Below are 57422 nucleotides of genomic sequence, written 5' to 3' on the forward strand. Positions count from 1 at the left end.
CATGGCGGGTGGCGCTGCGCTTACCCGCCCTACGAAAACAATACATAATCTACAGACGAAAAAAAAGACGTCTTTCGACGTCTTTCTTCTGGAATATTGGTACCGAGGATGGGACTCGAACCCACAAGCCCGTTAGGGCACTACCACCTCAAGGTAGCGTGTCTACCAATTCCACCACCTCGGTACGGAATACTTACTGCGGGATATCGCTGGTTGGCTTAGCCGGTGCAGCTGGCTGAGTCTGCTCAGTTTTGGCTGGCGCGCTCAGATTTTCCCACTCGCTTCCTTTACTGGTCTTGTTGCTGTTGATATTGCCCAGCACCAGACTGATGATGAAGAACAGCGTAGCCAGAATCGCCGTCGTGCGGGTCATGAAGTTCGCAGAACCACTTGAACCGAACAGCGTACCGGAAGCGCCTGCTCCGAAGGAGGCTCCCATATCAGCGCCTTTACCTTGTTGCAGCATGATCAGCGCTACGAGAGCGATGGCTACAATAAGGAAAATAACTAAAAGAGCTTCGTACATAATCAACCTGTTCCTTGCGGATTTGCCGCATACCAATGCTTCGACCAATTAGCAGGATTTTGTTTCCCACTGAAGCGGGTGTGAATACTAACCAAAGCGAATCACCTTCGCAAGGGCATTTTCGAGGCATTGTATCAACTGCGGAAAAAAACAGCAAAAAGCCATGAATTGCTTAAAACAAAGGCGGCAAACGCCGCCTTTTTAAACACTTATTCTGAAAGATTATGCAGCTTTAACTGCGTCCGCTATGCGGTGCGCAAATTCGGTCACCTGTGCTTCGTCTTCACCTTCCACCATTACGCGGATCAGCGGCTCCGTACCTGACTTACGCAGCAGGACGCGACCGCGGCTGCCAAGCGCAGCTTCAACGTCTGCCATCACCGCTTTCACGTTATCATTTTCCAGCGGATCGCCTTTACCGGCAGTGAAGCGCACGTTCACCAGGATCTGCGGGAACATTTTCATGCCGCTGCAAAGGTCGTGCAGGCTCATGTGGTTACGCGCCATCGCGGCAACCACCTGAAGCGCCGCCACAATGCCGTCACCGGTGGTGGTTTTATCGAGCAGGATCACGTGGCCGGAATTTTCCGCGCCAATACGCCAGCCTTTCTCCTGGAGTTTTTCCAGCACGTAGCGGTCGCCCACTTTCGCGCGCACAAACGGAATACCCAGCTGTTTCAGCGCCAGCTCCAGACCCATATTGCTCATCAGCGTGCCCACCGCACCGCCGCGCAGTTGCCCCTGACGCAGGCCTTCACGGGCAATGATGTAGAGGATCTGATCGCCATCGACCTTATTACCTTCGTGGTCAACCATGATCACGCGGTCGCCGTCGCCGTCCAGGGCGATACCCAGATCGGCTTTTTCAGCCAGCACGCGCGCCTGCAAGGCACGCACGTCTGTCGCCCCGACTTCTTCGTTGATGTTCAGGCCGTCCGGCTCGCAGCCGATGGTGATCACTTTCGCGCCCAGCTCGCGGAAAACATTCGGCGCAATGTGGTAAGTCGCACCGTTTGCACAGTCCACCACAATTTTAAGGTGTGCCAGACTCAGTTCATTCGGGAAAGTGCCTTTGCAGAATTCAATGTAGCGGCCTGCGGCATCGACGATTCGGTTTGCTTTACCCAGCTCAGCGGAGTCGACGCAGGTGATCTCTTTTTCCATTTCCGCTTCAATGGCCTCTTCTACGTCATCCGGCAGCTTGGTGCCGTCGATGGAGAAGAATTTGATACCGTTGTCGTAAAACGGGTTATGAGAAGCTGAAATGACGATACCCGCTTCCGCACGGAAGGTGCGGGTCAGATAGGCAACAGCAGGGGTCGGCATTGGACCCGTAAAGGAAGCTGAAAGCCCCGCCGCCGCCAGCCCGGCTTCCAGCGCGGACTCCAGCATATAACCCGAAATACGGGTGTCTTTCCCAATAATGATCTTACGGGATCCATGACGCGCCAGTACCTTACCCGCCGCCCAGCCCAGCTTCAGGACAAAGTCAGGGGTAATTGGCGCATCGCCTACGCGCCCACGGATGCCATCGGTACCAAAATATTTACGATTACTCATAGCGTTTGTTTTCCTTCGCTGCCAGTGTGGCTTCCACCACACGCATGGCTTCTACTGTTTCTTTTACGTCATGGACACGAATGATGTGTGCACCTTGCATCGCGGCAATCACCGCGCAGGCCAGACTGCCGCTCAGACGTTCGCTCGGCCCAACATTCAGTAACTGACCAATCATCGATTTTCTCGACATTCCCACCAGCAGTGGCAGGCCGAACTGATGAAATTCTGATAAGCGCGCAAGCAACGCGTAATTGTGGGAGAGATTTTTACCGAAACCGAAGCCCGGGTCGAGCAGCAATTTCTCTTTTGCGATACCCGCACGTTCACAACGTTCGATATGCTCAATAAAGAAGCGGCTGACGTCAGCAAACACATCTTCATACTTTGGCGCTTCCTGCATTGTCTTCGGCTGCCCCTGCATATGCATCAGGCACACCGGTAGCCCGGTCTCCGCGGCGGCTTCAATCGCGCCCGGCTCGGTCAGCGAGCGGATATCATTGATAATGTGAGCGCCCACTCTCGCCACTTCACGGATCACTTCGGGTTTAGAGGTATCCACGGAGATCCACACTTCAAAGCGCTGGGCGATAGCTTCCACCACCGGCACCACGCGCGCCAGCTCTTCTTCCACCGAAACGTCCGCCGCGCCAGGCCGCGTTGATTCCCCGCCAACGTCAATGATAGTGGCACCCGCGTTGATCATTAAATTCGCGTGCTTAACCGCGTCGATGAGCGAGTTATGCGTGCCGCCGTCAGAGAAGGAATCAGGCGTGACGTTCAGGATCCCCATCACATGCGGATGTGAAAGGTCGAGATGCGAGTCCTGGGCGAAGAGTTTCATGGTGAATTCCCTGGAATTAATATGGTTAAACAGATAAGAAAAAACCCCGGAGCAAGCTCCAGGGTTTGAGGTACAGACAAACGCTTCAACAGCAGTGACTTACTTGTCGCCCAACTGCTCTGACATGGTGTTGCCCGGGTTTGGCGTACGCGGTTCATCGACCGGACGCGGCGCACGCGGGGTGCCATTGTTGTCAGAATTGTTAGACGCACCTGGGTCTTCCCAGCCTGCTGGCGGACGCACTTCGCGGCGAGCCATCAGGTCGTCAATCTGCGGAGCATCGATGGTCTCATATTTCATGAGCGCATCTTTCATCGAATGCAGGATGTCCATATTGTCGTTCAGGATCTGACGGGCGCGAGCGTAGTTACGTTCAATCAGCGCTTTCACTTCCTGGTCGATGATACGTGCCGTTTCATCGGACATATGTTTCGCTTTCGCCACAGAGCGGCCCAGGAACACTTCGCCCTCTTCCTCTGCATACAGCAGCGGACCGAGTTTGTCGGAGAAGCCCCACTGCGTCACCATGTTACGCGCCAGGTTTGTCGCCACTTTAATGTCGTTCGACGCACCGGTGGAAACATGTTCCGCACCGTAGATAATCTCTTCCGCCAGACGACCGCCGTACAGGGTTGAAATCTGACTTTCCAGCTTCTGACGGCTGGCGCTGATTGCGTCGCCTTCAGGCAGGAAGAAGGTCACACCCAGTGCACGACCGCGCGGAATAATCGTTACCTTGTGTACCGGATCGTGTTCCGGCACCAGACGGCCAATAATCGCGTGACCTGCTTCGTGGTACGCCGTGGACTCTTTCTGCGCTTCCGTCATCACCATGGAGCGACGTTCCGCACCCATCATGATTTTGTCTTTCGCTTTCTCGAACTCCACCATGGACACCACGCGCTTGTTACCGCGAGCGGCGAACAGTGCAGCTTCGTTGACCAGGTTAGCCAGGTCTGCACCGGAGAAGCCTGGAGTACCGCGCGCAATGATAGCCGCGTCGATATCTGGCGCCAGCGGTACGCGACGCATGTGCACTTTCAGAATCTGTTCACGACCGCGAACATCCGGCAGACCGACCACAACCTGACGGTCGAAACGACCTGGACGCAGCAGCGCAGGGTCGAGGACGTCCGGACGGTTAGTTGCCGCGATAACGATAATACCTTCGTTACCTTCGAAGCCGTCCATCTCAACCAGCATCTGGTTCAGGGTCTGCTCACGCTCATCGTGTCCACCGCCCAGGCCTGCGCCACGCTGGCGGCCTACGGCGTCGATTTCATCGATGAAGATGATGCACGGTGCTGCTTTCTTGGCCTGTTCGAACATGTCACGCACACGAGATGCACCGACACCCACGAACATTTCAACGAAGTCAGAACCTGAAATAGTAAAGAACGGCACCTTCGCTTCACCCGCGATGGCTTTCGCCAGCAGGGTTTTACCGGTACCCGGAGGGCCGACCATCAGGACGCCTTTCGGGATCTTACCGCCCAGTTTCTGGAAACGGCTCGGCTCGCGCAGGTATTCAACCAGTTCACCGACCTCTTCTTTCGCTTCGTCACAGCCTGCAACGTCAGCAAACGTGGTCTTGATCTGGTCTTCCGTCAGCATACGCGCCTTGCTCTTACCGAACGACATGGCACCTTTGCCACCGCCGCCCTGCATCTGGCGCATAAAGAAGATCCAGACGCCAATAAGCAGCAGCATCGGGAACCAGGAAATGAAGATAGAAGCCAGCAGGCTTGGTTCTTCTGGCGGCTCGCCTACCACTTTGACGTTTTTGGTCAGAAGGTTATCAAGCAGCTTAGGATCGTTCACCGGGATGTAAGTCGTGTAACGGTTACTATCTTTCTTGGTAACGTTGATCTCACGTCCGTTGATACGCGCTTCGCGAACCTGGTCCTGATTGACCTCTTGCAGGAAGGTAGAATAATCCACCTTGCGGCCATTCGACTCGCTGGGCCCAAAGCTCTGGAATACTGACATCAGCACAACGGCAATGACCAGCCAGAGTATTAGGTTTTTCGCCATGTCACTCAAGGGATTAACCTCACATTACAACTGTGTTAAAAACAGCGTCAGGATACTCTATATCCAGTTTCATTCAAACTTTCGTCTGAAATCTCCCGGTTATCATTTTCGCCCGGTCGCTACAATATACACTTCACGGGAACGGGCCCGGGAAGAGTCCGGCTTACGAACTTTGACCTTCGCAAACAGGGAGCGAATTTCCTTAAGATACTCCTCGAAACCTTCGCCCTGAAACACCTTCACAACAAAACTACCACCAGGCGCTAGTACATCACGACACATTTCTAACGCTAGTTCCACCAGATACATGGCGCGGGGGATATCCACCGCCGGTGTTCCGCACATATTTGGTGCCATATCCGACATGACAACCTGGACCTTGCTGTCACCAACACGATCAAGTAATGCTTTAAGCACTAATTCATCACGAAAGTCGCCCTGAAGGAAGTCGACACCAACGATGGGATCCATTGGTAAAAGATCGCATGCGATGATTCGTCCCGTTCCGCCGATCTGCGTAACCGCATACTGGGACCATCCGCCAGGTGCCGCACCGAGGTCGACTACCGTCATTCCCGGTTTAAAAAGTTTGTCACTTTGCTGTATTTCATCAAGTTTAAACCAGGCGCGGGAACGCAACCCCTTTTTCTGCGCCTGTTGAACATATTTATCGCTAAAGTGTTCCTGAAGCCAGCGGCTGGAGCTGGCAGAACGCTTTTTACCTGTCATTTAACATTTCCGTCCTGGTTCATCGTTGCTTGCCTGTGACGTAAATTTCTACGCAGCTATTTGGCGATATTAGGGAGATGGCGGTAGAATGAACCGTTTTCAATCCCAACGTAAGCAAAAATATACGATGAATCTGAGTACTAAACAAAAACAGCACCTTAAAGGTCTGGCACATCCGCTCAAGCCTGTAGTGATGCTTGGCAACAATGGTTTGACCGAAGGGGTGCTTGCCGAGATTGAACAAGCGCTGGAACACCACGAGCTGATCAAGGTGAAAATCGCCTCTGAAGACAGAGACACTAAAAACCTGATCGTGGAAGCCATCGTGCGCGAAACCGGCGCCTGTAATGTACAGGTCATCGGTAAAACGCTGGTGCTCTATCGCCCATCTAAAGAGCGTAAAATCTCGCTGCCACGTTAAGGATATCCTGAATCAATCACATTTTCTGTGTGAAACGAGGGATTTCTTTCAGCAGGCGAGCAAAATGCCATGCTCCTTGAGTTGATAAAAGGCCGCTATGCGGCCTTTTTCTTTTCTTTACAATGTATCAACATCTTAGAAGAGAAGCGAATTACAGGTATTCAACCTTAATAATTTCGTATTCCACTTCGCCGCCCGGGGTGCGGATAGTCACAACATCGTCCTGCTCTTTGCCAATCAGGCCGCGAGCAATCGGGGAGTTCACCGAAATCAGGTTCTGTTTGAAGTCCGCTTCGTCATCACCCACGATGCGGTAGGTTTGTTCTTCGTCGTTGTCCAGATTCAGGACGGTGACGGTAGAACCGAAGATCACGCGACCGTTGTTTGGCATTTTAGTGATATCGATAACCTGCGCATTGGACAGTTTCGCTTCGATATCTTTGATGCGCCCCTCGCAGAAGCCCTGCTGTTCACGCGCCGCGTGGTATTCAGCATTCTCTTTCAGGTCGCCATGCTCACGCGCATCCGCGATAGCGGCGATGATTTCAGGGCGACGTACGGATTTCAGAAAATCCAGCTCTTCGCGCAGTTTTTCGGCACCACGTAAGGTCATCGGAATAGCTTGCATTTGTTATACCTCTTAAACATTCCTGTTGGGAGCAGTGTTCCCTGCTCCAGCCCACCTGAACAGGCCAGAAGCAAAAAGAAAACCGACCCGGGAGCAACGCCCCAGGTCAGCAGCAATTTTTCAATTTGATACGCATTTTACCGCGAAGTTCACTATGGGTCATCGTTTACTTTACAGTGCCATGCACCGTAGTATGACGGTTTGTTTTCGGGTTGTTAGCGCGAGATTATGCGATTTTCCAGTTTTATCATCGGATTGACCACCAGTATAACGTTCACCGTTCAGGCCGCGAATGTTGATGAGTACATTAATCAGCTGCCCGCCGGCGCGAACCTTGCCCTGATGGTGCAAAAGGTTGGCGCGCAGGCCCCCCAGATTGACTATCACAGTCAACAGATGGCGCTGCCTGCGAGTACCCAGAAGGTGATCACTGCCCTCGCCGCCCTGCTCCAGCTCGGGCCTGACTTCCGTTTTACCACCACCCTTGAAACCAAAGGTAACGTCTCGGGTGACGAACTAAAAGGCGATCTTATCGCTCGTTTTGGTGGCGATCCCACCTTTAAGCGCCAGGATGTCCGCAACATGGTAGCGGCGCTAAAAAAATCCGGCGTGACAAAAATCGACGGAAACGTCCTGATCGACACCTCCATTTTCGCCAGCCACGATAAAGCGCCCGGCTGGCCGTGGAATGACATGACGCAGTGCTTTAGCGCCCCGCCAGCCGCCGCAATCGTCGACCGTAACTGCTTCTCCGTTTCGCTTTACAGCGCGCCTAAGCCCAATGACTTAGCGTTTATTCGCGTTGCCTCATACTACCCGGTCACGATGTTCAGCCAGGTACGGACGCTGGCGAAAGGCTCCCCGGAGGCGCAGTATTGCGAGCTGGATGTGGTACCGGGCGATCTCAACCGCTATACGCTCACCGGCTGCCTGACCCAGCGAGCTGACCCGCTGCCGCTGGCCTTCGCCATTCAGGACGGTGCGGGCTATGCCGGGGCCATTTTCAAAGACGAACTGAAGCAGGCGGGTATCACCTACACCGGAACGCTGCTGCGCCAGACGCAGGTGAATGAACCAGGCACTGTGATCGCCAGCAAACAGTCTGCGCCACTGCATGATTTGCTTAAGATTATGCTGAAAAAGTCGGATAACATGATTGCCGACACGGTGTTCCGCATGATTGGGCACGCGCGCTTTGGCGTGCCGGGCACCTGGCGGGCCGGTTCTGACGCCGTACGTCAGATCCTGCGCCAGCAGGCGGGTATCGATCTGGGCAATACGATCGCAGTCGATGGTTCCGGTTTATCGCGCCATAACCTGATCTCGCCGGCCACCATGATGCAGGTATTGCAGTACATCGCTCAGCATGACGCTGAGCTAAACTTTATCACGATGCTGCCGCTGGCCGGGCACGACGGTTCACTTCAGTACCGCGCGGGGCTTCACGCTGCGGGCGTGGACGGCAAAGTGTCAGCCAAAACGGGTTCTTTGCAGGGTGTTTACAACCTTGCCGGTTTCATCACGACAGCCAGCGGACAACGTATGGCATTTGTGCAGTATCTCTCCGGGTATGCCGTCGAACCGGCCGACCAGCGCAATCGTCGTATTCCACTGGTGCGTTTCGAAAGCAGGCTCTATAAGGACATCTACCAGAATAACTAGTGATGAAACTACTCATAGTTGAAGACGATCTGTTATTGCAGGAAGGGTTAGCGCTGGCGCTGGGGAATGAGGGCTACGCTCTGGACTGTGCCGCCACGGCCGCTGAAGCAGATGCCCTGATCCAGAGCGGAGAATACAGCCTGGTGATCCTGGACTTGGGCCTGCCAGATAAAGACGGCGCGACGTTGCTCTGCCAGTGGCGTCGTCGCGGAGTGGAAAATCCCGTATTGATTCTTACCGCCCGCGATGCCATTGAAGACAGAATTAACGGGCTGGATTCCGGGGCTGACGATTATCTGGTAAAACCCTTCGCCCTTGCCGAGCTACAGGCGCGCGTACGGGCACTGATTCGGCGCTATCAGGGCCACAGCGACAACCTGCTGACGGACGGGGATATCACCCTTAATCTGCAAACCCAGCAGGTGCTTCGCCAGTCTCAGCCTGTGGAAGTGACGCCAAAAGAGTTCGCTCTGCTGACGCGCCTGATCATGCGCAGCGGGCATACCGTGCACCGTGAGACGCTGCAACAGGACATCTACTCCTGGCAGGACGATCCGGGTTCAAACACGCTTGAAGTGCACATTCATAATCTGCGGCGCAAGCTCGGTAAAGATCGTATCAAAACCGTACGCGGCGTGGGTTACCGTCTGGAGAGCCAGAAATGAACAGTATGCGCCGGCGATTAATGGTGTTGCTGGCGGTGATACTGCTCTTTTTTCAACTGATTAGCGTGGTCTGGCTATGGCATGAGAGCCGCGAGCAAATCGGTTTTCTGGTGAACGAAACGTTGTCTGCAAAAGCGCGCAACAACCATGTTGAAAAAGAGATCCGCGAAGCCATTGCCTCTCTGCTGGTCCCTTCTCTGGTGATGGTCGGATTTACCCTGTTTTTCTCATTCTGGGCAGTCACCTGGATCACCCGGCCACTCAACCAACTTCGCGCCAGCCTTGCGAACCGCTCGGCGGATAATCTGACTCCCCTGCCGATGTATTCGGATATGGAAGAGATAGGCGCAGTAACCGCGTCGCTCAATCAACTGCTTGCCCGGCTGGACCACACTATCCAGCAGGAACGCCTGTTCACCGCCGATGCGGCGCATGAATTACGAACGCCGCTTGCGGGGATCAGGCTTCATCTGGAGCTGATGGCCCAGTCCGGTTCTCCGCAGGCCACGCCACTCATAAGCCGTATCGACCAGCTGATGCATACGGTAGAACAGCTGCTGATGCTGGCGCGTGCCGGCCAGGCGATGGCCAGCGGCCATTACGATACCGTGAACTGGACAGAGACTATCATCGCCCCGCTCAGGCTGGAACATGAAGCTAAAGAGCATACGGTGATATGGCCTGCTGAAAGCACGCTGACGGTGCAGGGAGATGCCGTTCTGTTACGTCTGATGTTAAGGAACCTTCTGGAGAATGCCGCCCGCTACAGCCCGGCAGGCACAACCATTGAAGTGGCATTAACGGCGACGGAAGGCGGTACCCGGGTCAGCGTTACCGATCAGGGGCCGGGTATAGATGAGGCGCACCGACAGTCGATTACCGAACCTTTCCGACGCCTCGACCAGCGCTACGGCGGCAGCGGCCTTGGGCTGAGTATTGTACAGCGTATCGTGCAGCTCCATCATGGTCATTTAACGCTGGAAAACGGTGCTGAGGGCGGCTTAATCGCCAGCTGCTGGCTACCCGCGAAGATAGGATAAAAAAGCCCCGTAAGGGGCTTTATGCAGGGCTTAGTGCTTGTAAATGAACTCGACGCCTTCTTCGTCGTCTTCATCCCAGTCATCGTCCCAGTCTTCATCATCTTCTTCCGCCTCCAGCTCTTCGAGCTGCTGGCGGTGGTAGTCATCCCACATGAATTCGACTTTTTCAGGCTGTTTCGCTTCTTCTGCCTGAACAACCGGATTCTCGATGATAAAGGTCATTACATCCCAGCAGAGTTCTTTCACGCCAACCTGGCTGGCGGCAGAGATCAGATAGTACTTATCTTCCCAGCCCATCGCTTCGGCAATCGCTTTTGCCTTCGCTTCAGCTTCCGCTTTGTCCATCAGGTCGATCTTGTTGAACACCAGCCAGCGTGGTTTTTCCGCCAGTTTTTCACTGTATTTTTCCAGCTCGCCGATAATGATACGGGCGTTTTCAACCGGATCGGAACCGTCGATCGGATCGATGTCGATAAGGTGCAACAGTACGCGGCAACGCTCAAGGTGCTTCAGGAAGCGAATACCCAGACCGGCGCCTTCTGCCGCCCCTTCAATCAGACCCGGAATGTCAGCTACCACAAAGCTCTTTTCGTTATCCATACGGACAACGCCCAGGCTCGGCACCAGCGTAGTAAACGGATAGTCCGCCACTTTTGGTTTCGCCGCAGACACTGCACGGATAAACGTTGATTTACCGGCGTTTGGCATACCCAGCATACCTACGTCTGCCAACAGCATCAGTTCAAGTTGCAGGTCGCGCTTATCGCCCGGGGTACCCATCGTTTTCTGACGCGGGGTACGGTTAACGGACGATTTGAAACGGCTGTTACCCAGACCGTGCCAGCCGCCTTTCGCCACCATCAGGCGCTGACCGTGTTTGGTCATATCGCCCATGGTTTCGCCCGTGCCCTGATCGATGACACGCGTACCCACCGGCACTTTGATCGTCACGTCTTTACCGCGTTTACCGGTACAGTCGCGGCTCTGGCCGTTCTGGCCACGCTCGGCGCGGAAAGATTTTTCGAAACGGTAGTCGATCAGCGTGTTGAGGTTTTCATCCGCCTCCAGCCACACGTCACCACCATCGCCACCGTCACCGCCGTCAGGGCCGCCACGAGGAATATATTTTTCACGGCGGAAGCTTACACAACCGTTACCGCCATCACCTGCCACGACCAGAATCGTCGCTTCATCAACAAACTTCATTTTACTCTCCGTAACTCATTCGCCTGAGCGGGGGACTATTACAACCGCTTCATTTTTGCGCCAACGTCCCCAGAGACGATGACCAATGGCGGAATACATCGCGCCCGCAACCACGACAAACGCACCGAGATAACCCAACAGGTTGAGCATCGGCTTGACGAAGACATCGGGCCAGGCCATTGATAACAAATCTGAAAATAACAGCGTAAACAGCGGGGTAAGCGTGATTAGGGCGCTCACCTGTGCTGCCTGCCAGCGCGCCATGGCTTCCGCCAGCGCGCCATAACCAATCAGCGTATTCAGCCCACAAAAAATGAGGCACGCCAGTTGCCAGTCGCTGAGCTGGGTAATCACACCCGGCTTCGCTAACGGCAATAATGCCAGTGTACACAAAGTGTACAGCAAAAAGAGGATCTGCTGTGAGGCAAGACGGCGCAATAACACCTTTTGCGCGACGCCATAACTCACCCAGACCGTTGCTGCACCCACCCCGAAAATGACACCCCAGGTGTAATCCGTCAGGCGGGTAAAAATCTCGATCAGGCTGGTGTTAAAGAACATCACCAGACCGCAAAGCAGCATGCTTGCCCCGATGATCTGCGTGCCGCGCATCTTCTCCTTGAGGATAAAGACGCTGGCGACCATCATGCCGACCGGTGAAAGTTGCCCAATCACCTGCGACGCTGTAGGGCTAAGATATTGCAGGGAGGAGCTGAACAGAATGAAGTTCCCGAACAGACCGCCCGTTGCGATAGCCAGTAATACCAGCCAGCGCGGTTTTCGGAAGATGCGCAGCGGTGGCAGCTTACCTTTGACGGCCAGAATGGCGCCCAGGCCAATGCTTGCCATCAGGAAGCGATAAAACACCACCGTAGGCGGTTCCATCACTTCCAGTACCTGCTTCATTGCAATTGGCAGCGCACCCCAGCACATTGCGGTAGTGAGCGCCAAAAGAATACCAATGCCGGCCTGCTGCTTCATGCCCGTTTTCCCTACAGAAAATTTTCCGGGTTTCCAATGTAAAAAGCCCCGCAACACGTTGCGGGGCTTTAATCCGTTACCGGACCGAGAAAACCTTACTCAGCAACGATGCTGATGTATTTACGGTTGTTCGGGCCTTTAACTTCAAATTTCACTTTACCGTCTGCTTTAGCAAACAGAGTGTGGTCACGACCGCAACCTACGTTGGTACCCGCGTGGAACTTGGTGCCACGCTGACGAACGATGATGCTACCCGCCAGAACGGATTCGCCACCGAAACGCTTAACGCCCAGGCGTTTAGCTTCTGAATCGCGACCGTTACGTGTGGAGCCGCCAGCCTTTTTATGTGCCATTTAAATCTCTCCTCAGGTCTTAGGCGCTGATGCCAGTAATTTTTACATCAGTGAACCACTGACGGTGGCCCTGCTGCTTACGATAGTGTTTACGACGACGAAACTTAACGATTTTAACTTTCTCGCCACGACCGTGAGCAACAACTTCAGCTTTGATAACGCCGCCATCAACGAAAGGAACGCCGATTTTGACTTCTTCACCGTTTGCGATCATCAGAACTTCTGCGAACTCAACAGATTCGCCAGTTGCGATGTCCAGCTTTTCCAGGCGAACGGTCTGACCTTCGCTTACTCGGTGTTGTTTACCACCACTTTGGAAAACCGCGTACATATAAACTCCGCTTCCGCGCACATCCTCGTATGATTCAGAGTGCGCTATAAATATTCACAATAGGGCGCGAATATTACGCAAAACGCGAGCCTTTGACAAGTGCTACCATCAATACATGAAGAAAAAAAACACAACACGTACGGTAACGTTTATCTGAGCCGTTTTTTCAGTACAATCAGCAATACTATTTATAAACCGAAACCCTTTGTGTACCCATCTCGTGTGGGATAAACAGGATAAAAAGCCCGGCTTTTGCGATGAATTTAGAAAAAATCAATGAGTTAACCGCGCAAGATATGGCGGGTGTGAATGCAGCAATCCTGGAGCAACTCAACTCTGACGTTCAGCTGATCAATCAGTTGGGCTATTACATCGTCAGCGGCGGCGGTAAACGTATTCGTCCGATGATTGCCATTCTGGCCGCACGCGCGGTTGGCTATCAGGGGAACGCCCACGTCACAATCGCGGCGCTGATCGAATTTATCCACACCGCCACCCTGCTTCACGACGATGTTGTGGATGAATCAGACATGCGTCGGGGTAAAGCCACCGCCAACGCCGCGTTTGGTAATGCGGCAAGCGTTCTGGTCGGGGATTTTATCTATACCCGCGCTTTCCAGATGATGACCAGCCTTGGCTCGCTGAAGGTGCTGGAAGTGATGTCAGAAGCGGTGAACGTTATCGCTGAAGGTGAAGTCCTACAGTTGATGAACGTTAACGACCCGGACATCACCGAAGAAAACTACATGCGGGTGATTTACAGCAAGACCGCACGTCTGTTTGAAGCCGCTGCGCAGTGCTCCGGGATTCTGGCAGGCTGTAGCGAAGCGCAGGAAAAAGGGCTTCAGGACTATGGCCGCTATCTCGGTACCGCATTCCAGCTGATTGATGATTTGCTGGACTACAGCGCGGATGGCGAAACGCTCGGTAAAAACGTCGGTGATGACCTGAACGAAGGCAAGCCAACGCTGCCGCTGCTCCACGCGATGCACAATGGCACACCGGATCAGGCGAAAATGATCCGCGAGGCTATCGAGCAGGGAAATGGTCGCCATCTTCTGGAACCAGTACTGGAAACAATGGCAGTCTGTGGCTCCCTGGAATGGACGCGTCAGCGTGCAGAAGAAGAAGCAGACAAAGCCATCGCCGCCATTCAGGTCATTCCTGACAGCCCATGGCGTGATGCGCTAATCGGCCTCGCGCACATCGCCGTCCAGCGCGATCGTTAATCCCCTCCTCGTCTCCCTGCGCTCCGCAGGGAGATTCCAGTACGCGCCAGTAAATTACATTTCCGTGTAAGCTCATCAGGTTACAGGCCGCATGTATAAAGCCATGCCTTATTCTGAATATTGCTTATCGTAACATGAACTTTTTAGAACAGATGTTCTAAGTGAGTATAGTAATGCTGTCTTTTCACACGAAAAGGCGTGGACGATAACGAACACAAGGACAGCATTATGGATACAAAATTCATCGACTGGCATTCTGCTGACATTATTGCGGCACTGCGTAAAAAAGGGACATCGCTGGCTGCCGAATCACGTCGCAACGGGTTGAGCTCGTCGACGCTGGCAAATGCACTGACCCGCCCATGGCCGAAGGGGGAGCTGATTATCGCGAGAGCGCTGGATACGCATCCGTGGGTGATATGGCCGTCACGCTACCACGATCCCATTACCCATGAATTTATCGACAGAACGCGCATGATGCGTCAGAGCAAAACGAAGAAAGCACATCAGGACTGATGCACCGGGATTTACAGGAACAGCAATCCCCCGGCCTGTTCTGGCAGGGGGGTGCCGGAACGATTACTCGCCCTTCACACGCTCGATATTCGCACCCAGCGCGCGCAGTTTGTCTTCAATGCGCTCGTAACCACGGTCGATGTGGTAGATACGATCGACAACGGTAGTGCCTTCCGCAATACACCCTGCCAGTACCAGACTCGCAGACGCGCGCAGATCGGTCGCCATCACCTGCGCACCGGACAGTTTTTCAACGCCGTGACAGATGACCGTGTTGCTTTCAATCTCAGCATGCGCACCCATACGGATCAGCTCCGGGACATGCATGAAACGGTTTTCGAAGATGGTTTCCGTGATGAAGCCCGTGCCTTCGGCCACCAGGTTCAGCAGCGTGAACTGCGCCTGCATATCCGTCGGGAAGGCCGGGTGTGGCGCAGTGCGCACGTTAACGGCTTTAGGACGCTGCCCGTGCATATCCAGGCTTATCCAGTCTTCACCGATTTCAATGTCCGCACCCGCATCGCGCAGCTTCGCCAGCACCGCATCCAGGGTATCCGGCTGTGCGTTACGGCAGACAATCTTACCGCCAGAAATGGCCGCCGCCACCAGGAAGGTCCCGGTTTCGATACGGTCTGGCAGGACGCGGTACACGCCGCCACCCAGACGCTCAACGCCTTCGATGGTAATACGGTCCGTGCCCTGCCCGCTGATCTTCGCACCCAGTGCGACCAGGAAGTTCGCGGTGTCCACGATTTCCGGTTCACGCGCGGCGTTTTCGATGATGGTAGTGCCTTCTGCCAGCGTAGCAGCCGACATGATGGTCACCGTTGCGCCCACGCTCACTTTGTCCATGACAATGTGCGCGCCTTTCAGACGACCATTGACGGACGCTTTCACGTAACCTTCTTCCAGCTTGATCTCCGCGCCCAGCTTTTCCAGGCCAAAGATATGCAGGTCGACGGGACGCGCACCGATAGCGCATCCGCCCGGCAGTGAAACCTGACCCTGACCGAAACGCGCCACCAGCGGCCCAAGGGCCCAGATGGAAGCACGCATGGTTTTCACCAGCTCATACGGTGCTGAGAAGTTGTTCACGTTGCTGGCATCGATCCAGACGGAACCGTTACGCTCCACTTTGGTGCCCAACTGGCCGAGCAACTTCATGGTCGTGTCGATATCTTTCAGCTTCGGTACGTTCTGGATCTCTACCGGCTCTTCTGCGAGCAGCGCAGCGAAAAGAATGGGCAGCGCGGCGTTTTTAGCGCCAGAAATTGTGACTTCGCCCTGGAGACGCGTGGGTCCCTGTACACGAAATTTATCCATTGTTTGCTCTCTTATAAATTCAACCGTGCTGCGGGCGCTTCGCCCCCAGCTCAAAAACCGTTTAGTTTGCGATCGCGTGCCCACTCCTGTGGGGTGAACGCTTTAATCGACAGGGCGTGAATGCGGTTGTCCGCAATGTATTCCATCAGCGGCGCGTACACAGCCTGCTGTTTTTTCACGCGACTCATTCCGTCGAACATCTCACCCACAGCAATAACCTGGAAGTGACTGCCATCGCCAGAGACGTGGGCTTCCTGAAGGGAGAGTGCATTCATCAGCACAGTCTGGATTTCATTATTTTCCATGGGGTCTACATCATCTGATAGTGAAAACAAGCCCAACATCTTAGAGCAAAGTGGCGCGGTCTTAAACAAGCAAAAAGCCCCGACGCGTAAACTGTCGGGGCTTTCGGAAGTAACGTACTGAAAAAATTAGCGAGGTAATACGTCTTCGGGCAAATTGTAAAGCTGTGCAAGGGTGACGACGTTGTCGCTTACCCCCGTCAGGGTGACGCTGCTCCCCTGCTTTTTGCCCGTGGCAACCAGGTGCGCCAGCAGCGCAATACCGGCGGTATCTACCCGCGTGACGCCATGTAGATCAATCCGCGTCACGCCCTGCATCGCGTCATGGCGAGCGTCCCACAGCGGGTTAAGCAGATCCTGATCCAGCTCTCCCGTCAGCGTCAGCGTCTCGCCGTCTCGCGCCCAGCTAAGCTGCTGCGACATTACTTCTTCTCGTCCAGGGTAATTTTCTGACGAGAGATAGACTGAAGCTGAGCCGTCAGGCCATCAATACCTTTGGTGCGCAGTAGATCGCTCCACTCGTTCTGTTTAGTGGTGATCATGCTTACGCCTTCGGCGATCATGTCATACGCCTGCCAGTTTCCGGTCTGGCTGTTCTTACGCCACTGGAAGTCCAGGCGAACCGGCGGACGGCCGTTTGGATCGATAATTGTCACGCGGATAGGAATGATGGTGGCATCGCCCAGCGGCTGTTCAGGGGCAATCTGATAGGTCTGACCGTGATACATCGCCAGCGCCTGGCCGTAAGCCTGTTTCAGGTATTCACGGAACGCCGCGAAGTAAGCCTCGCGCTGCGCCGGGGTCGCCTCTTTGTAATAACGGCCCAGTACCAGCGCGCCCGCATACTTGATCTGCACATACGGCAGCAGCTCCTGATCCACGACATCACGCAGATAGTCAGGGTTAGAGCGGATTTTTGGCTGTTCGTTTTTAAGACGGTCGAAGGTTTTCTTCGCAGCCTCATCCATCAGTTTGTACGGGTTACTCTGATCCGCAGCGTGTACCGCAGTCAGAGGGGCAATGACCAGCATGGCAACCATTAACAGTCGTTTAAACATGAATGACTTCTCCTGAAATTAATTCGTCGCGCCTGGCGTCGGTTCGACGTTGGTGTGGTCTTCACTCTGCGCAGGGGCATCGTCAGACTTTTTATCATCCCCTTTACTGTTGTAAAGGAACTGACCAATCATATCTTCCAGCACCATCGCTGACTTGGTATCCTGGATTACGCTACCGTCTTTAAGGATAGACGTTCCCAGCTCAGGATCTTCAAAACCAACGTTGAGGGCCAGATATTGCTCCCCCAGCAGGCCAGAAGTGCGGATAGAGAGCGAGCTGGTGTCAGGAATGTGGTTATAGCGCTCTTCGATATCCATCGCGACGCGCGGCAGATACGTTTTTTCATCAAGCGTAATGTCCGCTACACGTCCGATGACGACGCCACCAATACGCACCGGCGAGCGCGCCTTCAGGCCGCCGATATTATCGAAGGTCGCGTAGACGCGATACGTCGGCTCGGCGCGAACAGAGGTAATGTCCGCCGCTCGCAGGCAGATGAACAGCGCGGCCAGCAGCGCCAGAAGCAGAAACACGCCAACCCAAATTTCATTTTTTCTCGTTTGCATGAACTCAATTCCCAAACATCAGTGCGGTGAGCACAAAATCCAGACCCAAAACGGCCAGCGACGAATGTACGACAGTACGCGTCGTTGCGCGGCTAATGCCCGCCGACGTCGGAATGGCATCGTAACCATTAAACAACGCAATCCAGGTAACCGTCACAGCGAAAACCACGCTCTTGATCAGACAGTTCACCAAATCCATCCGCAGATCGATGGCGTCCTGCATGGCAGACCAGAAGAACCCGGCATCAATGCCTTTCCAGTTGACGCCGACCAGCGCGCCGCCCCAGATACCGACCGCCACAAAGAGGATAGTCAGTAACGGTAAGGAGATAACCCCGGCCCAGAAGCGCGGTGAGATCACCCGGCGCAGCGGATCGACCGCCATCATCTCCATGCTGGAAAGCTGCTCGGTGGCGCGCATCAGGCCAATTTCCGCCGTCAGTGCTGACCCGGCACGCCCGGCGAACAGCAGCGCGGCAACCACCGGCCCGAGTTCACGCAGCAGCGAGAGCGCCACCAGCATGCCAAGGCTGGTTTCCGCGCTGTAGGTTGTCAGCACCAGATATCCCTGCAACCCCAGCACCATGCCGATAAACAGCCCCGACACGATGATGATAAGCATCGACAGTACGCCGACGTTATAAAGCTGCCGCACCAGTAACGGCGCATGCTTGCGGAACTCCGGTTTGCCAACCAGCGCGTTGAACAACATTAATCCGGCACGCCCGAACGTACTGATGGTTTTTAGGCCACGGTGTCCAAGACCCGCCAACGCATTTAACAGCATGAGTGGCTTAACTCCCTATTCCCAGTAAATCGTCATGATAGTTGCCTGCCGGATAGCGGAAAGGCACCGGCCCATCTGCGATACCGTCCAGGAACTGCCGCACGCGCGGATCGCCATTCTCCTGCAACGCCTGAGCGCTGCCGTGGGCGACGATCTTTTTGTCAGCCACAATATAGGCGTAATCAGCAATGCTCAGCACTTCCGGCACGTCGTGGGAAACCACCACGCAGGTGACGCCAAGGGCGCTGTTCAGTTCTGAAATGAGCTTCACCAGTACGCCCATAGTGATAGGGTCCTGCCCGACGAACGGTTCGTCGAACATGATTAAATCCGGTTCAAGGGCAATAGCACGCGCCAGCGCGGCGCGGCGCGCCATCCCGCCGGAGAGTTCGGACGGCATGAGTTTCGCCGCCCCCCGCAACCCCACGGCTTCGAGCTTCATCATCACCGTGCTGTGCAACAGCGCAGGAGGAAGATGGGTGTGCTCACGCAGTGGATAGGCCACGTTGTCAAATACGTTCATATCGGTGAACAGCGCACCCGACTGAAAGAGCATGCTCATTCGTTTGCGAACCGTGTAGAGGCGCGAGCGAGACATCTCCGGAACATTTTCACCGTCGAAGAGAATTTCGCCGCTGTCAGGGGGGATTTGCCCGCCGATAAGACGCAGCAACGTTGTTTTACCGATCCCTGACGGCCCCATGATGGCGGTGATTTTACCGCGCGGCACGGTCAGCGAAATATCATCAAATATCACCCGGCTGCCGCGAGAAAAACTGACGCCCCGGACATCGACTATATTCGCCATCGTTTGGCTCATTTATGGTTCCTTACTTACCTTGCTTCACGGCTGGCATGAAGCGTAAATCAGCCCTAAACCCCGCATTTTTACAGAATATTCACTATTGGGGTTAGCTAAAGCTGGCATTTGTTTTACTTTTCCGGCGCATAAAGTCAAAATTAGGAATTCGTCACGTCTCAGACTTCATCTGGCGCCAGAATCCGTGCGCAGTGGACCAGCGAGTATACCTGAAGAAAGGACTTTTGATGCTTTTAGCAACAGCACTGTTAATAATTGGTTTACTGTTGGTGGTCTACAGTGCTGACCGTTTGGTCTTTGCCGCATCCATTCTTTGTCGTCTCATTGGCATGCCGCCCATCATTATCGGGATGACGGTGGTCAGTGTAGGCACATCGCTTCCTGAAATCATTGTTTCTGTTTCAGCCTCGCTGCATGGTCAGGTCGACCTCGCTATCGGCACCGCGATTGGCTCTAACATCGTCAATATATTACTGATTTTAGGCTTAGCCGCATTGCTGCATCCATTTCGCGTCCATTCTGATGTTTTGCGCCGCGAATTGCCGCTAATGTTAGTCGTTAGCCTGCTGGCTGGCTACGTGCTTTACGACGGGGTGCTGAGCATTGATGACGGTATATTCCTGCTCGCCCTGGCCGGGATCTGGTTGCTTTACAGCGTGAAAATCGCGCGTCTGGCGGAAAAACAGGGCAACGATAGCCTCACGCGTGAGCATCTCGCCGAGCTGCCCAGGGAAGGCACCTTACCCGTCGCCCTGCTGTGGCTGGGCGTCGCGTTGATCATCATGCCGATGGCCACGCGGATGGTCGTCGACAACGCGACGGTACTGGCGAACGCGTTTGCGATGAGCGAACTGACAATCGGTCTGACGGTCATCGCCATCGGCACCAGCCTGCCAGAGCTGGCCACCGCCATCGCCGGGGCGCGTAAAGGTGAAGATGATATCGCCATCGGCAATATCATTGGCTCTAATATTTTCAATATCGCGATCGTGACGGGTCTGCCGGCGCTGATCTCGCCGGGGCCGTTTAACCCCATGGTCTTCACGCGCGATTACGGTGTGATGCTGCTGGTCAGCGTCATTTTCGCCCTGCTCTGCTGGCGGCGAAAAGAGCAGATCGGCAAAGGCGCAGGCGCGCTGCTGACGGGTGGATTTATCGTATGGCTGGCGATGCTGTACTGGCTCTCGCCACTTCTCTCTGGGTAAACGGAAACGCATTATGTCGCAAATAGAATTGCAGCCGGGTTTTGACTTTCAGAAAGCAGGCAAAGACGTTCTGGAGATTGAACGTGAAGGTCTGGCGCAGTTAGATCAGTACATTAATCAGGATTTTAGTCTGGCCTGTGAGAAAATGTTCTACTGTGCCGGTAAAGTCGTGGTGATGGGGATGGGCAAGTCTGGCCATATCGGGCGCAAAATGGCGGCGACCTTTGCCAGCACCGGCACCTCGTCCTTCTTCGTTCATCCGGGTGAAGCCGCGCACGGTGACCTCGGGATGGTTACGCCGCAGGACGTGGTTATTGCGCTGTCTAACTCCGGGGAATCGAATGAGATCCTGGCGTTGATCCCGGTGCTCAAGCGCCTGCACGTCCCGCTGATTTGCATGACCAGCCGCCCGGAAAGCAGCATGGCGCGTGCGGCAGATATTCACCTGTGCGTGAGGGTGCCGAAAGAGGCCTGTCCGCTGGGACTGGCCCCGACCTCCAGCACCACCGCCGCGCTGGTGATGGGCGATGCCCTTGCCGTTGCGCTGCTGGAAGCCCGCGGTTTTACGCCTGAAGATTTCGCCCTGTCTCACCCCGGCGGCGCGCTCGGGCGCAAACTGCTGCTGCGGGTTAACGATATTATGCACACCGGGGATGAAATCCCGCACGTCAGCAAAGAGGCTTCTCTGCGCGACGCGTTGCTGGAAATCACCCGCAAAAACCTGGGCATGACGGTCATCTGTGACGACCTGATGAAGATTCAGGGCATTTTCACCGACGGTGACCTGCGCCGGGTGTTCGATATGGGTGTGGATGTCCGAACGCTGGGCATCGCGGACGTGATGACGCCAGGCGGGATCCGCGTCCGTCCGGGCACGCTGGCGGTCGATGTGCTGAACCTGATGCAGTCCCGTCATATCACCTCAGTGATGGTTGCCGATGGCGACCAACTGCTGGGTGTGGTACATATGCATGATCTGCTGCGCGCAGGCGTAGTGTAATGAAGGATAAGACAATGAGTAATGCGGGTGCATCCCTTGCAACCTGTTATGGCCCGGTGAGCGCCCTGATGATGGCAAAGGCGGAAACTATCCGCCTGCTGATCCTCGATGTAGACGGCGTGCTTTCCGACGGTCTGATTTATATGGGCAATAACGGCGAAGAGCTGAAAGCCTTTAACGTTCGCGACGGTTACGGTATCCGCTGTGCGCTCACGTCCGGTATTGACGTTGCAATCATCACCGGGCGGAAAGCTAAACTGGTAGAAGATCGGTGTGAAACGCTGGGCATTACGCATCTCTATCAGGGACAGTCTGATAAGATGGTAGCCTTCCGGGATTTGCTGGAAAAACTGGCCATTGCGCCAGAGAATGTGGCGTACGTCGGGGATGATTTGATCGACTGGCCAGTGATGGCGGAGGTGGGTCTGAGCATTGCCGTGGCTGACGCACACCCGCTGCTGATCCCGCGTGCTGATTACGTTACCCATATTCACGGTGGCCGCGGTGCCGTGCGTGAAGTCTGCGATCTGCTTCTGCTGGCGCAGGGCAAGCTTGATGAGGCGAAAGGGCAATCGATATGAGTAAAACCAGACGTTGGGTTATCATTCTGCTTTCGCTTGTCGTCCTGATCCTGATTGGCGTGAACCTCGCCGACCGCGATGATACGCAAACGGAAGTGGTCAACACGAGCGACCCGACCTACAAAAGCGATCGCAGCGATACCGTGGTCTATAGCCCGGAAGGCGCACTGAACTATCGCCTGATTGCTCAGCATGTCGAATATTTTTCAGATGACGGTGTTTCGTGGTTTACCCAGCCGGTGCTGACCACCTTTGATACCGACAAAGTGCCGACGTGGTCGATCAAGTCTGACCGGGCAAAACTGACAAATGACCGTATGCTTTATCTGTATGGTCACGTTGAGGTCAACGCCCTGACCGCTGACGCTCAACTGCGCAAAATTACGACCGATAACGCCCAGATCAACCTGGTCACCCAGGATGTCACGTCGCAGGATTTAGTCACCCTGTATGGCACAACATTTAATTCCAGCGGTTTAAGAATGCGCGGGAACTTACGCAGCAAAAACGCCGAGCTGATTGAAAAGGTTAGAACCTCCTATGAAATTCAAAACAAACAAACTCAGCCTTAAAGTTGTTATCGCCAGCGCGCTGCTGGCGGCCAGTCTTCCCGCGCTTGCTGTGACTGGCGACACCGAGCAGCCGATTCATATCGAATCTGATACGCAGTCTCTGGATATGCAGGGTAACGTCGTTACCTTTACCGGCAACGTCGTCGTGACCCAGGGCACCATCAAAATCAATGCCGACAAAGTGGTCGTTACCCGTCCGGGCGGCGAGCAGGGCAAAGAGATTATTGATGGTTATGGCAACCCGGCCACGTTCTACCAGATGCAGGACAACGGCAAGCCGGTAAAAGGCCATGCCTCGCATATGCACTACGAACTGGCGAAGGATCTGGTCATCCTGACCGGTAATGCTTACCTGGAACAGCTGGACAGCAACATCAAAGGCGACAAGATCACCTATCTGGTGAAAGAGCAGAAAATGCAGGCCTCCAGCGAAAAAGGTAAACGCGTCACTACCGTGCTCGTGCCTTCGCAGTTGCAGGACAAGAACAACGGTCAGGCTCCGGCACAGAAAAAGAGTAACTAATTCGTTATGGCAACATTAACTGCAAAAAACCTCGCGAAAGCGTACAAGGGCCGCCGCGTCGTCGAAGATGTCAGTCTGACCGTCAACTCCGGCGAAATCGTGGGCTTGCTTGGCCCTAACGGTGCGGGTAAAACCACAACCTTCTACATGGTCGTGGGCATTGTCCCGCGTGACGCTGGCAACATCATCATTGATGATGAAGACATCAGCCTGCTGCCGCTGCATGCCCGCGCGCGTCGTGGCATCGGCTACCTGCCGCAGGAAGCGTCTATCTTCCGCCGCTTAAGCGTGTTCGATAACCTGATGGCCGTGCTCCAGATCCGTGACGATCTGACCAGCGAGCAGCGCACCGACCGCGCGAACGAGCTGATGGAAGAGTTTCATATTGAACACCTTCGCGACAGCCTCGGTCAGGCGCTGTCCGGCGGTGAACGCCGCCGCGTTGAGATTGCGCGCGCACTGGCAGCAAATCCGAAATTCATCCTGCTGGATGAACCGTTTGCGGGCGTTGACCCGATTTCGGTTATCGATATCAAACGTATCATTGAGCATCTGCGCGACAGCGGGCTTGGCGTACTGATCACGGACCACAACGTACGCGAAACGCTGGCCGTGTGTGAACGCGCCTACATTGTGAGCCAGGGCCATCTGATTGCCCACGGTACGCCGCAGCAAATCCTCGAAGATGAGCATGTTAAGCGCGTGTACCTTGGGGAAGACTTCAGACTCTGATAGGGTAGAGGTTAAGTCACGCCGAACCGGAGAAAAACGCGCTGAACATGAAGCAAGGTTTGCAATTACGGCTCAGCCAGCAACTGGCCATGACGCCGCAGCTACAACAGGCCATCCGTCTGTTGCAGTTGTCCACGTTAGAACTCCAGCAGGAGCTCCAGCAGGCGCTGGACAGCAATCCGCTGCTGGAGCAAACCGATCTTCATGACGAGGTAGATACCCAGCAAACGCAGGACACGGAAACGCTCGACACCGCCGATGCGCTCGAACAAAAAGAGATGCCGGACGAGCTGCCGCTGGATGCCAGCTGGGATGAAATCTACACCGCAGGAACGCCTTCCGGCACGCGCGCGGACTATCAGGACGACGAACTGCCGGTCTATCAGGGCGAAACCACCCAGTCGCTTCAGGACTACCTGATGTGGCAGGTGGAGCTGACGCCTTTCTCGGATACCGATCGCGCGATTGCCACCTCGATTGTCGATGCCGTTGACGACACGGGCTATTTGACCGTGACGCTGGACGATATTCTGGAAAGCATCGGCGATGACGACATTGAGATGGAAGAGATCGAAGCCGTCCTCAAGCGCGTCCAGCGTTTCGACCCGATTGGCGTCGCCGCGAGAGATCTGCGCGACTGCCTGCTGATCCAGCTTTCGCAGTTTGCCAAAGAGACACCGTGGATTGACGAAGCCCGGCTCATCATCAGCGATCATCTGGATCTGCTGGCGAATCACGATTTCCGCACCCTGATGCGCGTCACGCGCCTCAAAGAAGAGGTGCTGAAGGAAGCGGTGAATCTGATCCAGTCACTCGATCCGCGTCCGGGACAGTCGATCCAGACCAGCGAACCGGAATATGTCATTCCTGATGTGCTGGTGAGAAAGCACAACGGCCGCTGGGTCGTTGAACTGAACGCCGACAGCCTTCCTCGCCTGCAAATCAACCAGCAATATGCCTCCATGTGCACAAGTGCACGTAACGATGCCGATAATCAATACATTCGCAGCAACCTTCAGGAAGCACGATGGTTGATTAAGAGCCTGGAGAGCCGAAATGACACGCTGCTGCGCGTCAGCCGCTGTATTGTCGAACAGCAGCAGGCGTTCTTTGAACAGGGCGAAGAGTTTATGAAACCGATGGTGCTGGCAGACATCGCCCAGGCCGTCGAGATGCATGAATCAACCATTTCCCGCGTGACTACGCAGAAGTACCTGCACAGCCCGCGCGGTATTTTTGAGCTTAAGTATTTCTTCTCCAGCCACGTGAACACCGAAGGCGGCGGCGAAGCCTCGTCAACGGCCATTCGCGCACTGGTGAAGAAGTTGATCGCCGCGGAGAACCCCGCGAAGCCACTCAGTGACAGTAAGTTAACCACCATGCTGTCCGATCAGGGTATTATGGTGGCACGCCGTACTGTTGCGAAGTATCGAGAGTCTTTATCCATTCCGCCGTCTAACCAGCGTAAACAACTGGTTTGACACAACCGATAAGGAAGACACTATGCAGCTCAATATCACCGGACATAACGTCGAGATTACTGAGGCCTTACGCGATTTTGTGAACACTAAGTTCGCAAAACTTGAGCAGTATTTCGAAAGGATCAATCAGGTCTATGTTGTGTTGAAAGTGGAGAAAGTGACGCATATCTCGGATGCGACTCTGCACGTCAACGGAGGGGAACTCCATGCCAGTGCGGAAGGGCAAGACATGTACGCGGCTATCGACGGCTTGATTGATAAGCTTGCGAGACAGCTCAATAAACATAAAGATAAACTGAAACAACACTAATTGTCCGGGCAGTTAACGGGTGCAGGACGGCCTGTTGTGAGACACAACAGGCCATTTGTACGGTTAGCGCTTAGGTGAAATTATGATAAACAACGATTCCGCTCTACAACTGAGCAATGTCCTTAACCAGGATTGTACCCGCAGTGGCGTTCACTGCCAGAGCAAAAAACGTGCGCTGGAAATTATCAGTGAACTGGCCGCAAAGCAGCTGGGTCTGCCGCCGCAGATCGTGTTTGAAGCCATTCTGACCCGTGAAAAAATGGGCAGTACCGGCATCGGCAACGGCATTGCGATCCCGCATGGCAAGCTGGAAGAAGATACGCTGCGTGCCGTGGGGGTGTTTGTGCAACTGGAAACGCCTATCGCTTTTGACGCCATCGATAACCAGCCTGTGGATCTGCTCTTTGCGCTGCTGGTGCCTGCCGATCAGACCAAAACCCATCTGCACACGCTGTCGCTGGTGGCCAAACGTCTGGCGGACAAAACCATTTGTCGTCGACTGCGCTCAGCCCAAAGTGATGAAGAGCTTTATCAAATTATCACTGAAGCAGAAGGCAATCAGGATGAGGCATAATCGGGAGAAGGCCTTCAGAACGGCTGCCCTGAGGAGAAACGGAACATGGTGCTGATGATCGTCAGCGGTCGTTCGGGGTCCGGGAAATCCGTGGCCCTGCGCGCGCTGGAAGACATGGGATTTTACTGTGTAGATAACCTGCCGGTAGTGTTGTTACCCGATCTGGCGCGGACGCTTGCGGACCGGCAAATCTCTGCCGCCGTCAGTATTGACGTGCGCAACATGCCGGAATCGCCGGAAATCTTCGAGCAGGCAATGAACAATCTGCCGGAGTGTTTCTCACCGCAGCTCTTGTTCCTTGACGCTGACCGCAACACGCTGATCCGCCGCTACAGCGATACCCGTCGTTTGCATCCGCTCTCCAGTAAAAATCTGTCGCTGGAAAGCGCCATTGATAAAGAAAGCGATCTGCTTGAGCCGCTGCGTTCCCGCGCCGACCTGATTGTCGACACCTCTGAAATGTCCGTCCACGAGCTGGCGGAAATGCTGCGTACTCGCTTGCTCGGCAAGCGCGAGCGCGAACTGACGATGGTGTTTGAATCCTTCGGCTTTAAGCACGGCATTCCTATCGATGCGGATTACGTTTTTGATGTGCGTTTCCTGCCGAACCCACACTGGGATCCGAAACTGCGTCCGATGACCGGTCTGGATAAGCCCGTGGCGGCGTTCCTTGACCGACACACAGAAGTACATAATTTTATCTACCAGACGCGAAGCTACCTTGAGCTATGGTTACCTATGCTGGAAACAAACAATCGCAGCTACCTGACGGTGGCGATTGGCTGTACCGGCGGTAAACATCGTTCGGTCTATATTGCCGAACAGCTGGCCGATTACTTCCGCTCACGCGGGAAGAACGTTCAGTCCCGTCATCGCACGCTGGAAAAACGTAAAACATGACCGTAAAACAGACCGTCGAAATCACCAACAAGCTGGGCATGCATGCGCGCCCGGCGATGAAGCTGTTTGAACTGATGCAGGGTTTTGATGCTGAGGTGCTGCTGCGCAACGACGAGGGAACCGAGGCAGAAGCCAACAGCGTGATTGCGCTGCTGATGCTGGATTCTGCCAAAGGACGCCAGATTGAAGTCGAAGCGACCGGCCCGCAGGAAGAAGAAGCGCTGGCCGCGGTGATTGCCCTGTTTAATGCCGGGTTTGACGAAGACTAACGTTCGCTACGTCGGCGGGTGGCGCAACGCTTACCCGCCCTACATAAGATGATTTCGCTCCATAAACCCTTCCCCACCCAGCTGACGCATCTGGCGCATGATCCACGCCTGGCGGCTTCGCACGTAGCCTGACGGTGCGCTGGCCTTGAAACGCAGAGGGTTCGGCAGCACGGCGGCAAGCAGCGCCGCTTCGGACATACTCAGCCTGCTGGCGGGCTTGCCGAAATAACGTTGCGATGCCGCTTCGACGCCAAACACGCCATCCCCAAACTCCGCGATATTCAGATAGACGGTCAGAATGCGTTTTTTGCTCCACACCGTCTCGACGCCCAGCGTCAGCCCGGCCTCCAGACCTTTCCTCACCCAGCTACGACCGTCCCATAAGAACAGGTTTTTTACCGTCTGCTGAGACAGCGTCGACGCGCCGCGCACGCGGTTTTCATGACGCTCATTATGATCCAGCGCCTTCTCGATAGCCGCCACGTCAAAACCCCAGTGTTCGGGGAATTTCTGATCTTCTGCCGCAATGACCGCCAGCCCCATCCACGGGGAGATTTCATCCATGCCGACCCAGTCTGAGTGGGCAACGTAGCCGAAATCACCTGAGAGCCAGGCGCTAATCTGCCGCTCTGCCATCACGGCGGAGAACGGGACGGGCAGGATGCTGAACAGCGCAATGCCTCCGCCCCAGAAAACGGCCAGGACCAGCACAATACGCAGCAGGATCCGTTTTAACCACCCGCCTGGGGATAATTTACGACTCATTCGGTAAGAACCAGCACTCTGTCCACCAGCTTTTCGATGCCGGCGGCAGCCTCAGCGATGTTCTGCGCCAGCATATACGCCGGCGTGGTGATGATTTTATTGTCCTCATCCACCACAATGTCGTCGACCGGGCATGGCACGTGCTCGCCGCCCATATCCTCGATAATTTCAGCGGTATCAATGTCGGTTCCGATCGTGAGCCGCAGCGGGAAATCAAAAATTTTCGGCAGCATGGCTGGCGCAATGCAGATAAAGCCCTGCGGCTTACCCGCCGCATGCATCGCCAGCGATAGCGCTTTTAAGTCGGGATCGACCTGACACGCCGCCCCCTCAGTGGCAAACGTGCTCAGGTTTTTCGCCGCGCCAAAGCCGCCCGGCACGATGAGCGCATCAAGTTCAGCGGCATCGGCCTGTGCCAGCGGATGAATATCTCCACGCACAATACGTGCCGCTTCAATCAGCACGTTACGGCTTTCCGCCATTGGCTCGCCGGTAAGATGATTCATTACGTCTGCTTGAGTTTTATCCGGCGCGAAGCAGATAACGTCTGCCCCCTGGCGCGATAATGCCAGCAGCGTTAATACGGCTTCATGTATCTCTGAACCATCGTAAACGCCACATCCGCTCAGCACGACACCCACTTTCTTCATTCTGACGATCCTTCTAAGCAACTCGCCGAAGCACATTAAAAATTCTGATTAAAACGCTATGCTTCACACATTTCACTGATTCATGTAACAAACTGTTTAAGATTTGCTATCTTATCTGCGTGCGGCCTCAATTTTCAGGCGGCGTCCATGCGAAAACAACCCATAAAAATCAGGCGCAGCCACGATTTCCCTGGTGTTGGCGCAGTATTCGCGCACCCCGGTATAGCCGGGGTCATTTTTTTCTGGATTCCACCCAGGCTTTCAGCACCGCCACATCGTTCTGCCACTCCTGTTTCATCTCTTCAACCCAGTCACCCACGTTATCTTCCCACGCAGGTAAATCAGGCGACTGAATCTGTTGGCCCAGCTGTTGGAGATGGCGTAACCCGACGGAGCCAGCCGCGCCCTTGATTTTATGTCCCTCTTCGACGATGCCCTTCTGATCACGCGCCGTCAGGTTAGATTCGAGCACGTTCAGATAGCCCGGCATCATTTTTTCGAACACGGCCAGACCGTCGGTGATCAGTTTTGGTCCCACCAGATCGATATACTGCTCCAGCATGGCGGTATCGAGTATCGTTTGGGCTTTGGCGCTATCAACAGACGTCATGGTGCTCTCCTCTTCATCACAGGTATCCCAGAACTTCTTGATCATCGCCGTCAGGGCGGGTACCGCCAGCGGCTTGCTGAGCACATCGTCCATACCGGCCTCGAGGTACTCTTTTTTATCTTTCAGCACGTTTGCGGTCAGCGCCACCAGCGGCGGCAGCTCGTCAGGGGCGTACTTGCGCGTCAGCTCGCGGGAGATATCCAGCCCGGTCATGTCCGGTAGCTGAATATCAAGCAGCACCAGGTCGTACTCGCCCGGCGTGAACATCTCCAGCGCGGCTTTGCCGGTCATTGCCACATCCACGCTGTTGCCGAGTTTTTCCAGTACCGACCGGGCGACAATGACGTTCAGCTCAATATCTTCTACCAGCAGAACGTGCAGGGCCGGCAGCGGCATATCGTCGTTCTCGAACGTATCTTCCACCTCTTCAGCGACGGCAGGCGCGTGTACGGTAAGGGTAAAGGTTGAGCCTTTACCCGGCTGGCTGGCAACGGTGATATCCCCGCCCATACTTTTCGCCAGGCGTTTCGACACCGCCAGGCCAATGCCCGTACCCGTTGCCGGTTTACCGCCGTGGCTGTCTTTAACCTGATAATACATGGCGAAGATCTTGTCCTGCTCCTCCTGAGGAATGCCGATACCCGAGTCCTCAACTTCAAAGTGCAGCATGTCCCCTTCGTCATAGCGAATGCGCACCGCAACCTGCCCCTTCTGGGTAAACTTCACGGCGTTGCTGATGAGGTTCCACAGGATCTGACGCAGCCGCGTGCCGTCCGTCACCACTTTATGCGGCAGCGGCAGCGTTGGCTCCATCACAAAGCTCAACCCTTTTTGCTGGGCCTGCAAACCTGAGAGGTTCTCCAGGTCCGCAAGGAAGCCGGTAAAATCAACCGGCTGGTTGTCGAGCTGAACCTTACGGCGCTCCATCTTATCCATATCGATAATATCGTTGAAGATATTGCCCAGCGTGACCGCCGAAACGTGGATCGTTTTGAGGTATTTTTCCTGCTCGCTGGTCAGGTCGGTATCCAGCAGAATGCGGCTCAGCCCCACAATGCCATTAAGCGGCGTACGCAGCTCATGGCTGATGGTGGAGATGAAGGTGGTCTTGTCACGGCTGGCGCGCTCCAGCGCATCCTGATAGCGCTTACGCTCGGTGATATCGCGGCCAAAGCCCATCAGACCATGACGTTTACCCACCCGATCGTAATAAGGCACTTTGCGGATCTCAAAGCAGGCTTTGCGCCCGTCGGGGTAGTCCAGCCACTGCTCGTAGGTCAACGAGACATTATGGCGGAAGACCTTTTCATCCGTCTCCATCACTTTTGCCGCCGCCTCTTCGGAATAGACGTCCTGCGGCTTCAGGTGGATCAGCTGCTTTTCGCTTTTCCCGGTCAACAGCTCCATGGCCCGGTTACAGCCGGAAAACTCTTTATCTTCGTTACGGTAGAACACCAGATCCGGCGATGCATCAAGGAACGAGCGCAGGAAAGAGGATTGCTGTTCAAGCTGGATCTGCGTGACTTCACGCTCTTTCATCTCAATTTTGAGCTGCTCCAGCGTGGTCTGGCGCTCGGCTTCCGCCTTTTCACGGTCTGAAATTTCCTGATTCAGCTGGGCAATATTGTCCTTGAGCTGGACGTTGAGCTTGAGATCGCGTTCGCGCATCTCTTCCAGCTTATCCACCAGCTTTGATAAACGCTGTCGGGACTCCTCCAGTTGCTCGACCACCACGGAGAGGAAATAGACCGCCCACGGGGTAATCAGCAGGCCAAAGAAAATAGAGCGGATGACGTCGATGCTCTCGACCTGGCCATGCAGAACCATGGTGACGGCCATTTGCACGACGATGGCCAAAACGACCAGCGCCAGCGCCAGCAGCATGGAAAAACGCACCAGCCCGAGCTTCATCATCAGATCGACGTAGTACTGGGCCAGCATTCGAATTTGCTTCATAGAGGATCCCTTCACGACTTTATCGCTCAATAATACTCAAATTCACGGCGAGGCGTTGCAGGTTGTGAGAAAAAGTGCGGGGTGAAACAGGAGATTAGCCTCGCCCCCGAGCAACCGGGGGCGAGGATGAAGGTTTATCAGGAACGTTTTAGCAGCATCCAGAGGCTGATCAGGAAGAAACTGGCGCTCGGCAACAGCGCGCCGATAATTGGCGGAATGCCGTACACCAGCGTCAGCGGACCAAAAATCTGATCGAGGACGTAGAACACGAAACCAAAGCTGATACCGGTCACCACGCGAACCCCCATCGGCACGCTACGCAGTGGGCCAAAGATGAACGACAGCGCCATCAGCATCATCACCGCCACCGACAGCGGCTGGAAGATTTTGCTCCACATGTTGAGCTGGTAACGCCCCGCATCCTGTCCGCTGGACTTCAGATACTTCACGTAGTTATGCAGACCGCTGATGGAGAGCGCATCGGGGTCAAGCGCCACGACGCCGAGCTTGTCTGGCGTCAGGTCGGTTTTCCAGGTACCGCTAACGGTCTGCGAGCCGGTGATCTGTTTCGGGTTCGTCAGGTCCGATTCATCAACCTGCGATAACCGCCACAGCTTGTTGTTGGCATCAAATTTGGCAGAGGCGGCATAACGCACGGACTGCAAGCGACGCTGGTCGTTAAAGGCATAAATGCTCACGCCGCCCAGCTCGTCATCCCCCTTCACGCGTTCGATATAGACAAAGTTCTGACCGTCTTTCGCCCATAATCCCTGCTGCGTGGAAAGCAGTGAACCGCCGTACATCGCCTGAGCACGGTAGTTACGCGCCATCTGTTCGCCCTGCGGCGCAACCCATTCGCCGATCGCCATGGTCAGCAGCACCAGCGGGATCGCGGTTTTCATCACCGACAGCGCAACCTGCATACGGGTAAAGCCCGATGCCTGCATCACCACCAGTTCGCTACGCTGAGCCAGCATCCCCAGGCCCAGCAGCGCACCCAGCAGGGCCGCCATCGGGAAGAAGATCTGCACATCTTTTGGCACGCTGAGCAGGGTATACATTCCGGCGCCTAACGCGTCGTAACTCCCCTGCCCGGCTTTTTTCAGCTGGTCGACAAATTTGATAATGCCCGAGAGCGACACCAGCATGAACAGGGTCATCATGATGGTGGTAAAAATTGTTTTACCGATATAGCGGTCAAGTACGCCAAACGCCTGCATTAGATGGCTCCTTTACGCGTAAACCGGGCACGTAGACGACGCACAGGCACCGTGTCCCACAAGTTGAGTCCGACTGCCAGCAGCAGATACAAACCATTCACGACCCAGGTCCAGATCATCGGGTCAATTTTGCCTTTCCCGCCGTTAGACTTGATCGAGGTTTGCAGCAGGAAGAACACCAGATACAGCAGCATCGCCGGCAGCATCGACAGCACGCGGCCCTGACGTGGGTTCACCACGCTCAGCGGCACCACCATCAGCGCCATCATAAATACGGTGAATACCAGCGTGATACGCCAGTGCAGCTCAGCACGCGCACGATCGGTATCGGTATTGATTAAGGTGCGCATGTCCATCTGCTCGGTATCCGTAGGATCGAGCGCGACGGCCTGGTGACCAATAATGGCCTGGTAGTTCTGGAAGTCCGTAATGCGGAAGTCGCGCAGCATTGCCGTGCCTTCGAAACGCGTTCCTTTGTTCAGCGTGACGACCTGAGAGCCATCTTTACGCTGCGCCAGCTGGCCGGAATCCGCCACCACCACCGAAGGGCGAGCGTTACCTTTCGGGCGCAACTGAGCAAGAAACACGTCGTTGAAGCGGTTGCCATCAACGCTTTCGATAAACAGAACGGAATTACCGTCGGTCGCCTGCTGGAACTGCCCCTGCGCCAGCGCCGCCAGCCCCGGGTTAGCTTTTGCTTCCGCCAGCACCTCATCCTGATGACGAGAGGATGTCGGCCCCGCCCACATGACGTTGACCGCGGCAACAATGCCCGTGAACAGCGCCAGCACCATGGCTGCTTTTACCAGTACGGCCTTACTGAGGCCGCAGGCATGCATCACGGTGATTTCACTTTCGGTATAGAGCCTACCCAGCGTCATCAGCAAACCGAGGAAAAGGCTTAACGGCAGGATAAGCTGCGCCATTTCCGGCACGCCAAGCCCGAGCAGGGAAAGCACCAGATTCGTTGGGATTTCGCCATCAACCGCCGCGCCGAGGATCCTGACCAGCTTCTGACAGAAAAAGATCAGAAGGAGGATAAAGAGGATCGCCAGTTGGCTCTTCAGCGTCTCCCGAACCAGATATCTTATGATTATCACTTTAAATACGCCCGTTAAAACTCGTCTTATGCAGGAATTTAGCTTGTTTCATGGCTTAAACGTCATTTATTCTCTTGAGTCGTCGAAATCATCGCTAAGATTAAAAAACCCGGCGGATTCGCGCTTCATGACATTTATTGACGTGTCGAAACCGTAGTAACGTAAGATTAACACGAAGTCACCACAACGGCGGACATGAGTTACGAAAGGTTTCAATTCTATCCGTAGCCGCCGCCGTTGTCTTTAAGATTCAGGAGCGTAGTGCATGGAGTTCAGTGTAAAAAGCGGTAGCCCGGAGAAACAGCGGAGTGCCTGCATCGTTGTGGGCGTCTTTGAACCACGCCGACTCTCCCCGATCGCCGAGCAACTTGATAAAATCAGCGACGGCTATATCAGCGCCCTGCTGCGCCGTGGCGAACTGGAAGGCAAACCAGGGCAGACCCTGTTGCTGCACCATGTTCCGAACGTCCTGTCCGAGCGTATTCTGCTGATTGGCTGCGGTAAAGAACGTGAGCTTGATGAGCGCCAGTACAAACAGGTTATTCAGAAAACCATTAATACACTGAATGATACTGGTTCTATGGAAGCGGTCTGCTTCCTGACCGAGCTGCACGTTAAGGGCCGCAACACCTACTGGAAAGTACGCCAGGCCGTCGAAACCGCAAAAGAGAGCCTCTACAGCTTCGATCAGCTGAAGACCACCAAAAGCGAGCCGCGTCGCCCGCTGCGTAAAATGGTCTTCAACGTGCCAACCCGTCGCGAGCTGACCAGCGGCGAGCGCGCTATTCAGCACGGCCTGGCCATTGCTGCGGGCATTAAAGCCGCTAAAGATCTTGGCAATATGCCGCCAAACATCTGTAACGCCGCGTATCTGGCCTCTCAGGCGCGTCAGCTGGCTGACTCCTACAGCAAGAACGTTATCACCCGCGTCATCGGCGAACAGCAAATGAAAGAGCTGGGGATGCACTCTTATCTGGCGGTCGGTAACGGCTCTCAGAACGAATCCCTGATGTCGGTCATCGAATACAAAGGCAATCCGTCTGAAGACGCGCGTCCGATCGTGCTCGTCGGTAAAGGGCTGACCTTTGACTCCGGCGGTATCTCCATCAAGCCTTCAGAAGGCATGGACGAGATGAAGTACGACATGTGCGGCGCGGCGGCGGTTTACGGCGTCATGCGCATGGTTGCGGAGCTTCAGCTGCCCATCAACGTGATCGGTGTGCTGGCAGGCTGCGAAAACATGCCTGGCGGTCGCGCCTATCGTCCGGGCGACGTGCTGACCACCATGTCCGGCCAGACCGTGGAAGTGCTGAACACCGACGCGGAAGGCCGTCTGGTGCTGTGCGACGTGCTGACCTACGTTGAGCGTTTCGAACCAGAAGCGGTCATTGACGTGGCCACCCTGACCGGTGCCTGCGTGATTGCCCTGGGCCACCACATCACCGGCCTGATGTCGAACCACAATCCGCTGGCGCATGAGCTGATTGGCGCATCCGAGCAGGCTGGCGACCGCGCATGGCGTCTGCCGCTGGGGGACGAGTTCCAGGAACAGCTGGAGTCAAACTTCGCGGACATGGCTAACATTGGTGGTCGTCCTGGCGGCGCAATTACCGCAGGCTGCTTCCTGGCGCGCTTCACCCGTAAATATAACTGGGCGCACCTGGACATCGCGGGGACCGCATGGCGCTCCGGTAAAGCCAAAGGCGCAACCGGACGTCCGGTTGCCCTGCTGTCGCAGTTCCTGCTTAATCGTGCGGGTTTTAACGGCGACGAGTGATGTAATGTGCCGGGTGGCGGCTTCGCCTTACCCGGCCTACACGCCACTCAACCGTAGGCCGGGTAAGCGAAGCGCCACCCGGCTTTGCATTTAAATCCACGACAAGAAGCCCCATATATGAAGAATGCAACGTTCTACCTTCTGGACAACGACACCCATCAGGATGGCCTCAGCGCCGTTGAACAGCTGGTGTGTGAAATTGCCGCAGAACGTTGGCGCGCAGGTAAACGCGTACTGATTGCCTGTGAAGATGAGCAGCAGGCGATTCGCCTGGATGAAGCGCTATGGGCGCGCCCGCCGGAAAGTTTTGTTCCGCATAACCTGTCGGGTGAAGGTCCACGCGGCGGGGCACCGGTCGAAATAGCCTGGCCGCAAAAACGCAACAGCAGCGCGCGCGACATTCTCATTAGCCTGCGGACAGACTTTGCAGATTTTGCCACCGCTTTCACAGAAGTGGTAGACTTTGTCCCTTACGAAGAATCTTTGAAACAACTGGCGCGCGAACGCTACAAAGCGTACCGCCTGGCCGGTTTTAACCTGAATACGGCAACCTGGAAATAATGGAAAAGACATATAACCCACGCGATATCGAACAGCCGCTTTACGAGCACTGGGAACAGCAGGGCTATTTCAAGCCTAACGGCGACGAAAGCAAAGAGTCCTTCTGCATCATGATCCCGCCGCCGAACGTCACCGGCAGTTTGCATATGGGGCATGCTTTCCAGCAGACCATCATGGATACCATGATCCGCTACCAGCGCATGCAGGGCAAAAACACCCTGTGGCAGGCGGGGACTGACCACGCGGGTATCGCGACCCAGATGGTGGTTGAGCGTAAAATTGCCGCTGAAGAAGGTAAAACCCGCCACGACTACGGTCGCGACGCGTTCATCGACAAAATCTGGCAGTGGAAGGCGGAATCCGGCGGCACCATTACCCGTCAGATGCGCCGTCTCGGCAACTCCGTGGACTGGGAGCGCGAGCGCTTCACCATGGACGAAGGCCTGTCCAACGCCGTGAAAGAAGTTTTTGTCCGTCTGTACAAAGAAGACCTGATTTACCGCGGCAAGCGCCTGGTGAACTGGGACCCGAAACTGCGCACCGCGATTTCTGACCTCGAAGTGGAAAACCGCGAGTCTAAAGGCTCCATGTGGCACATCCGCTATCCGCTGGCCGACGGCGCAAAAACCGCAGACGGTAAAGATTACCTGGTGGTCGCCACGACTCGTCCGGAAACCCTGCTGGGCGATACTGGCGTGGCCGTGAACCCGGAAGATCCGCGCTATAAAGATCTGATCGGCAAATTCGTGGTGCTGCCACTGGTGAACCGCCGTATTCCGATTGTGGGCGACGAACACGCCGACATGGAAAAAGGCACCGGCTGCGTGAAAATCACCCCGGCGCACGACTTCAACGACTATGAAGTGGGCCGTCGTCACGCCCTGCCGATGATCAACATTCTGACCTTCGACGGTGATATCCGCGAAAGCGCAGAAGTGTACGACACCAAAGGCAACGAATCCGACGTTTACTCCAGCGAGATCCCGGCTGAGTTCCAGAAGCTGGAACGCTTTGCCGCACGTAAAGCCATCGTAGCCGCCGTTGATGCGCTCGGCCTGCTGGAAGAGATTAAGCCTCACGATCTGACCGTGCCGTACGGCGACCGTGGCGGCGTGGTTATTGAGCCAATGCTGACCGACCAGTGGTACGTCCGTGCCGACGTGCTGGCGAAACCGGCTGTGGAAGCGGTTGAGAACGGCAGCATCCAGTTCGTGCCGAAGCAGTATGAAAACATGTACTTCTCCTGGATGCGCGACATTCAGGACTGGTGTATCTCCCGTCAGCTGTGGTGGGGCCACCGCATCCCGGCATGGTACGACAACGAAGGCAACGTCTACGTTGGCCGCACCGAAGAGGAAGTGCGTCAGGAAAATAACCTGGGCGCTGACGTGGCGCTGCGCCAGGACGAAGACGTGCTGGATACCTGGTTCTCCTCCGCGCTGTGGACCTTCTCCACCCTCGGCTGGCCGGAAAACACCGACGCGCTGCGTCAGTTCCACCCAACCAGCGTGATGGTCTCCGGCTTCGACATCATCTTCTTCTGGATTGCCCGCATGATCATGATGACCATGCACTTCATCAAAGACGAAGACGGCAAGCCGCAGGTTCCGTTCCATACCGTCTACATGACCGGCCTGATCCGCGACGATGAAGGCCAGAAGATGTCCAAATCCAAGGGTAACGTTATCGACCCGCTGGACATGGTTGACGGTATCTCTCTGGAAGAGCTGCTGGAAAAACGTACCGGTAATATGATGCAGCCGCAGCTGGCTGAGAAAATCCGCAAGCGTACCGAGAAGCAGTTCCCGAACGGGATTGAGTCTCACGGTACCGACGCCCTGCGTTTCACCCTGGCGGCGCTGGCCTCTACCGGTCGCGACATCAACTGGGACATGAAGCGTCTGGAAGGTTACCGTAACTTCTGTAACAAGCTGTGGAACGCCAGCCGATTCGTGCTGATGAACACCGAAGATCAGGATTGCGGCTTTAACGGCGGCGAGATGACCCTGTCTCTGGCAGACCGCTGGATCCTGGCCGAATTTAACCAGACGGTGAAAGCGTTCCGCGACGCGCTGGACAGCTACCGCTTCGATATCGCAGCGGGCATTCTGTATGAATTCACCTGGAACCAGTTCTGCGACTGGTATCTGGAGCTGGCGAAGCCGGTCATGAACGGCGGTTCTGAAGCGGAACTGCGCGGCACGCGTAATACGCTGATTACCGTTCTGGAAGGCCTGCTGCGCCTGGCGCACCCGATTATTCCGTTCATCACCGAAACCATCTGGCAGCGCGTGAAGGTCATTGCCGGTATTAACGCCGATACCATCATGCTCCAGCCGTTCCCGGCCTTCGACGCCGCGAAAGTGGATGAAGCCGCGTCTGCGGATACCGAGTGGCTGAAGCAGGCGATCGTTGCGGTACGTAACATCCGTGCAGAAATGAACATCGCGCCGGGTAAACCACTGGAGCTGCTGCTGCGCGGTTGCAGCGACGCTGCCGTTCGTCGCGTCACCGAGAACAACACCTTCCTGAAAACCATGGCGCGTCTGGAAAGCATCACCGTGCTGCCTGCCGATGACAAAGGTCCGGTTTCCGTGACAAAAATCATCGACGGTGCTGAGCTGCTAATCCCGATGGCGGGCCTGATCGACAAAGACGCTGAGCTGGCTCGTCTGGCGAAAGAAGTGGCGAAAGTCGACGTGGAAATTGCAAAAATCGAAGGCAAACTGGCGAACGAGGGCTTTGTGGCCCGCGCGCCGGAAGCGGTCATCGCCAAAGAGCGTGAGCGTCTGGTTGCCTTCGCCGATGCGAAGACCAAACTGATCGAGCAGCAGGCCGTTATCGCAGCCCTGTAATGCTTTTACCCCTTACGCTTCAGGGCGTAAGGGGTATCCTTCCTGAAAACTCCTCGCTTGCACTCCCCTTTCTGCGGTGCTATTAACAGCAGCTGTGTGTCAATTTTTGTCATGAGTAATGCTATGAGCGTGATTACCCCCGTCGCCACGACAATGCGTCGGATTGCTGAGCAAGACAACCCGGCTATCGCCGCCGTTATCCGCACGGTCTCTGCCGAATATGGTCTGACCGCCGACAAAGGCTACACCGTGGCCGACCCGAATCTGGACGAACTTTATCAGCTGTACAGCCAGCCGGGTCATGCGTACTGGGTCATCGAGCAGGACGGACAGGTCGTGGGCGGCGGCGGCATTGCCCCCCTGCTTTGCAGCGAGCCGGATATCTGTGAACTACAGAAAATGTATTTTCTGCCAGCGATACGCGGCCAAGGCCTGGCGAAAAAGCTGGCGCTGATCGCCCTGGAACATGCACGCTCACAGGGCTTTAAACGTTGCTACCTCGAAACCACTGCGTTCCTTAAAGAGGCCATTGGCCTGTATGAACATCTGGGCTTTGAGCACATCGATGCGCCACTGGGCTGCACGGGCCACGTGGACTGCGAAGTCAGAATGCTGAAAAGTCTGTAAGTTTCGTTCCTGCCGTCTTCTGTTAAGCGACTGTAAACTGAATGCTCTACACTCTCAGTTCACACCAAAAAAGGGGAAACGCGATGTCGAAGATAAAAAGCTACGCCGCACCGCAGGCGGGTGCAGAACTTGAGCTGTACGAGTACGATGCGGGCGAACTAAAAGCGGAAGACGTCGAGGTACAGGTTGATTACTGCGGGATCTGCCACTCGGATCTCTCGATGATCGACAACGAATGGGGCTTTTCCAGCTATCCGCTGGTTGCCGGACACGAAGTGATTGGCCGCGTTGCGGCGCTCGGCAGCGCCGCGCAGGACAAAGGGCTGAAAGTGGGCCAGCGCGTGGGCATCGGCTGGACGGCACGCAGCTGCGGCCACTGCGACGCCTGTATCAGCGGTAATCAGGTTAACTGCACGGAAGGCGCTGTTCCTACCATCCTCAACAAAGGCGGCTTTGCCGATAAGCTTCGCGCCGACTGGCAATGGGTCATCCCGCTGCCGGACAGCATTGATATTGAATCCGCAGGTCCGCTGCTGTGCGGCGGTATCACCGTCTTCAAACCGCTGCTGATGCACCACGTCACCGCCACCAGCCGCGTGGGCGTAATCGGTATTGGCGGTCTGGGGCATATTGCCATCAAACTGCTGCACGCGATGGGCTGTGAAGTGACGGCGTTCAGCTCCAACCCGGCAAAAGAGCAGGAAGTGCTGGCGATGGGTGCGGACAAAGTGGTGAACAGCCGCGATCCTGAAGCGCTGAACGCGCTGGCTGGGCAGTTTGACCTGATCATTAACACCGTCAACGTCGATCTCAACTGGCAGCCGTACTTTGAAGCGCTGGCCTACGGCGGTAACTTCCACACCGTGGGCGCGGTGATGAAGCCGCTGCCGGTTCCGGCGTTTACCCTGATCGGCGGCGATCGCAGCATATCCGGCTCGGCTACCGGCACCCCATATGAGTTACGCAAGCTGATGAAGTTTGCCGGTCGCACCAAAGTGGCGCCGACCACCGAGCTGTATCCGATGTCGAAAATCAACGAAGCGATCCAGCACGTGCGCGACGGTAAAGCCCGTTACCGCGTGGTGTTGAAAGCGGATTTCTGATGTGAGTTTGCCGGGTGGCGGCTTCGCCTTACCCGGCCTACTTTTGCTACTGCGCCAATATATTAAACACTTCCGCCACCGCGACCGCCCCGGGATCCATCACCCCATCCAGGTTTTCCTTGTTAACATACGACGAGCGTCCCGCTCCCGCTTTCGCCATTTTCGCCGTGGCTTCGGCGCCCTGCTGCGCAGCCTGCGCCGCCGCCTGAACAGTGCCTTTCTGTAACGCTTCCAGCGCCGGTTGCAGGGCGTCGATCAGCGTGCGATCCCCGAGATCGGCCCCGCCGTACTGCTTCATCTGCGCCAGCCCGCTCAACAGCGCATCCGGCAGGGATTGACCGTCATGCAGCTTTTGTCCGGCCGCCGTAAAGAAGATCGACATCAATACGCCGCTCGATCCGCCCATCACCGTAGCCAGCCGCTCACCCACCAGCAGGAGTAATGTCGGCACGTCGTTAAGGGGCAGGTTGTTCTCCTCCAGACGCTGCGCAATATCCCGTGCACCTTGCGCAAAGGTTGAGCCGGTATCGCCGTCGCCCACTTTGGCATCCAGCGCGTTCAGGCGATTTTCAAGCTGAATCAATGTATTCGTCACCGAGGAGACGAACCCGCCTACCTGCGGATTGTCCGAAGGAGTATATTCCACGCGGTCATAAAGGGCGCTATGTGGGACGGTACGCAGGGGCGCAAACGCGACGGGCTTCTGCCAGCCCAGCGTCTCAACCTCGGCGTGAATCGCCTTCTCAACGTAATCGTTGAGCTTTAACAGCGTCAGCGAAAAGCCTTTCATATCCAGCGCGCTCACCAGCGGCGCGGGGCCAATCAGGTAAGCGATCTCCGCTTTCAGCGCTGAATGTGCCAGCTCTTTGGTGAGCAGAGCCATCTCCAGCGCGGACACGCCGCCGAGGTTGTTGATTAGCACCGCAAAGCGTCCTTCACCCGCCTGGGCTTTCAGCGGCGTCACCAGCGTGTCAATAATCGCCCTGCTGTTTTGCGTATCCACCACCGATGCCCCCGGCTCGCCGTGAATACCCAGCCCCAGCTCCACGTGGCCCTGTTTGATCCGCCCTTCTTCGTCATCGCTCCCCGGCAGGTTGCAGGTTTGCATCGCAACGCCCAGGCTCCAGAGGTTATCGCAGGCCTGTTGCGCAATATCCCACACCTCGGTGAGCGATTTCCCCTGCTCTGCCGCATATCCCGCAATCTTGTGCACCAGCGCGGTTCCTGCGATGCCGCGCGGCTGCTTGTTATCCGGCAGGGCGATGTCATCCGCCACGATAACCATCTCCACCTTCAGGCCGTAGCGTTTGGCTTTCTCCGCGGCCAGACCAAAGTTAAGCCGGTCACCGGTATAGTTTTTTACGATCAGCAGGCAGCCACGATCGCCCGTCACCGCCACAATGGCGTTGAGAACCGCATCCACGCTTGGAGAGGCAAACAGATCGCCACACACCGCGGCGGTGAGCATGCCTTTACCGACAAACCCGGCATGCGCCGGTTCGTGGCCGGAGCCGCCTCCGGAGATCACCGCCACGCGGCTTTTATCCCAGTCGCCGCGCGCCACCACGCGGATGGCCGGATCAATATCGAGTTTGACGAGATTACCGTGCGGCGCGGAGAGGAGTATGCCTTCAATGGCGTCGTTGACAAGCTGTTTGCGGTCGTTAAAAAAGAATCTGGACATAGTTTCCCAAAAATTTGTTTACCGTATGCAAAAGCATAGTTCGCACTGGATAATGCGCCGCAAAGTGAGGAATTTACGCAGACATTTTGCCGTCAGGTTGCCTATACTCCACCCAGGACTACGAGAGGACGTGCATCATGAGTACACCATTGTTAATCGCCAGGACGCTGGAAAAAGAGCTGTTTTTACTGCCCGCGATGACGAACCGTCATGGCCTGATCACAGGCGCGACGGGGACGGGGAAAACCGTCACCCTGCAAAAGCTGGCGGAGTCATTGTCAGACATTGGCGTGCCGGTCTTTATGGCTGACGTGAAGGGCGATTTAACCGGGGTGGCTCAGGAAGGTACGGCATCAGAAAAACTGCTCGAGCGCCTGAAAAATATCGGCATCACGGACTGGACGCCGCACGGCAATCCTGTCGTGCTATGGGATATCTTCGGCGAAAAAGGGCATCCGGTGCGCGCCACCGTCTCCGATCTCGGTCCTTTGCTGCTGGCCCGCCTGCTTAATCTTAACGACGTGCAGTCCGGGGTGCTGAACATCATCTTCCGTATCGCCGACGATCAGGGGCTGCTGCTGCTTGATTTCAAAGATCTGCGCGCTATCACCCAGTACATCGGCGATAACGCCAAATCCTTCCAGAACCAGTACGGCAATATCAGCAGCGCCTCTGTCGGTGCCATTCAGCGCGGGCTACTGACGCTGGAGCAGCAGGGTGCCGAGCACTTCTTCGGCGAGCCGATGCTGGATATCAAGGACTGGATGCGCACCGACAGCAACGGCAAAGGCATTATCAACATTCTGAGTTCAGAAAAGCTCTACCAGATGCCGAAGCTCTACGCCGCCAGCCTGCTGTGGATGCTCTCTGAGCTTTACGAACAGCTGCCGGAAGCAGGCGATCTGGAAAAACCCAAACTGGTCTTCTTCTTTGACGAAGCGCACCTGCTGTTCAACGACGCGCCGCAGGTGCTGCTGGATAAAATTGAACAGGTTATCCGCCTGATCCGCTCCAAAGGCGTTGGGGTCTGGTTTGTGTCGCAAAACCCGTCGGATATTCCTGACAACGTGCTGGGACAGCTGGGTAACCGCGTACAGCACGCCCTGCGCGCCTTCACGCCGAAAGATCAGAAAGCCGTCAAGGCCGCCGCGCAAACCATGCGTGCCAATCCGGCCTTTGATACCGAAGCGGCCATTCAGGCGTTAGGCACCGGCGAAGCGCTGATTTCGTTCCTGGACGCAAAAGGCAGCCCGACAGTTGTCGAGCGCGCCATGGTGATCGCGCCCTGCTCGCGCATGGGGCCGGTGACGGACGATGAACGCAACAGCCTGATTAACCACTCTCCCCTCTACGGGAAGTATGAAGACGAGGTGGATCGCGAATCCGCGTTCGAGATGCTGCAAAAAGGGGTGCAGGCGACTGCCGAATCGCAGGAAGCGCCTGCCGCCAAAGGGCAATCTGTCGCCGTGGATGACGGTATTCTCGGCGGGCTGAAAGATATTCTGTTCGGCAGCACCGGGCCACGCGGCGGCAAGCGCGATGGCGTAGTGCAGACCATGGCAAAAAGCGCGACGCGTCAGATTACCAATCAGATAGTGCGCGGCATGCTGGGAAGTCTGCTAGGCGGCCGTCGCCGGTAGCGGGGGAACCCACGGGCGGCCCAGCGCCGACCCCTGCACACCGTGTTCACGCAGATAACGGTCAATTTCTACCATCCCCGTCCAGCGGTTCTCGCACCACAGCGGTGCCAGAAGCGTTGGGCGGCGGGCGCTTGCCGAGATACGGTGATAAACAATATCCGGCGGCGTGTGGCGAATCATCTCCCCCGCCGTCACCGTATAGTCGTCGAGTTCAATACCGCTTAACCGCCCCGCTTCCCAGGCTTTCGCCATTATGCTGCCCTTCACGATGTGCAGCGGATGCAGCTTGATCCCGTCCACGCCGGTCTCAACCACTTTTTCCAGCGTCTCCAGGCCATGCTGCTGCCCTTCTCCGGGCAAGCCGACAATCAGATGCGAACAGACTTTCAGGCCACGCTCGCGGGCGAGACGCGTGGTGCGCTGGTAGCAGGCGAAATCATGCCCGCGATTGATACGGTGCAGGGTTTTATCGTGCGCGGTCTGCAAGCCCAGCTCCAGCCAGATCTCGTAGCCCTTCTCTCTGTACTCGCTAAGTAAATCCAGCACCGCCTCCGGTACGCAGTCCGGGCGCGTACCCACGCACAGCCCGACAATATTCGCCTGAGCGACCGCCTGCTGATACATAGAGCGTAAAACCTGAACCTCCGCCCATGTGCTGGTGTAGGCCTGAAAATAGGCCAGATATTGCCTGGCACGGTTCACGAGGCTGGCCTGATGCGCGAGCTGTTCTGCGATAGATTTATGCTGCTGGGCTTCGTCAGCAAACGACGCCACGTTGCAGAACGTGCAGCCACCACGCCCGATGGTACCGTCGCGGTTCGGACAGCTAAAGCCGCCGTGCAGCGTCAGCTTATGCACCTTTTGCCCGTAACGCTGCAAAAGATCCCCACCAAACATATTGACTAATTTCTGTAACTGCATAATCTGATAGACCGTCCCGAAGAAAGGGGACAAGCCTGCCATTTTTAGCCTCTGTCGGCGATGACCTGGATCAATCGCCCAGGACGGCCTTTACCTATTTGAATAAATAATCACGATTACCGAGATTTCATTCATCCACCACGTAATTACTTTTCCTTATGTTCTGATGGTTTTTTTCATTTATAGCGCCAGGACTGAAAAACAGTGATTTTATGCGGGTTCGAACACTGCACCAGATTATTATTCTGCCATAAATCCGCATTTCAGCATGCTGCATCAATAATACCGCTTTCATATAGTGAGTCAGATCACACTCCCCTGCACCTTCCTGACGCTTTACGTGGTTGTAAAATTAGTTAAATAACCAATAAAAACAAAAGGATAATTACGCTTTAGCACATTTTTTTATAAATAAGATTGCCATTTGACCTGTGTACTAATTCCCGATAAGTTGGAAATCCGCTGGAAGCTTTCTGGATGAGCGGCCTGCTCATCATATTTATGCAGTAATTGAGATTCCCTCTGAAGCAAGTCCTCAAACTTGTTTACCTGCGCGAAAGGATGAAAAAGAGGGCGAATGCGAGGTCCGCGTATGAAACGCAAACCCCGTCGCCATGCTCTTTCTGCGCCTGTGCGCCACGGTAAAGTTCAGTGGGAAGCCCGACGAGCCTGGGGAGGTTCACTGATATGTTGTACGATAAATCCCTTGAGAAGGATAACTGTGGTTTCGGCCTGATCGCCCACATAGAAGGCGAACCTAGCCACAAGGTAGTGCGTACCGCTATTCACGCACTGGCCCGTATGCAGCACCGTGGCGCAATCCTTGCCGATGGTAAAACCGGCGACGGTTGCGGCCTGCTGCTGCAAAAACCGGATCGTTTCTTCCGCATCGTGGCGGAAGAGCGCGGCTGGCGTTTAGCCAAAAACTACGCTGTCGGCATGCTGTTCCTGAATCAGGATCCTGAAAAGGCTGCCGCCTCACGCCGCATCGTTGAAGAAGAACTTCAGCGCGAAACCCTGTCGATTGTCGGCTGGCGCGATGTGCCAACCAACGAAGGGGTACTCGGTGAAATCGCCCTCTCCTCGCTGCCTCGTATTGAGCAGATTTTCGTTAACGCGCCTGCGGGCTGGCGTCCGCGCGATATGGAACGCCGTCTGTTTATCGCCCGTCGCCGCATTGAAAAACGTCTCCAGGACGATAAAGAGTTCTACGTCTGTAGCCTCTCTAACCTGGTGAACATCTATAAAGGTCTGTGTATGCCGGCTGACCTGCCGCGCTTCTACCTGGACCTGGCGGACCTGCGTCTGGAATCGGCCATTTGCCTGTTCCACCAGCGCTTCTCTACCAACACCGTACCACGCTGGCCGCTGGCTCAGCCGTTCCGCTACCTGGCGCACAACGGCGAGATCAACACCATCACCGGTAACCGCCAGTGGGCGCGTGCTCGTACCTATAAGTTCCAGACCCCGCTGATCCCTGACCTGCACGATGCCGCGCCGTTCGTGAACGAAACCGGCTCTGACTCCAGCTCCATGGACAACATGCTGGAACTGCTGCTGGCGGGCGGGATGGATATCGTGCGCGCCATGCGTCTGCTCGTGCCGCCGGCCTGGCAAAACAACCCGGATATGGATCCGGAGCTGCGCGCGTTCTTCGACTTTAACTCCATGCACATGGAGCCGTGGGACGGTCCGGCAGGTATCGTGATGTCCGACGGTCGCTTCGCTGCCTGTAACCTGGACCGTAACGGTCTGCGTCCGGCGCGCTACGTCATCACCAAAGACAAGCTCATCACCTGCGCCTCTGAAGTGGGGATCTGGGATTACCAGCCTGACGAAGTGGTCGAGAAAGGCCGCGTCGGTCCGGGCGAGCTGATGGTGATCGATACCCGCGGCGGCCGTATTCTGCACTCTGCGGAAACCGATAACGATCTGAAAAGCCGCCATCCGTATAAAGAGTGGATGGCGAAAAACGTCCGTCGCCTGGTGCCGTTCGAAGATCTGTCTGACGACGAAGTGGGCAGCCGCGAGATGGACGACGATACCCTCGCAAGCTTCCAGAAGCAGTTTAACTACAGCGCGGAAGAGCTGGACTCGGTTATTCGCGTGCTCGGCGAAAACGGCCAGGAAGCGGTCGGCTCGATGGGTGACGATACCCCGTTCGCCGTGCTCTCCAGCCAGCCGCGCATTATTTACGACTATTTCCGTCAGCAGTTTGCGCAGGTGACCAACCCGCCAATCGATCCGCTGCGTGAAGCCCACGTGATGTCGCTGGCCACCAGCATCGGCCGTGAGATGAACGTCTTCTGCGAAGCCGAAGGCCAGGCGCACCGTCTGACCTTTAAATCGCCGATCCTGCTGTACTCTGATTTTAAACAGCTCACCACCATGACCGAGGAGCACTACCGCGCCGACACGCTCGATATCACCTTCGACGTGACCGAAACGAGCCTCGAAGAGACGGTGAATGCGCTGTGTGACAAAGCCGAGCAGATGGTGCGTAACGGCACCGTTCTGCTGGTGCTGTCTGACCGTAACATTGCGAAAAACCGTCTGCCGGTGCCTGCGCCAATGGCGGTGGGGGCTATCCAGACGCGTCTGGTCGACAAGAGCCTGCGCTGCGATGCGAACATCATTGTGGAAACCGCCAGCGCCCGCGATCCGCACCACTTTGCCGTGCTGTTAGGCTTTGGTGCGACGGCGATCTATCCATACCTGGCATACGAAACGCTGGCCCGCCTGGTAGACACCCGCGCCATCGACAAAGATTACCGCACGGTGATGCTGAACTACCGTAACGGCATCAACAAAGGCCTGTACAAGATCATGTCCAAAATGGGCATCTCGACCATTGCCTCTTACCGCTGCTCGAAGCTGTTTGAAGCGGTCGGCCTGCACGACGACGTCGCCAACCTCTGCTTCCAGGGCGTGGTCAGCCGCATCGGCGGGGCCGGTTTTGCTGACTTCCAGCAGGATCTGGTGAACCTGTCGAAGCGCGCCTGGCTGGCACGTAAGCCGCTGGAACAGGGCGGCCTGCTGAAATACGTTCACGGCGGCGAATATCACGCCTACAACCCGGACGTGGTGCGCACGCTGCAACAGGCGGTACAGAGCGGCGAATATAGCGATTATCAGCAGTATGCCGAGCTGGTGAACAACCGTCCGGCAGCGACGCTGCGCGACCTTATTGCCCTCAATCCGGGCGATGAAGCGGTCAGCGTTGACGAAGTTGAGCCTGCATCCGAGCTGTTCAAACGCTTCGATACCGCGGCGATGTCCATCGGCGCGCTGAGCCCGGAAGCGCACGAAGCGCTGGCGGAAGCCATGAACAGCATCGGCGGCAACTCCAACTCCGGCGAGGGCGGTGAAGATCCGGCCCGTTACGGCACCAACAAAGTGTCGCGCATCAAGCAGGTGGCGTCCGGCCGCTTTGGCGTAACCCCTGCCTACCTGGTTAACGCCGACGTGATCCAGATTAAGGTCGCTCAGGGTGCAAAACCGGGCGAAGGCGGTCAGTTGCCGGGTGATAAAGTCACCCCGTACATCGCCAAACTGCGCTACTCGGTGCCGGGCGTGACGCTGATTTCCCCGCCGCCGCACCACGATATCTACTCTATCGAGGATCTGGCGCAGCTCATTTTCGACCTGAAGCAGGTCAACCCGAAAGCGATGATCTCCGTGAAGCTGGTTTCCGAGCCGGGCGTCGGCACCATCGCCACCGGCGTGGCGAAAGCCTATGCGGATCTGATCACCATTGCCGGCTACGACGGCGGCACCGGCGCAAGCCCGCTCTCCTCCGTGAAATACGCGGGCTGCCCGTGGGAGCTTGGCCTGGTGGAAACCCAGCAGGCGCTGGTGGCTAACGGTCTGCGTCACAAGATCCGTTTGCAGGTGGACGGCGGTCTGAAAACCGGCCTCGACATCATCAAAGCGGCGATTCTGGGTGCGGAAAGCTTCGGCTTCGGTACCAGCCCGATGGTTGCGCTCGGCTGTAAATACCTGCGTATTTGCCACCTGAACAACTGCGCAACCGGCGTTGCAACCCAGGACGAGAAGCTGCGTAAGAATCACTATCACGGCCTGCCGTTCAAAGTGACCAACTACTTTGACTTCATCGCCCGTGAAACCCGCGAGCTGATGGCGCAGCTGGGCGTGAAGCGTCTGGTGGATCTGATTGGCCGTACCGACCTGCTGAAAGAGCTGGAAGGCTTCACCGCCAAGCAGCAGAAGCTGGAGCTGTCTAAGCTGCTGGAAACGGCTGAGCCGCATCCTGGCAAAGCGGTTTACTGCACCGAGAACAACCCGCCGTTCGACAACGGCGTGCTGAACGCGCAGCTGCTGCAACAGGCGAAGCCGTATGTGGACGAGAAGCAGAGCAAAACGTTCTGGTTTGATATCCGCAACACCGACCGTTCTGTCGGCGCGTCCCTCTCCGGCTACATCGCGCAAACGCACGGTGACCAGGGGCTGGCATCGGATCCGATTACCGCGCACTTCAGCGGTACCGCGGGCCAGAGCTTCGGCGTGTGGAACGCCGGCGGCGTTGAGTTATACCTGACCGGCGATGCCAACGACTACGTCGGCAAAGGCATGGCGGGCGGTCTGCTGGCGGTGCGTCCTCCGGTCGGTTCAGCCTTCCGCAGCCATGAAGCCAGCATCATCGGCAACACCTGTCTGTACGGTGCGACCGGCGGTCGTCTGTTTGCCGCGGGCCGTGCGGGCGAACGTTTTGCGGTGCGTAACTCCGGTGCCATCACCGTGGTGGAAGGCATCGGCGATAACGGCTGCGAATACATGACGGGCGGAATAGTGTGCGTCCTGGGTAAAACCGGCGTGAACTTTGGCGCCGGCATGACGGGCGGTTTTGCCTACGTGCTGGATGAAGACGGTGAGTTCCGCAAGCGCGTGAACCCGGAACTGGTGGAAGTGCTGGACGTTGATTCGCTGGCCATTCATGAAGAACACCTGCGCGGTTTGATTACCGAACACGTGCAGCATACCGGTTCTTCGCGCGGCGAAGAGATCCTGGCGAACTGGCCAGCGTTCTCTGCGAAATTCGCGCTGGTTAAGCCGAAGTCCAGCGATGTTAAAGCCCTGTTGGGTCACCGTAGTCGTAGCGCAGCAGAGCTGCGCGTGCAGGCGCAGTAAGGAATTCAGATGAGCCAGAACGTATACCAGTTTATCGACCTGCAGCGTGTTGATCCGCCAAAGAAACCGCTGAAGATCCGTAAAATTGAATTTGTTGAAATCTATGAGCCGTTTTCAGAAGGCCAGGCCAAAGCACAGGCAGACCGCTGCCTGTCCTGCGGTAACCCTTACTGCGAATGGAAATGTCCGGTCCATAACTACATTCCGAACTGGCTGAAGCTGGCCAACGAAGGGCGTATTTTTGAAGCCGCCGAGCTGTCTCACCAGACCAACACCCTGCCGGAAGTGTGCGGGCGCGTGTGTCCTCAGGATCGCCTGTGCGAAGGCTCCTGTACGCTGAACGACGAGTTTGGTGCGGTGACCATCGGCAACATCGAACGCTATATCAACGATAAAGCCTTCGAGATGGGCTGGCGTCCGGATATGACCGGCGTGCGTCAAACCGACAAGCGCGTGGCGATCGTCGGTGCGGGTCCGGCAGGCCTCGCCTGTGCCGACGTGCTGACACGCAACGGCGTGAAGGCGGTGGTTTTTGACCGTCATCCGGAAATCGGCGGCCTGCTGACCTTCGGCATCCCGGCCTTCAAGCTGGAAAAAGAGGTGATGACCCGCCGCCGTGAAATCTTCACCGGCATGGGCATTGAGTTCAAACTCAACACCGAAGTGGGCCGCGACGTGCAGCTCGACGATCTGCTGAAGGATTACGACGCCGTGTTCCTGGGCGTGGGCACCTATCAGTCCATGCGCGGTGGTCTGGAGAACGAAGATGCGCCAGGCGTGTACGACGCGCTGCCGTTCCTGATTGCTAACACCAAACAGCTGATGGGCTACGGCGAAACTGCTGACGAGCCGTTTGTCAGCATGGAAGGTAAACGCGTTGTCGTGCTGGGCGGCGGTGATACCGCGATGGACTGCGTGCGTACGTCCATTCGTCAAAACGCGGCGCACGTTATCTGCGCCTACCGTCGTGACGAAGAGAACATGCCGGGCTCTAAGCGCGAAGTGAAAAACGCGCGTGAAGAGGGCGTGGAGTTCCAGTTCAACATCCAGCCTCTGGGCATTGAAGTGAACGCCAACGGTAAGGTGAGCGGCGTGAAGATGGCGCGCACCGAGATGGGCGCGCCGGATGCGAAAGGCCGTCGTCGCGCGGAGATCGTGGCAGGCTCTGAGCACGTGATCCCGGCCGACGCCGTGGTGATGGCGTTTGGTTTCCGCCCTCACAGCATGGAGTGGCTGGCGAAGCACAGCGTAGAGCTGGACTCTCAGGGCCGCGTGATTGCGCCGGAAGGCAGCGACAACGCCTTCCAGACCAGCAACCCGAAAATCTTCGCCGGTGGCGATATCGTTCGCGGTTCAGACCTGGTGGTTACCGCGATTGCCGAAGGGCGTAAAGCGGCTGACGGGATCATGAACTTCCTGGAAGTGTAAGCCCCTCTGACTCCCCGGCAGAAGCATAACGCCGAACGCCGGGGAGTCTGTTTTCAGTAACCTACCCTTAGTCAACGATACCCTCTACCCCTAAAAAGCAGCGTAAATCCCGACGTAAACGTTTGCATTGTCGAAAAAAATGTATATTATGCGGCGGATTTTTTGGCCAAAATTCAAGGAGGCGTTGTGTCGCAAGATAACAATTATAGCCAGGGCCCCGTTCCTCTGGCGGCGCGGAAAGGCGTGGTTCCACTCACTTTTGTGATGTTAGGGTTAACGTTTTTTTCCGCCAGTATGTGGACCGGAGGCACGCTCGGTACCGGTCTTTCCTATAATGATTTCTTCCTCGCAGTTCTCTTCGGCAATCTCCTCCTCGGTATTTACACTGCTTTTCTTGGTTACATTGGCGCGAAAACCGGCCTCTCAACCCATCTTCTTGCGCGTTACTCGTTCGGTATAAAAGGGTCCTGGCTTCCCTCCATGCTTTTAGGCGGTACGCAGGTAGGATGGTTTGGCGTCGGCGTAGCGATGTTTGCCATCCCGGTGAGTAAAGCCACGGGCATCGACGTGAACATCCTGATTGCGGTTTCCGGCTTGTTGATGACGTTGACCATTTTTTTTGGCATCTCGGCACTGACGATTTTATCCATCATCGCCGTACCCGCTATCGTCATCCTGGGTAGCTACTCCGTCTGGCTGGCGGTGGACGGCGTGGGAGGATTGGACCACCTCAAATCCATTGTGCCGCAGACGCCGCTCAACTTTTCCAGCGCGCTGGCGCTGGTTGTAGGTTCGTTTATCAGCGCAGGCACGCTGACCGCCGACTTCGTCCGCTTTGGCCGCAATGCCAAAGGGGCCGTTCTGGTGGCGATGGTGGCATTTTTCCTTGGCAACTCGCTGATGTTTATCTTCGGTGCGGCAGGCGCTGCCGCCGTAGGACAGGCCGATATTTCTGACGTGATGATCGCCCAGGGACTGCTGCTGCCGGCGATTGTCGTTCTCGGCCTGAATATCTGGACCACCAATGACAACGCGCTGTACGCCTCTGGTCTGGGTTTCGCCAATATTACTGGCCTTTCCAGCCGTACGCTGTCGGTGATGAATGGCATTATCGGTACGCTGTGCGCGCTGTGGCTATACAACAACTTCGTTGGCTGGCTGACCTTTTTGTCGGCAGCGATTCCGCCGATTGGCGGGGTGATTATCGCCGACTATCTGATTAATCGCCGCCGCTATGCCAGCTTCGACCACGCAAAATTTGTGTCCGTTAACTGGATTGCCATTTTCTCGGTCGCCCTGGGTGTTGCTGCCGGGCACTACATTCCGGGAATTGTCCCCGTTAACGCAGTATTGGGTGGCGTCTTCAGCTATTTGGTGTTAAACCCATTCGCCAAACGTACCCTTGCTAATCCTTCGGAGGCTTCCCATGCAGAATAATTCCCTCACTATCCGTCAGGCCCGTTTGCAGGGGCAGGAAGCTTTATGGCAGATCACGATTGAGAACGGACGCTTCAGCCGTATCGATCCTCAGGAAACCGCCTCTGCGCCAGTCGGTCAGGTGCTGGACGCCGAATGCGGGCTGGTTATCCCTCCTTTCATCGAACCGCATATCCATCTGGATACAACGCAAACGGCGGGTGAACCGAACTGGAATCAGTCAGGCACCCTTTTCGAGGGAATCGAGCGCTGGGCCGAACGTAAGGCGATGCTCACCCACGAAGACGTTAAAACCCGCGCGATGCAGACCCTGAAGTGGCAGATCGCCAACGGCATTCAGTACGTACGTACACACGTTGACGTCTCGGACCCCACGCTTACGGCACTGAAAGCCATGCTGGAGGTGAAGCAGGAAGTCGCTCCGTGGGTCGATATGCAAATTGTGGCATTCCCGCAGGAAGGCATTCTTTCTTATCCGAACGGAGAAGCACTGCTTGAGGAAGCTGTACGTTTAGGGGCGGATGTCATCGGCGCAATCCCCCACTTTGAATTTACGCGTGAATATGGCGTGGAGTCGCTGCATAAAACGTTTTCTTTGGCCAGAAAGTATGACCGCCTGATCGATGTCCACTGTGATGAAATTGATGATGAGCAGTCGCGCTTCGTTGAAACCGTTGCCGCCCTGGCACATCGTGACGGAATGGGTTCGCGCGTGACCGCCAGCCATACCACGGCGATGCACTCCTATAATGGCGCGTATACGTCCCGGCTGTTTCGCCTGTTAAAAATGTCAGGCATTAACTTCGTGGCAAACCCGCTGGTTAACACGCATTTGCAGGGCCGTTTCGATACCTACCCCAAACGCCGCGGCATCACGCGCGTCAAAGAGATGCTGGAAGCGGAGATCAACGTCTGCTTTGGTCATGACGACGTTTTCGATCCGTGGTATCCGCTGGGAACCGCGAATATGCTTCAGGTTCTGCATATGGGGCTGCACGTCTGCCAACTGATGGGCTACGGGCAAATAAACGATGGGCTTAACCTGATCACTACCCACAGCGCGAAAACGCTCAATTTGCAGGACTATGGCGTGCGCGTTGGGAATTCAGCAAACCTGGTGATCCTTCCGGCAGAGAATGGGTTTGATGCCGTTCGTCGCCAGACGCCGGCACGATACTCTGTTCGCCACGGCAAGGTGATTGCCGAGACGGTGCCCAGCCAGACCACCGTGCACCTGACGCAGCCGGAAGCGGTGACGTTTAAGCGCTAATTCTGGGTTGGAAACCGCGTGGCAAACGTCATCGCGTACATAAAGATATCCTCACGGCGGAGCTAACGGCCTGCCGTTTTTTCCAGCAGATTAACTTTTGCTTTTGGCTAAAGCGCTTTTATCGCCGCCAAACGGGACGGCTCCGCTGAAAGGTTTACCGTCGATGGCGTCGTGGGTTCGAATCGCCTCCGGCCGCAGCCAGCGCTGAACGCGGGACGGCATATCCAGCCCAATCAGCAGGACCACCACAAAGGTCAGGCCGAAGGAGAGCGAGCCCAGGGCTGTGCCCAGCGCCATATTCTGCGACAGCAGCGCGCCAATCACCGGGGCGATCGCCCCGCCCAGCGCCCCGACGTTATAGGTAAAGCCCAGACCCGCCGCACGCTGGTCGGTTTCATTGCAGTCCGGTGCCATTGAAGGAAAACGCTGCATCATAGCACAGGAAATTAGAGGGGGCGAAAAGGGGCAAAAAGCAAAACAGGCCCGTCGGGCCTGTTTGTTTATTTCACAACGCGCAGTGCGGGACGACCACCGCGCGGTGGCGGTTCATCATCCGGACCCTCGTCGTCGTCCTGACGATCGGGCTTGTCGCCATCAATCACCGACATGACCGGGTCGCTTTCGCGTTCATCGGATGCGTCATCGTCATTCAGGCTGGCGACCTCTTCATCATAAGCCGCTTCCGGCTCGAACATGGTGCCTGCACCGTTTTCTCGGGCATAGATAGCCAGAACCGCAGCCAGCGGAACGGAAACCTGACGCGGGACGCCGCCGAAACGCGCATTAAAGCGCACTTCGTCGTTAGCCAGCTCCAGATTACCCACTGCACGTGGCGCAATATTCAGTACAATCTGTCCGTCACGTGCGTATTCCATTGGAACCTGCACGCCCGGCAACGTCACATCCACAACCAGGTGCGGCGTGAGCTGGTTATCCAGCAGCCATTCATAGAAGGCGCGCAGCAGATACGGACGGCGTGGGGTAAGTTGTGACATTTCCACAGTCATTAGCCTCGGCCGAGACGCATTTCGCGCTCCGGTTCAGTTAAGGATGCCAGGAAAGAGTCGCGCTCAAAGACGCGCGTCATGTAGCCTTTCAGCTCTTTCGCGCCCGGGCCGCTGAACTCCACGCCCAGGGTTGGCAGACGCCACAGCAACGGCGCCAGGTAGCAATCTACCAGGCTGAACTCGTCGCTCAGGAAGAACGGTTTTTGACCAAATACCGGCGCAATCGCCAGCAGCTCTTCACGCAGCTGTTTACGCGCAGCATCTGCTTCTGAAGAGGAACCGTTGACGATAACGTTCATCAGCGTGTACCAGTCTTTCTCGATACGCTGCATGTACAGGCGGCTTTCACCACGCGCAACAGGATAAACAGGCATCAGTGGCGGATGCGGGAAACGCTCATCCAGGTATTCCATAATGATACGGGATTCCCACAGGGTCAGCTCGCGATCCACCAGCGTCGGTACGCTTTGGCTCGGGTTGAGATCGATCAGATCCTGAGGCGGGTTATCCTTTTCCACATGCTCGATCTCAAAACTGACACCCTTCTCGGCCAGCACGATACGAACCTGATGGCTATAAATGTCAGTAGGACCAGAAAACAGCGTCATTACCGAACGTTTGTTGGCAGCGACAGCCATGAAAACCTCCAGGTATATTCAGAATTTTTACTGCTACCGGCCCAACGGGGCCAGCCAGATGAAGTATCGCCCATCCCAGAGAAGACACATTGTTCAAGAATCGAACAAAAATCGAGTATTCACCGATATTTGGGCAGAAAATTGGATGATAGTTTACCAGATTTTGATGGCTTTGTGGTGAGGGGATGCCGGAAATGTGGAAAAAGAGAAGATATATGAAATGTTACTGTGGATAACCTGCGCATTATCCATAAAAAAACCCGCCGAAGCGGGTTTTTCGCCAATCGTTCTGCGTAAGCAGAATGGATTAACGTTTGGAGAACTGTGGACGACGACGTGCTTTACGCAGACCCACTTTCTTACGTTCAACCTGACGAGCGTCACGAGTAACGAAGCCAGCTTTACGCAGTTCAGAACGCAGGGATTCGTCGTACTCCATCAGAGCGCGGGTGATACCGTGACGGATCGCACCTGCCTGACCGGAGATACCACCACCTTTAACGGTGATGTACAGATCCAGTTTTTCTACCATATCAACCAGTTCCAGCGGCTGGCGAACTACCATGCGGGCAGTTTCGCGACCGAAGTACTGTTCCAGAGAACGCTGGTTAATTACGATTTTACCACTGCCCGGTTTAATGAAAACGCGAGCTGCGGAACTTTTGCGGCGACCAGTGCCGTAGTATTGATTTTCAGCCATTGCCTATAATCCCGATTAGATGTCAAGAACTTGCGGTTGCTGTGCCGCGTGGTTGTGCTCGTTGCCTGCGTAAACTTTCAGTTTACGGAACATAGCACGACCCAGCGGGCCTTTTGGCAGCATGCCTTTAACCGCGATTTCAATCACACGCTCAGGACGGCGGGCAATCATCTCTTCAAAGGTCGCTTCTTTGATACCACCGATGTGGCCGGTGTGGTGGTAGTACACTTTGTCAGTACGCTTGTTGCCGGTAACAGCAACTTTGTCAGCGTTCAGAACGATGATGTAATCACCGGTATCAACGTGCGGAGTGTATTCCGCTTTATGCTTACCGCGCAGGCGACGAGCCAGTTCAGTAGCCAGACGGCCCAGAGTTTTACCGGTCGCGTCAACAACATACCAGTCGCGCTGTACGGTTTCTGGTTTAGCTGTAAAAGTTTTCATTAAAAGCTTACCCAAATAATAAGTTACACGTTGGTGAACACCCAAACGTTTAGTCAGTTGAGGTTCACACGACAAAGTCCGGCAAACCTACCCCTTCGAATAGCACATGCCGACACATAGAAAGTTTCGGGAAAAAAACCTTCTCGTAACGTGGG

The 57422-nt window shown here is 55.8% G+C and carries 55 protein-coding genes, 1 tRNA gene and 1 pseudogene; 27 read left to right on the forward strand and 30 right to left on the reverse strand.

The annotated features are described in order from the left end of the window. Nucleotides 1-97: 97 nt before the first annotated feature. The 6 genes from E0L16_RS17005 to rlmE all read right to left on the reverse strand — a co-directional run bounded on the left by E0L16_RS17005 (nt 98) and on the right by rlmE (nt 5690). Nucleotides 98-184, reverse strand: a tRNA-Leu gene (locus tag E0L16_RS17005). A gap of 9 nt (nt 185-193) precedes the next feature. Beyond that, the gene (gene secG / locus E0L16_RS17010; protein WP_003861803.1) at nt 194-526 is read right to left on the reverse strand and encodes a preprotein translocase subunit SecG; all 333 of its coding nucleotides are present in this window, start codon (nt 524-526) and stop codon (nt 194-196) included. Nucleotides 527-748: 222 nt separating this feature from the next. Beyond that, entirely contained in the window at nt 749-2086 is a 1338-nt protein-coding gene (gene glmM, locus E0L16_RS17015; RefSeq protein WP_006812119.1) for a phosphoglucosamine mutase, read from the reverse strand. Continuing rightward, nucleotides 2079-2927, reverse strand: coding sequence for a dihydropteroate synthase (folP, locus tag E0L16_RS17020; RefSeq protein WP_063451045.1), 849 nt, complete (start codon nt 2925-2927; stop codon nt 2079-2081). Before folP ends, glmM begins: the two co-directional genes overlap by 8 nt. Nucleotides 2928-3026: 99 nt before the next feature. Beyond that, a complete protein-coding gene (ftsH, locus tag E0L16_RS17025) occupies nt 3027-4961 on the reverse strand; it encodes an ATP-dependent zinc metalloprotease FtsH (protein ID WP_003861810.1) in 1935 nt (644 codons plus the stop codon). A gap of 102 nt (nt 4962-5063) precedes the next feature. Continuing rightward, a complete protein-coding gene (rlmE, locus tag E0L16_RS17030; protein ID WP_003861812.1) occupies nt 5064-5690 on the reverse strand; it encodes a 23S rRNA (uridine(2552)-2'-O)-methyltransferase RlmE in 627 nt (208 codons plus the stop codon). A 127-nt stretch (nt 5691-5817) separates the two neighbouring features. On the opposite strand from rlmE, the gene yhbY reads away from it, so the two are divergent. Next, nucleotides 5818-6111, forward strand: coding sequence for a ribosome assembly RNA-binding protein YhbY (gene yhbY / locus E0L16_RS17035; RefSeq protein WP_003861814.1), 294 nt, complete (start codon nt 5818-5820; stop codon nt 6109-6111). A 151-nt stretch (nt 6112-6262) separates the two neighbouring features. Here yhbY and greA read toward each other — a convergent pair whose 3' ends face one another. Further along, on the reverse strand, nt 6263-6739 hold the full coding sequence (gene greA, locus E0L16_RS17040; RefSeq protein ID WP_014171793.1) for a transcription elongation factor GreA: 477 nt from the start codon (nt 6737-6739) through the stop codon (nt 6263-6265). A 228-nt stretch (nt 6740-6967) separates the two neighbouring features. Between greA and dacB the strand changes: the two genes are divergently transcribed. Genes dacB through pmrB form a run of 3 tightly spaced genes read left to right on the forward strand, consistent with a single transcriptional unit; the run spans nt 6968 to nt 10106 of the window. Further along, nucleotides 6968-8401, forward strand: coding sequence for a serine-type D-Ala-D-Ala carboxypeptidase (gene dacB, locus E0L16_RS17045; protein ID WP_131637508.1), 1434 nt, complete (start codon nt 6968-6970; stop codon nt 8399-8401). Nucleotides 8402-8403: 2 nt separating this feature from the next. Next, nucleotides 8404-9066, forward strand: a complete 663-nt coding sequence (gene pmrA, locus E0L16_RS17050; RefSeq protein ID WP_131637510.1) for a two-component system response regulator PmrA — start codon at nt 8404-8406, stop codon at nt 9064-9066. Further along, nucleotides 9063-10106 (forward strand): two-component system sensor histidine kinase PmrB, encoded by a 1044-nt coding sequence (gene pmrB / locus E0L16_RS17055; RefSeq protein WP_063867566.1) that lies wholly within the window; start codon nt 9063-9065, stop codon nt 10104-10106. The genes pmrA and pmrB overlap by 4 nt, the downstream gene beginning before the upstream one ends. 30 nt (nt 10107-10136) lie before the next feature. Here the strand turns inward: pmrB and cgtA are convergent, their stop codons facing one another. The 4 genes from cgtA to rplU form a co-directional block, all read right to left on the reverse strand. Beyond that, complete coding sequence (cgtA, locus tag E0L16_RS17060; RefSeq protein ID WP_063451039.1) at nt 10137-11312, reverse strand: Obg family GTPase CgtA; 1176 nt, start codon at nt 11310-11312, stop codon at nt 10137-10139. A 15-nt stretch (nt 11313-11327) separates the two neighbouring features. Beyond that, on the reverse strand, nt 11328-12293 hold the full coding sequence (locus tag E0L16_RS17065) for a DMT family transporter (RefSeq protein WP_131637512.1): 966 nt from the start codon (nt 12291-12293) through the stop codon (nt 11328-11330). 95 nt (nt 12294-12388) lie between these two features. Beyond that, complete coding sequence (gene rpmA, locus E0L16_RS17070) at nt 12389-12646, reverse strand: 50S ribosomal protein L27 (protein ID WP_003861831.1); 258 nt, start codon at nt 12644-12646, stop codon at nt 12389-12391. Between the two features lie 19 nt (nt 12647-12665). Continuing rightward, nucleotides 12666-12977 (reverse strand): 50S ribosomal protein L21, encoded by a 312-nt coding sequence (gene rplU / locus E0L16_RS17075; protein WP_003025032.1) that lies wholly within the window; start codon nt 12975-12977, stop codon nt 12666-12668. Nucleotides 12978-13234: 257 nt separating this feature from the next. Between rplU and ispB the strand changes: the two genes are divergently transcribed. Both ispB and sfsB read left to right on the forward strand, forming a co-directional pair. After that, nucleotides 13235-14206: an octaprenyl diphosphate synthase gene (gene ispB / locus E0L16_RS17080; RefSeq protein ID WP_063451038.1), complete on the forward strand. Its 972-nt coding sequence runs from the start codon at nt 13235-13237 to the stop codon at nt 14204-14206. 228 nt (nt 14207-14434) lie between these two features. Then, nucleotides 14435-14722 carry a DNA-binding transcriptional regulator SfsB gene (gene sfsB / locus E0L16_RS17085; RefSeq protein WP_063451240.1) on the forward strand — a complete coding sequence of 96 codons (288 nt, stop codon included), beginning with the start codon at nt 14435-14437 and terminating at the stop codon, nt 14720-14722. A gap of 63 nt (nt 14723-14785) precedes the next feature. Here the strand turns inward: sfsB and murA are convergent, their stop codons facing one another. From murA to mlaF, 7 genes are all read right to left on the reverse strand, one after another. Further along, nucleotides 14786-16045 (reverse strand): UDP-N-acetylglucosamine 1-carboxyvinyltransferase, encoded by a 1260-nt coding sequence (murA, locus tag E0L16_RS17090; RefSeq protein WP_006812128.1) that lies wholly within the window; start codon nt 16043-16045, stop codon nt 14786-14788. Between the two features lie 50 nt (nt 16046-16095). Continuing rightward, nucleotides 16096-16350 carry a BolA family iron metabolism protein IbaG gene (gene ibaG / locus E0L16_RS17095; RefSeq protein ID WP_003861840.1) on the reverse strand — a complete coding sequence of 85 codons (255 nt, stop codon included), beginning with the start codon at nt 16348-16350 and terminating at the stop codon, nt 16096-16098. Nucleotides 16351-16476: 126 nt separating this feature from the next. After that, nucleotides 16477-16770 (reverse strand): lipid asymmetry maintenance protein MlaB, encoded by a 294-nt coding sequence (gene mlaB / locus E0L16_RS17100; RefSeq protein ID WP_131637514.1) that lies wholly within the window; start codon nt 16768-16770, stop codon nt 16477-16479. Beyond that, the gene (gene mlaC, locus E0L16_RS17105; RefSeq protein WP_063451036.1) at nt 16770-17405 is read right to left on the reverse strand and encodes a phospholipid-binding protein MlaC; all 636 of its coding nucleotides are present in this window, start codon (nt 17403-17405) and stop codon (nt 16770-16772) included. The genes mlaB and mlaC overlap by 1 nt, the downstream gene beginning before the upstream one ends. 18 nt (nt 17406-17423) lie before the next feature. Continuing rightward, the gene (mlaD, locus tag E0L16_RS17110) at nt 17424-17972 is read right to left on the reverse strand and encodes an outer membrane lipid asymmetry maintenance protein MlaD (protein WP_063451035.1); all 549 of its coding nucleotides are present in this window, start codon (nt 17970-17972) and stop codon (nt 17424-17426) included. Nucleotides 17973-17976: 4 nt separating this feature from the next. Next, the gene (mlaE, locus tag E0L16_RS17115; RefSeq protein WP_003861848.1) at nt 17977-18759 is read right to left on the reverse strand and encodes a lipid asymmetry maintenance ABC transporter permease subunit MlaE; all 783 of its coding nucleotides are present in this window, start codon (nt 18757-18759) and stop codon (nt 17977-17979) included. Between the two features lie 7 nt (nt 18760-18766). Next, nucleotides 18767-19579, reverse strand: coding sequence for a phospholipid ABC transporter ATP-binding protein MlaF (gene mlaF, locus E0L16_RS17120; RefSeq protein ID WP_131637516.1), 813 nt, complete (start codon nt 19577-19579; stop codon nt 18767-18769). Between the two features lie 227 nt (nt 19580-19806). Here mlaF and E0L16_RS17125 point away from each other — a divergent pair, with 227 nt between their 5' ends. From E0L16_RS17125 to npr, 11 genes are all read left to right on the forward strand, one after another. Continuing rightward, nucleotides 19807-20784, forward strand: coding sequence for a calcium/sodium antiporter (locus tag E0L16_RS17125; protein ID WP_063867564.1), 978 nt, complete (start codon nt 19807-19809; stop codon nt 20782-20784). A 13-nt stretch (nt 20785-20797) separates the two neighbouring features. Beyond that, entirely contained in the window at nt 20798-21784 is a 987-nt protein-coding gene (gene kdsD / locus E0L16_RS17130; protein ID WP_131637518.1) for an arabinose-5-phosphate isomerase KdsD, read from the forward strand. A 14-nt stretch (nt 21785-21798) separates the two neighbouring features. After that, nucleotides 21799-22365 (forward strand): 3-deoxy-manno-octulosonate-8-phosphatase KdsC, encoded by a 567-nt coding sequence (kdsC, locus tag E0L16_RS17135; RefSeq protein ID WP_131637554.1) that lies wholly within the window; start codon nt 21799-21801, stop codon nt 22363-22365. After that, complete coding sequence (gene lptC, locus E0L16_RS17140) at nt 22362-22937, forward strand: LPS export ABC transporter periplasmic protein LptC (RefSeq protein WP_063451031.1); 576 nt, start codon at nt 22362-22364, stop codon at nt 22935-22937. The genes kdsC and lptC overlap by 4 nt, the downstream gene beginning before the upstream one ends. Next, nucleotides 22906-23460 (forward strand): lipopolysaccharide ABC transporter substrate-binding protein LptA, encoded by a 555-nt coding sequence (gene lptA, locus E0L16_RS17145; RefSeq protein ID WP_063451030.1) that lies wholly within the window; start codon nt 22906-22908, stop codon nt 23458-23460. The genes lptC and lptA overlap by 32 nt, the downstream gene beginning before the upstream one ends. 6 nt (nt 23461-23466) lie before the next feature. Beyond that, nucleotides 23467-24192: an LPS export ABC transporter ATP-binding protein gene (lptB, locus tag E0L16_RS17150; RefSeq protein ID WP_003861862.1), complete on the forward strand. Its 726-nt coding sequence runs from the start codon at nt 23467-23469 to the stop codon at nt 24190-24192. A gap of 47 nt (nt 24193-24239) precedes the next feature. Further along, entirely contained in the window at nt 24240-25673 is a 1434-nt protein-coding gene (gene rpoN, locus E0L16_RS17155) for an RNA polymerase factor sigma-54 (RefSeq protein WP_063451029.1), read from the forward strand. A 22-nt stretch (nt 25674-25695) separates the two neighbouring features. Further along, on the forward strand, nt 25696-25983 hold the full coding sequence (gene hpf, locus E0L16_RS17160) for a ribosome hibernation promoting factor (protein ID WP_003861866.1): 288 nt from the start codon (nt 25696-25698) through the stop codon (nt 25981-25983). 82 nt (nt 25984-26065) lie between these two features. Next, complete coding sequence (gene ptsN / locus E0L16_RS17165; protein WP_003861869.1) at nt 26066-26557, forward strand: PTS IIA-like nitrogen regulatory protein PtsN; 492 nt, start codon at nt 26066-26068, stop codon at nt 26555-26557. A gap of 45 nt (nt 26558-26602) precedes the next feature. After that, complete coding sequence (rapZ, locus tag E0L16_RS17170) at nt 26603-27457, forward strand: RNase adapter RapZ (RefSeq protein WP_063451028.1); 855 nt, start codon at nt 26603-26605, stop codon at nt 27455-27457. Further along, nucleotides 27454-27726 carry a PTS phosphocarrier protein NPr gene (gene npr, locus E0L16_RS17175; protein ID WP_003861872.1) on the forward strand — a complete coding sequence of 91 codons (273 nt, stop codon included), beginning with the start codon at nt 27454-27456 and terminating at the stop codon, nt 27724-27726. The genes rapZ and npr overlap by 4 nt, the downstream gene beginning before the upstream one ends. Before the next feature lie 39 nt (nt 27727-27765). Here npr and mtgA read toward each other — a convergent pair whose 3' ends face one another. From mtgA to lptF, 5 genes are all read right to left on the reverse strand, one after another. After that, nucleotides 27766-28491 (reverse strand): monofunctional biosynthetic peptidoglycan transglycosylase, encoded by a 726-nt coding sequence (mtgA, locus tag E0L16_RS17180; protein ID WP_131637520.1) that lies wholly within the window; start codon nt 28489-28491, stop codon nt 27766-27768. Then, on the reverse strand, nt 28488-29141 hold the full coding sequence (gene elbB / locus E0L16_RS17185; RefSeq protein ID WP_102750628.1) for an isoprenoid biosynthesis glyoxalase ElbB: 654 nt from the start codon (nt 29139-29141) through the stop codon (nt 28488-28490). Before elbB ends, mtgA begins: the two co-directional genes overlap by 4 nt. Nucleotides 29142-29373: 232 nt before the next feature. Then, entirely contained in the window at nt 29374-31707 is a 2334-nt protein-coding gene (arcB, locus tag E0L16_RS17190) for an aerobic respiration two-component sensor histidine kinase ArcB (RefSeq protein WP_063451025.1), read from the reverse strand. A 137-nt stretch (nt 31708-31844) separates the two neighbouring features. Further along, nucleotides 31845-32927 carry an LPS export ABC transporter permease LptG gene (lptG, locus tag E0L16_RS17195; RefSeq protein ID WP_063451024.1) on the reverse strand — a complete coding sequence of 361 codons (1083 nt, stop codon included), beginning with the start codon at nt 32925-32927 and terminating at the stop codon, nt 31845-31847. Beyond that, on the reverse strand, nt 32927-34027 hold the full coding sequence (lptF, locus tag E0L16_RS17200; RefSeq protein ID WP_063451023.1) for an LPS export ABC transporter permease LptF: 1101 nt from the start codon (nt 34025-34027) through the stop codon (nt 32927-32929). Before lptF ends, lptG begins: the two co-directional genes overlap by 1 nt. A gap of 265 nt (nt 34028-34292) precedes the next feature. Between lptF and pepA the strand changes: the two genes are divergently transcribed. The 5 genes from pepA to ahr all read left to right on the forward strand — a co-directional run bounded on the left by pepA (nt 34293) and on the right by ahr (nt 40950). After that, a complete protein-coding gene (gene pepA / locus E0L16_RS17205) occupies nt 34293-35804 on the forward strand; it encodes a leucyl aminopeptidase (protein WP_063451022.1) in 1512 nt (503 codons plus the stop codon). Between the two features lie 117 nt (nt 35805-35921). Further along, a complete protein-coding gene (holC, locus tag E0L16_RS17210; RefSeq protein WP_003861884.1) occupies nt 35922-36365 on the forward strand; it encodes a DNA polymerase III subunit chi in 444 nt (147 codons plus the stop codon). After that, a complete protein-coding gene (locus tag E0L16_RS17215; protein WP_063867560.1) occupies nt 36365-39220 on the forward strand; it encodes a valine--tRNA ligase in 2856 nt (951 codons plus the stop codon). The genes holC and E0L16_RS17215 overlap by 1 nt, the downstream gene beginning before the upstream one ends. A 123-nt stretch (nt 39221-39343) precedes the next feature. Beyond that, nucleotides 39344-39847 carry a GNAT family N-acetyltransferase gene (locus E0L16_RS17220; protein WP_131637522.1) on the forward strand — a complete coding sequence of 168 codons (504 nt, stop codon included), beginning with the start codon at nt 39344-39346 and terminating at the stop codon, nt 39845-39847. A gap of 83 nt (nt 39848-39930) precedes the next feature. Next, on the forward strand, nt 39931-40950 hold the full coding sequence (ahr, locus tag E0L16_RS17225) for an NADPH-dependent aldehyde reductase Ahr (protein WP_063867558.1): 1020 nt from the start codon (nt 39931-39933) through the stop codon (nt 40948-40950). Nucleotides 40951-40996: 46 nt separating this feature from the next. Here the strand turns inward: ahr and E0L16_RS17230 are convergent, their stop codons facing one another. Further along, on the reverse strand, nt 40997-42634 hold the full coding sequence (locus E0L16_RS17230) for a dihydroxyacetone kinase subunit DhaK (RefSeq protein ID WP_131637524.1): 1638 nt from the start codon (nt 42632-42634) through the stop codon (nt 40997-40999). Between the two features lie 137 nt (nt 42635-42771). On the opposite strand from E0L16_RS17230, the gene E0L16_RS17235 reads away from it, so the two are divergent. Then, the gene (locus E0L16_RS17235; protein WP_131637526.1) at nt 42772-44274 is read left to right on the forward strand and encodes a helicase HerA-like C-terminal domain-containing protein; all 1503 of its coding nucleotides are present in this window, start codon (nt 42772-42774) and stop codon (nt 44272-44274) included. Here E0L16_RS17235 and mnmL read toward each other — a convergent pair. Further along, a complete protein-coding gene (gene mnmL, locus E0L16_RS17240; RefSeq protein WP_131637556.1) occupies nt 44254-45195 on the reverse strand; it encodes a tRNA modification radical SAM protein MnmL/YtqA in 942 nt (313 codons plus the stop codon). The two genes, E0L16_RS17235 and mnmL, sit on opposite strands and share 21 nt — an antisense overlap. A 687-nt stretch (nt 45196-45882) precedes the next feature. Between mnmL and gltB the strand changes: the two genes are divergently transcribed. The 4 genes from gltB (at nt 45883) to E0L16_RS17260 (ending at nt 54478) form a co-directional block, all read left to right on the forward strand. Beyond that, a complete protein-coding gene (gene gltB, locus E0L16_RS17245; protein WP_131637528.1) occupies nt 45883-50343 on the forward strand; it encodes a glutamate synthase large subunit in 4461 nt (1486 codons plus the stop codon). A 9-nt stretch (nt 50344-50352) separates the two neighbouring features. After that, complete coding sequence (gene gltD / locus E0L16_RS17250) at nt 50353-51771, forward strand: glutamate synthase subunit GltD (protein WP_063451012.1); 1419 nt, start codon at nt 50353-50355, stop codon at nt 51769-51771. 186 nt (nt 51772-51957) lie between these two features. Continuing rightward, nucleotides 51958-53208 carry a cytosine permease gene (gene codB / locus E0L16_RS17255; RefSeq protein WP_112791866.1) on the forward strand — a complete coding sequence of 417 codons (1251 nt, stop codon included), beginning with the start codon at nt 51958-51960 and terminating at the stop codon, nt 53206-53208. Next, a complete protein-coding gene (locus E0L16_RS17260) occupies nt 53198-54478 on the forward strand; it encodes a cytosine deaminase (protein WP_131637530.1) in 1281 nt (426 codons plus the stop codon). The genes codB and E0L16_RS17260 overlap by 11 nt, the downstream gene beginning before the upstream one ends. A gap of 90 nt (nt 54479-54568) precedes the next feature. Here E0L16_RS17260 and E0L16_RS17265 read toward each other — a convergent pair. The 5 genes and pseudogenes from E0L16_RS17265 to rplM form a co-directional block, all read right to left on the reverse strand. Further along, nucleotides 54569-54874, reverse strand: a pseudogene (locus tag E0L16_RS17265) (MFS transporter); the annotation flags it as partial. Nucleotides 54875-54978: 104 nt separating this feature from the next. Beyond that, entirely contained in the window at nt 54979-55479 is a 501-nt protein-coding gene (sspB, locus tag E0L16_RS17270) for a ClpXP protease specificity-enhancing factor (protein ID WP_063867931.1), read from the reverse strand. A gap of 5 nt (nt 55480-55484) precedes the next feature. Then, on the reverse strand, nt 55485-56123 hold the full coding sequence (gene sspA, locus E0L16_RS17275) for a stringent starvation protein SspA (protein ID WP_014071978.1): 639 nt from the start codon (nt 56121-56123) through the stop codon (nt 55485-55487). 307 nt (nt 56124-56430) lie between these two features. After that, a complete protein-coding gene (gene rpsI, locus E0L16_RS17280) occupies nt 56431-56823 on the reverse strand; it encodes a 30S ribosomal protein S9 (RefSeq protein WP_003860436.1) in 393 nt (130 codons plus the stop codon). Nucleotides 56824-56838: 15 nt separating this feature from the next. Beyond that, nucleotides 56839-57267: a 50S ribosomal protein L13 gene (gene rplM / locus E0L16_RS17285; protein ID WP_006178824.1), complete on the reverse strand. Its 429-nt coding sequence runs from the start codon at nt 57265-57267 to the stop codon at nt 56839-56841. Nucleotides 57268-57422: the final 155 nt, after the last annotated feature.

The sequence above is a fragment of the Enterobacter quasihormaechei genome (assembly GCF_004331385.1).
Classification (GTDB): domain Bacteria; phylum Pseudomonadota; class Gammaproteobacteria; order Enterobacterales; family Enterobacteriaceae; genus Enterobacter; species Enterobacter quasihormaechei.

Coding starts and splice junctions, on each gene's coding strand:
- pmrB (WP_063867566.1), top strand. CDS start 9,063: ATGAACAGTATGCGCCGGCGATTAATGGTGTTGCTGGCGGTGATACTG.
- pmrA (WP_131637510.1), top strand. CDS start 8,404: ATGAAACTACTCATAGTTGAAGACGATCTGTTATTGCAGGAAGGGTTA.
- elbB (WP_102750628.1), bottom strand. CDS start 29,141: ATGAAGAAAGTGGGTGTCGTGCTGAGCGGATGTGGCGTTTACGATGGT.
- mlaC (WP_063451036.1), bottom strand. CDS start 17,405: ATGTTTAAACGACTGTTAATGGTTGCCATGCTGGTCATTGCCCCTCTG.
- mlaE (WP_003861848.1), bottom strand. CDS start 18,759: ATGCTGTTAAATGCGTTGGCGGGTCTTGGACACCGTGGCCTAAAAACC.
- pepA (WP_063451022.1), top strand. CDS start 34,293: ATGGAGTTCAGTGTAAAAAGCGGTAGCCCGGAGAAACAGCGGAGTGCC.
- E0L16_RS17065 (WP_131637512.1), bottom strand. CDS start 12,293: ATGAAGCAGCAGGCCGGCATTGGTATTCTTTTGGCGCTCACTACCGCA.
- E0L16_RS17235 (WP_131637526.1), top strand. CDS start 42,772: ATGAGTACACCATTGTTAATCGCCAGGACGCTGGAAAAAGAGCTGTTT.
- kdsD (WP_131637518.1), top strand. CDS start 20,798: ATGTCGCAAATAGAATTGCAGCCGGGTTTTGACTTTCAGAAAGCAGGC.
- E0L16_RS17260 (WP_131637530.1), top strand. CDS start 53,198: ATGCAGAATAATTCCCTCACTATCCGTCAGGCCCGTTTGCAGGGGCAG.
- arcB (WP_063451025.1), bottom strand. CDS start 31,707: ATGAAGCAAATTCGAATGCTGGCCCAGTACTACGTCGATCTGATGATG.
- folP (WP_063451045.1), bottom strand. CDS start 2,927: ATGAAACTCTTCGCCCAGGACTCGCATCTCGACCTTTCACATCCGCAT.
- lptA (WP_063451030.1), top strand. CDS start 22,906: ATGAAATTCAAAACAAACAAACTCAGCCTTAAAGTTGTTATCGCCAGC.
- rlmE (WP_003861812.1), bottom strand. CDS start 5,690: ATGACAGGTAAAAAGCGTTCTGCCAGCTCCAGCCGCTGGCTTCAGGAA.
- dacB (WP_131637508.1), top strand. CDS start 6,968: ATGCGATTTTCCAGTTTTATCATCGGATTGACCACCAGTATAACGTTC.
- sfsB (WP_063451240.1), top strand. CDS start 14,435: ATGGATACAAAATTCATCGACTGGCATTCTGCTGACATTATTGCGGCA.
- rplU (WP_003025032.1), bottom strand. CDS start 12,977: ATGTACGCGGTTTTCCAAAGTGGTGGTAAACAACACCGAGTAAGCGAA.
- mlaB (WP_131637514.1), bottom strand. CDS start 16,770: ATGTCGCAGCAGCTTAGCTGGGCGCGAGACGGCGAGACGCTGACGCTG.
- E0L16_RS17230 (WP_131637524.1), bottom strand. CDS start 42,634: ATGTCCAGATTCTTTTTTAACGACCGCAAACAGCTTGTCAACGACGCC.
- rapZ (WP_063451028.1), top strand. CDS start 26,603: ATGGTGCTGATGATCGTCAGCGGTCGTTCGGGGTCCGGGAAATCCGTG.
- secG (WP_003861803.1), bottom strand. CDS start 526: ATGTACGAAGCTCTTTTAGTTATTTTCCTTATTGTAGCCATCGCTCTC.
- rpmA (WP_003861831.1), bottom strand. CDS start 12,646: ATGGCACATAAAAAGGCTGGCGGCTCCACACGTAACGGTCGCGATTCA.
- greA (WP_014171793.1), bottom strand. CDS start 6,739: ATGCAAGCTATTCCGATGACCTTACGTGGTGCCGAAAAACTGCGCGAA.
- rpoN (WP_063451029.1), top strand. CDS start 24,240: ATGAAGCAAGGTTTGCAATTACGGCTCAGCCAGCAACTGGCCATGACG.
- sspA (WP_014071978.1), bottom strand. CDS start 56,123: ATGGCTGTCGCTGCCAACAAACGTTCGGTAATGACGCTGTTTTCTGGT.
- gltB (WP_131637528.1), top strand. CDS start 45,883: ATGTTGTACGATAAATCCCTTGAGAAGGATAACTGTGGTTTCGGCCTG.
- E0L16_RS17220 (WP_131637522.1), top strand. CDS start 39,344: ATGAGCGTGATTACCCCCGTCGCCACGACAATGCGTCGGATTGCTGAG.
- kdsC (WP_131637554.1), top strand. CDS start 21,799: ATGAGTAATGCGGGTGCATCCCTTGCAACCTGTTATGGCCCGGTGAGC.
- mnmL (WP_131637556.1), bottom strand. CDS start 45,195: ATGCAGTTACAGAAATTAGTCAATATGTTTGGTGGGGATCTTTTGCAG.
- mlaF (WP_131637516.1), bottom strand. CDS start 19,579: ATGAGCCAAACGATGGCGAATATAGTCGATGTCCGGGGCGTCAGTTTT.
- mtgA (WP_131637520.1), bottom strand. CDS start 28,491: ATGAGTCGTAAATTATCCCCAGGCGGGTGGTTAAAACGGATCCTGCTG.
- ispB (WP_063451038.1), top strand. CDS start 13,235: ATGAATTTAGAAAAAATCAATGAGTTAACCGCGCAAGATATGGCGGGT.
- gltD (WP_063451012.1), top strand. CDS start 50,353: ATGAGCCAGAACGTATACCAGTTTATCGACCTGCAGCGTGTTGATCCG.
- mlaD (WP_063451035.1), bottom strand. CDS start 17,972: ATGCAAACGAGAAAAAATGAAATTTGGGTTGGCGTGTTTCTGCTTCTG.
- ahr (WP_063867558.1), top strand. CDS start 39,931: ATGTCGAAGATAAAAAGCTACGCCGCACCGCAGGCGGGTGCAGAACTT.
- rplM (WP_006178824.1), bottom strand. CDS start 57,267: ATGAAAACTTTTACAGCTAAACCAGAAACCGTACAGCGCGACTGGTAT.
- glmM (WP_006812119.1), bottom strand. CDS start 2,086: ATGAGTAATCGTAAATATTTTGGTACCGATGGCATCCGTGGGCGCGTA.
- lptC (WP_063451031.1), top strand. CDS start 22,362: ATGAGTAAAACCAGACGTTGGGTTATCATTCTGCTTTCGCTTGTCGTC.
- npr (WP_003861872.1), top strand. CDS start 27,454: ATGACCGTAAAACAGACCGTCGAAATCACCAACAAGCTGGGCATGCAT.
- holC (WP_003861884.1), top strand. CDS start 35,922: ATGAAGAATGCAACGTTCTACCTTCTGGACAACGACACCCATCAGGAT.
- yhbY (WP_003861814.1), top strand. CDS start 5,818: ATGAATCTGAGTACTAAACAAAAACAGCACCTTAAAGGTCTGGCACAT.
- ptsN (WP_003861869.1), top strand. CDS start 26,066: ATGATAAACAACGATTCCGCTCTACAACTGAGCAATGTCCTTAACCAG.
- lptB (WP_003861862.1), top strand. CDS start 23,467: ATGGCAACATTAACTGCAAAAAACCTCGCGAAAGCGTACAAGGGCCGC.
- E0L16_RS17125 (WP_063867564.1), top strand. CDS start 19,807: ATGCTTTTAGCAACAGCACTGTTAATAATTGGTTTACTGTTGGTGGTC.
- ibaG (WP_003861840.1), bottom strand. CDS start 16,350: ATGGAAAATAATGAAATCCAGACTGTGCTGATGAATGCACTCTCCCTT.
- hpf (WP_003861866.1), top strand. CDS start 25,696: ATGCAGCTCAATATCACCGGACATAACGTCGAGATTACTGAGGCCTTA.
- cgtA (WP_063451039.1), bottom strand. CDS start 11,312: ATGAAGTTTGTTGATGAAGCGACGATTCTGGTCGTGGCAGGTGATGGC.
- E0L16_RS17215 (WP_063867560.1), top strand. CDS start 36,365: ATGGAAAAGACATATAACCCACGCGATATCGAACAGCCGCTTTACGAG.
- lptG (WP_063451024.1), bottom strand. CDS start 32,927: ATGCAGGCGTTTGGCGTACTTGACCGCTATATCGGTAAAACAATTTTT.
- rpsI (WP_003860436.1), bottom strand. CDS start 56,823: ATGGCTGAAAATCAATACTACGGCACTGGTCGCCGCAAAAGTTCCGCA.
- murA (WP_006812128.1), bottom strand. CDS start 16,045: ATGGATAAATTTCGTGTACAGGGACCCACGCGTCTCCAGGGCGAAGTC.
- ftsH (WP_003861810.1), bottom strand. CDS start 4,961: ATGGCGAAAAACCTAATACTCTGGCTGGTCATTGCCGTTGTGCTGATG.